Source organism: Streptomyces sp. A01 (assembly GCF_059026195.1).
Genome location: NZ_JBWLKN010000009.1, coordinates 229,030 through 286,700, shown reverse-complemented (window position 1 = coordinate 286,700; position 57,671 = coordinate 229,030). Strand labels below are relative to the sequence as shown.

At 72.0% G+C, this 57,671-nt stretch carries 42 protein-coding genes and 3 pseudogenes (2 of these 45 only partly in view); 18 read left to right on the top strand and 27 right to left on the bottom strand.

Features of this window, described 5'->3' with window-relative positions:
- Positions 1–396: the 3' portion of a lysozyme gene (locus tag AC5P1B_RS15310; RefSeq protein ID WP_493887633.1), read on the top strand. It extends 429 nt beyond the left edge of the window; the window shows 396 of its 825 coding nt (coding positions 430–825); the start codon falls outside the window, past its left edge; its stop codon occupies positions 394–396.
- Positions 397–487: 91 nt separating this feature from the next.
- On the opposite strand, the gene lon is transcribed toward AC5P1B_RS15310, so the two are convergent.
- From lon to AC5P1B_RS15280, 6 genes are all read right to left on the bottom strand, one after another.
- A complete protein-coding gene (gene lon / locus AC5P1B_RS15305) occupies positions 488–2,971 on the bottom strand; it encodes an endopeptidase La (RefSeq protein WP_493887632.1) in 2,484 nt (827 codons plus the stop codon).
- Positions 2,972–3,109: 138 nt separating this feature from the next.
- Positions 3,110–4,018, bottom strand: a complete 909-nt coding sequence (locus tag AC5P1B_RS15300) for a hypothetical protein (protein ID WP_493887631.1) — start codon at positions 4,016–4,018, stop codon at positions 3,110–3,112.
- A 15-nt stretch (positions 4,019–4,033) separates the two neighbouring features.
- Positions 4,034–5,131, bottom strand: coding sequence for a hypothetical protein (locus tag AC5P1B_RS15295; protein WP_493887630.1), 1,098 nt, complete (start codon positions 5,129–5,131; stop codon positions 4,034–4,036).
- A gap of 20 nt (positions 5,132–5,151) precedes the next feature.
- Positions 5,152–5,370: a hypothetical protein gene (locus AC5P1B_RS15290; protein WP_493887629.1), complete on the bottom strand. Its 219-nt coding sequence runs from the start codon at positions 5,368–5,370 to the stop codon at positions 5,152–5,154.
- Positions 5,371–5,508: 138 nt separating this feature from the next.
- Positions 5,509–5,901: a VOC family protein gene (locus tag AC5P1B_RS15285; protein ID WP_493887670.1), complete on the bottom strand. Its 393-nt coding sequence runs from the start codon at positions 5,899–5,901 to the stop codon at positions 5,509–5,511.
- Between the two features lie 218 nt (positions 5,902–6,119).
- On the bottom strand, positions 6,120–7,094 hold the full coding sequence (locus AC5P1B_RS15280; protein WP_493887628.1) for a rhomboid-like protein: 975 nt from the start codon (positions 7,092–7,094) through the stop codon (positions 6,120–6,122).
- Positions 7,095–7,364: 270 nt separating this feature from the next.
- On the opposite strand from AC5P1B_RS15280, the gene AC5P1B_RS15275 reads away from it, so the two are divergent.
- From AC5P1B_RS15275 to AC5P1B_RS15260, 4 genes are all read left to right on the top strand, one after another.
- Entirely contained in the window at positions 7,365–8,309 is a 945-nt protein-coding gene (locus tag AC5P1B_RS15275; RefSeq protein ID WP_493887626.1) for a spermidine synthase, read from the top strand.
- A 118-nt stretch (positions 8,310–8,427) separates the two neighbouring features.
- Complete coding sequence (locus AC5P1B_RS15270) at positions 8,428–9,177, top strand: response regulator transcription factor (RefSeq protein ID WP_493887625.1); 750 nt, start codon at positions 8,428–8,430, stop codon at positions 9,175–9,177.
- A gap of 163 nt (positions 9,178–9,340) precedes the next feature.
- Entirely contained in the window at positions 9,341–10,411 is a 1,071-nt protein-coding gene (locus tag AC5P1B_RS15265) for a HAMP domain-containing sensor histidine kinase (protein ID WP_493887669.1), read from the top strand.
- A 238-nt stretch (positions 10,412–10,649) separates the two neighbouring features.
- Complete coding sequence (locus AC5P1B_RS15260; protein WP_493887624.1) at positions 10,650–14,462, top strand: multifunctional oxoglutarate decarboxylase/oxoglutarate dehydrogenase thiamine pyrophosphate-binding subunit/dihydrolipoyllysine-residue succinyltransferase subunit; 3,813 nt, start codon at positions 10,650–10,652, stop codon at positions 14,460–14,462.
- A 100-nt stretch (positions 14,463–14,562) separates the two neighbouring features.
- Here the strand turns inward: AC5P1B_RS15260 and fxsT are convergent, their stop codons facing one another.
- The 9 genes and pseudogenes from fxsT to AC5P1B_RS15215 all read right to left on the bottom strand — a co-directional run bounded on the left by fxsT (position 14,563) and on the right by AC5P1B_RS15215 (position 28,788).
- Positions 14,563–17,565: an FxSxx-COOH system tetratricopeptide repeat protein gene (fxsT, locus tag AC5P1B_RS15255; RefSeq protein ID WP_493887623.1), complete on the bottom strand. Its 3,003-nt coding sequence runs from the start codon at positions 17,563–17,565 to the stop codon at positions 14,563–14,565.
- A 111-nt stretch (positions 17,566–17,676) separates the two neighbouring features.
- A complete protein-coding gene (locus AC5P1B_RS15250) occupies positions 17,677–19,512 on the bottom strand; it encodes an aKG-HExxH-type peptide beta-hydroxylase (protein ID WP_493887622.1) in 1,836 nt (611 codons plus the stop codon).
- The gene (locus AC5P1B_RS15245; RefSeq protein ID WP_493887621.1) at positions 19,509–20,723 is read right to left on the bottom strand and encodes an FxsB family cyclophane-forming radical SAM/SPASM peptide maturase; all 1,215 of its coding nucleotides are present in this window, start codon (positions 20,721–20,723) and stop codon (positions 19,509–19,511) included. The genes AC5P1B_RS15250 and AC5P1B_RS15245 overlap by 4 nt, the downstream gene beginning before the upstream one ends.
- A gap of 355 nt (positions 20,724–21,078) precedes the next feature.
- Entirely contained in the window at positions 21,079–21,312 is a 234-nt protein-coding gene (gene fxsA, locus AC5P1B_RS15240; protein ID WP_493887619.1) for an FxSxx-COOH cyclophane-containing RiPP peptide, read from the bottom strand.
- Between the two features lie 410 nt (positions 21,313–21,722).
- Positions 21,723–22,127: a hypothetical protein gene (locus AC5P1B_RS15235; protein ID WP_493887618.1), complete on the bottom strand. Its 405-nt coding sequence runs from the start codon at positions 22,125–22,127 to the stop codon at positions 21,723–21,725.
- A gap of 1,431 nt (positions 22,128–23,558) precedes the next feature.
- Positions 23,559–25,097 (bottom strand): annotated as a pseudogene (locus AC5P1B_RS15230) (SAV_2336 N-terminal domain-related protein); the annotation flags it as partial.
- A 4-nt stretch (positions 25,098–25,101) separates the two neighbouring features.
- Positions 25,102–26,196 (bottom strand): AAA family ATPase, encoded by a 1,095-nt coding sequence (locus AC5P1B_RS15225; RefSeq protein WP_493887617.1) that lies wholly within the window; start codon positions 26,194–26,196, stop codon positions 25,102–25,104.
- Between the two features lie 115 nt (positions 26,197–26,311).
- Positions 26,312–28,423: a VMAP-C domain-containing protein gene (locus AC5P1B_RS15220; protein WP_493887616.1), complete on the bottom strand. Its 2,112-nt coding sequence runs from the start codon at positions 28,421–28,423 to the stop codon at positions 26,312–26,314.
- Positions 28,424–28,428: 5 nt separating this feature from the next.
- Complete coding sequence (locus AC5P1B_RS15215; protein ID WP_493887615.1) at positions 28,429–28,788, bottom strand: CU044_2847 family protein; 360 nt, start codon at positions 28,786–28,788, stop codon at positions 28,429–28,431.
- A gap of 173 nt (positions 28,789–28,961) precedes the next feature.
- Between AC5P1B_RS15215 and AC5P1B_RS15210 the strand changes: the two genes are divergently transcribed.
- The 3 genes and pseudogenes from AC5P1B_RS15210 to AC5P1B_RS15200 form a co-directional block, all read left to right on the top strand.
- Positions 28,962–29,147, top strand: a complete 186-nt coding sequence (locus AC5P1B_RS15210; protein ID WP_493887614.1) for a DUF6104 family protein — start codon at positions 28,962–28,964, stop codon at positions 29,145–29,147.
- Positions 29,148–29,541: 394 nt separating this feature from the next.
- A complete protein-coding gene (locus AC5P1B_RS15205; protein ID WP_493887613.1) occupies positions 29,542–30,462 on the top strand; it encodes a serine hydrolase in 921 nt (306 codons plus the stop codon).
- Positions 30,463–30,535: 73 nt separating this feature from the next.
- Positions 30,536–30,766 (top strand): annotated as a pseudogene (locus AC5P1B_RS15200) (membrane dipeptidase); the annotation flags it as partial.
- A 53-nt stretch (positions 30,767–30,819) separates the two neighbouring features.
- Here AC5P1B_RS15200 and AC5P1B_RS15195 read toward each other — a convergent pair.
- From AC5P1B_RS15195 to AC5P1B_RS15175, 5 genes are all read right to left on the bottom strand, one after another.
- The gene (locus AC5P1B_RS15195; protein WP_493887612.1) at positions 30,820–31,215 is read right to left on the bottom strand and encodes a hypothetical protein; all 396 of its coding nucleotides are present in this window, start codon (positions 31,213–31,215) and stop codon (positions 30,820–30,822) included.
- A gap of 552 nt (positions 31,216–31,767) precedes the next feature.
- The gene (locus tag AC5P1B_RS15190) at positions 31,768–33,255 is read right to left on the bottom strand and encodes a hypothetical protein (protein WP_493887611.1); all 1,488 of its coding nucleotides are present in this window, start codon (positions 33,253–33,255) and stop codon (positions 31,768–31,770) included.
- Positions 33,256–33,528: 273 nt separating this feature from the next.
- On the bottom strand, positions 33,529–33,927 hold the full coding sequence (locus AC5P1B_RS15185) for a nuclear transport factor 2 family protein (protein ID WP_493887609.1): 399 nt from the start codon (positions 33,925–33,927) through the stop codon (positions 33,529–33,531).
- Positions 33,928–34,021: 94 nt separating this feature from the next.
- Entirely contained in the window at positions 34,022–34,951 is a 930-nt protein-coding gene (locus AC5P1B_RS15180; protein ID WP_493887608.1) for an NAD-dependent epimerase/dehydratase family protein, read from the bottom strand.
- 236 nt (positions 34,952–35,187) lie between these two features.
- On the bottom strand, positions 35,188–38,280 hold the full coding sequence (locus tag AC5P1B_RS15175) for an alpha/beta fold hydrolase (protein WP_493887606.1): 3,093 nt from the start codon (positions 38,278–38,280) through the stop codon (positions 35,188–35,190).
- Between the two features lie 222 nt (positions 38,281–38,502).
- Between AC5P1B_RS15175 and AC5P1B_RS15170 the strand changes: the two genes are divergently transcribed.
- From AC5P1B_RS15170 to AC5P1B_RS15160, 3 genes are all read left to right on the top strand, one after another.
- The gene (locus tag AC5P1B_RS15170; RefSeq protein WP_493887605.1) at positions 38,503–39,603 is read left to right on the top strand and encodes a DUF4097 family beta strand repeat-containing protein; all 1,101 of its coding nucleotides are present in this window, start codon (positions 38,503–38,505) and stop codon (positions 39,601–39,603) included.
- Positions 39,603–40,763 carry a PadR family transcriptional regulator gene (locus AC5P1B_RS15165; RefSeq protein ID WP_493887604.1) on the top strand — a complete coding sequence of 387 codons (1,161 nt, stop codon included), beginning with the start codon at positions 39,603–39,605 and terminating at the stop codon, positions 40,761–40,763. The genes AC5P1B_RS15170 and AC5P1B_RS15165 overlap by 1 nt, the downstream gene beginning before the upstream one ends.
- Positions 40,764–40,949: 186 nt before the next feature.
- The gene (locus AC5P1B_RS15160) at positions 40,950–41,648 is read left to right on the top strand and encodes an antibiotic biosynthesis monooxygenase (RefSeq protein ID WP_493887603.1); all 699 of its coding nucleotides are present in this window, start codon (positions 40,950–40,952) and stop codon (positions 41,646–41,648) included.
- Between the two features lie 33 nt (positions 41,649–41,681).
- On the opposite strand, the gene AC5P1B_RS15155 is transcribed toward AC5P1B_RS15160, so the two are convergent.
- From AC5P1B_RS15155 to AC5P1B_RS15145, 3 genes are all read right to left on the bottom strand, one after another.
- Complete coding sequence (locus AC5P1B_RS15155; protein WP_493887602.1) at positions 41,682–42,116, bottom strand: hypothetical protein; 435 nt, start codon at positions 42,114–42,116, stop codon at positions 41,682–41,684.
- A 456-nt stretch (positions 42,117–42,572) separates the two neighbouring features.
- Positions 42,573–43,970, bottom strand: a complete 1,398-nt coding sequence (locus AC5P1B_RS15150) for a glycoside hydrolase family 5 protein (RefSeq protein ID WP_493887667.1) — start codon at positions 43,968–43,970, stop codon at positions 42,573–42,575.
- 690 nt (positions 43,971–44,660) lie between these two features.
- On the bottom strand, positions 44,661–45,956 hold the full coding sequence (locus AC5P1B_RS15145; protein WP_493887666.1) for an MFS transporter: 1,296 nt from the start codon (positions 45,954–45,956) through the stop codon (positions 44,661–44,663).
- A 1,095-nt stretch (positions 45,957–47,051) separates the two neighbouring features.
- Between AC5P1B_RS15145 and AC5P1B_RS15140 the strand changes: the two are divergent.
- The 4 genes and pseudogenes from AC5P1B_RS15140 to AC5P1B_RS15125 all read left to right on the top strand — a co-directional run.
- Positions 47,052–47,261: pseudogene (locus AC5P1B_RS15140) on the top strand (CGNR zinc finger domain-containing protein); the annotation flags it as partial.
- Complete coding sequence (locus AC5P1B_RS15135; protein ID WP_493887601.1) at positions 47,258–47,467, top strand: TetR family transcriptional regulator; 210 nt, start codon at positions 47,258–47,260, stop codon at positions 47,465–47,467. The pseudogene AC5P1B_RS15140 and the gene AC5P1B_RS15135, both read left to right, overlap by 4 nt.
- Positions 47,468–47,608: 141 nt before the next feature.
- A complete protein-coding gene (locus AC5P1B_RS15130) occupies positions 47,609–47,782 on the top strand; it encodes a hypothetical protein (protein WP_493887600.1) in 174 nt (57 codons plus the stop codon).
- Positions 47,783–48,390: 608 nt separating this feature from the next.
- Positions 48,391–49,425 (top strand): hypothetical protein, encoded by a 1,035-nt coding sequence (locus tag AC5P1B_RS15125; protein WP_493887599.1) that lies wholly within the window; start codon positions 48,391–48,393, stop codon positions 49,423–49,425.
- Between the two features lie 112 nt (positions 49,426–49,537).
- Here AC5P1B_RS15125 and AC5P1B_RS15120 read toward each other — a convergent pair whose 3' ends face one another.
- The 3 genes from AC5P1B_RS15120 to AC5P1B_RS15110 form a co-directional block, all read right to left on the bottom strand.
- Entirely contained in the window at positions 49,538–50,500 is a 963-nt protein-coding gene (locus tag AC5P1B_RS15120) for a zinc-binding dehydrogenase (RefSeq protein ID WP_493887597.1), read from the bottom strand.
- A gap of 76 nt (positions 50,501–50,576) precedes the next feature.
- Positions 50,577–52,163 carry an alkaline phosphatase D family protein gene (locus AC5P1B_RS15115; RefSeq protein WP_493887595.1) on the bottom strand — a complete coding sequence of 529 codons (1,587 nt, stop codon included), beginning with the start codon at positions 52,161–52,163 and terminating at the stop codon, positions 50,577–50,579.
- Between the two features lie 410 nt (positions 52,164–52,573).
- Positions 52,574–53,782, bottom strand: a complete 1,209-nt coding sequence (locus AC5P1B_RS15110) for an NAD(P)-dependent malic enzyme (RefSeq protein WP_493887594.1) — start codon at positions 53,780–53,782, stop codon at positions 52,574–52,576.
- A 529-nt stretch (positions 53,783–54,311) separates the two neighbouring features.
- Here AC5P1B_RS15110 and AC5P1B_RS15105 point away from each other — a divergent pair.
- From AC5P1B_RS15105 to AC5P1B_RS15095, 3 genes are read left to right on the top strand one after another with little or no spacing between them, the layout of a single operon-like run.
- Positions 54,312–55,268: an ABC transporter substrate-binding protein gene (locus AC5P1B_RS15105; RefSeq protein WP_493887593.1), complete on the top strand. Its 957-nt coding sequence runs from the start codon at positions 54,312–54,314 to the stop codon at positions 55,266–55,268.
- Positions 55,269–55,308: 40 nt separating this feature from the next.
- Positions 55,309–56,259, top strand: coding sequence for an amino acid ABC transporter permease (locus tag AC5P1B_RS15100; protein ID WP_493887592.1), 951 nt, complete (start codon positions 55,309–55,311; stop codon positions 56,257–56,259).
- Complete coding sequence (locus AC5P1B_RS15095) at positions 56,256–57,017, top strand: amino acid ABC transporter ATP-binding protein (RefSeq protein ID WP_493887591.1); 762 nt, start codon at positions 56,256–56,258, stop codon at positions 57,015–57,017. Before AC5P1B_RS15100 ends, AC5P1B_RS15095 begins: the two co-directional genes overlap by 4 nt.
- A 255-nt stretch (positions 57,018–57,272) precedes the next feature.
- Here AC5P1B_RS15095 and AC5P1B_RS15090 read toward each other — a convergent pair whose 3' ends face one another.
- Positions 57,273–57,671 carry the 3' portion of a class I SAM-dependent methyltransferase gene (locus AC5P1B_RS15090; RefSeq protein ID WP_493887590.1) on the bottom strand. The gene runs 384 nt beyond the window's last position, so 399 of the gene's 783 nt are visible here — the last part of the coding sequence; the start codon falls outside the window, past its right edge — the gene reads right to left on this strand; it ends in the stop codon at positions 57,273–57,275.

Here is a 57,671-nt window from a genome sequence, read left to right as displayed (position 1 = left end):
GTCGACAACGGTGGCGGCTGGAGCAAGGACGGCAAGACGCTGCCGCCCGCGCTCGACATGGAGTACAACCCGTACGGCGACACCTGCTACGGCCTCACCGCGGCCGAGCTGGTCAAGTGGATCAAGGACTTCAGCGACACGGTGCGGGCGCGCACGGGCCGGTATCCGACGATCTACACCTCCACCAACTGGTGGACCAAGTGCACCGGCGACGACGCCAGCTTCGGCGAGCACCACCCGCTGTGGATCGCGCGCTACGCGGAGAGCCCCGGCCCCCTCCCCGCGGGCTGGAAGACCCACACCATCTGGCAGTACGCCGACTCGGGCACGTTCCCTGGCGACCAGAACTGGTTCAACGGCTCTCTCGCGCAGCTGGAGGCCCTCGCGACCGGCTGAACGCGCCTCGCCTCGCCGCCGGGGCCCCGGCGAGCGGGACGGCCCCTTCCCGCCGAAGCGGGGAGGGGCCGTCCCGACCGGCCGCGGCCCGTCACGCCGCGACCGGAACCTCCGCGCCGGCGGCACCGGAGGCGGCCTCGGAGCCCGCCTCCGTGGCGGGCGTCAGCGCCAGCTCAAGCACCTGCCGTACGTCCGAGACCGGGTGCACATCGAGCCGGTCCAGCACCTCGGCGGGGACGTCGTCCAGGTCGGGCTCGTTGCGCTTGGGGATGATCACGGTCGTCACCCCGGCCCGGTGCGCGGCCAGCAGCTTCTGCTTCACGCCACCGATGGGCAGCACCCGGCCGGTCAGCGACACCTCACCGGTCATGGCCACGTCCGGACGCACCTGGCGTCCCGACAGCAGCGAGGCGAGCGCCGTGGTCATCGTGATGCCCGCGCTCGGGCCGTCCTTGGGAACCGCGCCCGCCGGTACGTGCAGGTGTACGCCGCGTTCCTTGAGGTCGGCGACCGGCAGCTCCAGCTCGGCGCCGTGCGAGCGCAGGAAGGACAGCGCGATCCGCGCGGACTCCTTCATGACATCACCCAGCTGGCCGGTCAGCGTCAGCCCGGCACCGCCCGTCTCGGGGTCGGCCAGTGACGCTTCGACGAAGAGCACGTCGCCACCGGCGCCGGTGACGGCGAGACCGGTCACCACGCCCGGCACGGCCGTGCGGCGCTCGGCCGGGTCCTGGGCGGACTCGGGGGTGTGGTGCGGCCGTCCGATCAGCGGGCGCAGCTCATCGGTGCCGACCGTGAACGGCAGCTCCCGCTCGCCGAGTTCGTGCTGGGCCGCGACCTTGCGCAGCAGCCGTGCGACGGCCCGTTCCAGGTTGCGTACGCCCGCCTCACGGGTGTACTCCCCCGCGAGCTTGCGGAGCGCCTCGTCCTGGAGCACGACCTCGCCCGGCTCCAGACCGGCGCGCTCCAGCTGCCGGGGCAGCAGGTGGTCGCGGGCGATGGTGACCTTCTCGTCCTCGGTGTAGCCGTCGAGCCGCACCAGGTCCATGCGGTCGAGCAGCGCCTCGGGGATGGCCTCAAGGACGTTGGCGGTCGCCAGGAACACCACGTCGGAAAGGTCCAGTTCGACCTCCAGGTAATGGTCCCTGAAGGTGTGGTTCTGCGCCGGGTCCAGGACTTCGAGCAGCGCGGCCGCCGGGTCGCCCCGGAAATCGGAGCCGACCTTGTCGATCTCGTCGAGGAGGACGACCGGGTTCATCGAACCGGCCTCCTTGATGGCCCGTACGATCCGGCCAGGCAGCGCGCCGACGTACGTACGCCTGTGGCCACGGATCTCCGCCTCGTCCCGCACGCCGCCGAGCGCGACCCGCACGAACTCGCGCCCCATGGCGCGCGCCACCGATTCGCCGAGTGAGGTCTTTCCGACGCCGGGCGGGCCGACGAGGGCGAGCACTGCTCCGCCCCGGCGGCCGCCGATGACGCCGAGCCCACGGTCGGCGCGGCGCTTGCGCACCGCCAGGTACTCGGTGATGCGCTCCTTCACGTCCCGCAGCCCCGCGTGGTCCGCGTCGAGGACTTCCTTCGCGCCCTTGATGTCGTACGCGTCCTCTGTCCGCTCATTCCACGGCAGTTCGAGCACGGTGTCCAGCCACGTCCTGATCCAGCCGCCCTCGGGGCTCTGGTCGGACGCGCGCTCCAGCTTGTCGACCTCCTTGAGCGCCGCCTCCCGCACCTTGTCGGGCAGGTCAGCGGCCTCCACGCGGGCCCGGTAGTCGCCGGACTCGTCCTCAGCGTCGCCGTTCAGCTCGGCGAGCTCCTTGCGTACGGCCTCCATCTGACGCCGCAGCAGGAACTCGCGCTGCTGCTTGTCGACGCCGTCCTGGACGTCCTTGGCGATGGACTCGGCCACGTCCTGCTCGGCGAGATGCTCACTGAGCCAGCCCATGGCGAGCTTCAGCCGGACCACCGGGTCGACGGTCTCCAGCAGCTCAAGGCGCTGGGCGACGCTGAAGAAGGGCAGGTAGCCGGAGTTGTCGGCGAGCTGGGAGACGTCGTCGATCTGCTGTACGCGGTCCACGACCTGCCAGGCGCCGCGCTCGCGCAGCCAGCTGGTGGCGAGGGCCTTGTACTCCTTCATCAGCTCGGCGACCGTGCCGGGCGAGATCTCCCCCTCGCCGTCGGCGGTGGCCTCCTCGACGAGGGTGCCTTCGATCCAGAGCGCCGCGCCCGGGCCCGTGGTGCCCGCCCCGACGCGGATGCGGCGCACGCCCCTGATCAGCGCTCCCGGGTCGCCGTCGGAGAGGCGGCCGACCTGTTCGACGGTGCCGAGCGTGCCCACCCCGGCGTACGTCCCCTCGATCCGCGGGACGAGCAGCACCTGCGGCTTGCCTCCGCCGCCCCCGCCACCGCGGCCTTCGGCGCGGTCGCTCTCCTCGTGGGCGACGGCTTGTGCCGCCTCCACGGCGGCTCGTACATCCGCGTCGGACAGGTCGAGCGGAACCACCATGCCGGGCAGCACTACCTCGTTGTCGAGCGGCAGCACGGGCAGAGTGAGCGGTGTGGACAGCGAAGCCATGATCTCCCCTTAGGCAGGCAAGTTGAGCTATGTAGGCTCAATGCTTCTGATGCCTTTGGTGTTCCCCAGGGGCTGTTCGCTGTGAGCGATCACGTTCGCCGAGCCAGCAGAAGCCGGTTGCCGCGCACTGGGCCAACGTCATCCGGCGGGCCGCTCTTCCCTCACCCGTTCGGCGGTGGCCCGCCAGGGCGCCCGGGGGATGCCCACCAGCGGATACAGCCAGCGCACCGGCGACCTGCCGTGCAGCAGCAGCGGACCGGCCAGTACGGCGAAGACGGCCAGGCCGACGGGCCATCCGAACTGGTGGACCAGGACGCTGGCGATCACCGCGCCCGCGAGGGGCAGCCCGTAGATCCCGGCCGCCGCGATGGCGACAGCTATGACGCGCGGCACCTCGCGGTCCACGTCGGCGCCCGGCAGGGTCCAGCCTTCGGCGAGCCAGCCGATCTCGACAAGGAGCAGGGTGCCGAGCACCGTCGTACCGAAGACCAGCAGCGCGAGGAAGGTGCCGGAGGTCAGGAACTCCAGCACGTTGTTGATGACGCGGTCGTCAGGCCACCGGGCCAGGTCGGCGCGGTTCGTGCTCAGGAACCGCCGGTAGCCCGTGCCGTCCCAGCCGTGGACGAGCACGCCGAAGAGCAGGAAGTGACCGCTGACGGCCAGCAGGAACGCCCAGTACCCGGCGCCCAGCAGGCACAGCGCCTGGGCCAGCAGGAACCCGAGCACCGCCCCGGCCACGGCACCGCCCGCGTACCCGGCGACGAAACCCGCCCAGGCGTCATCGTGTCGGGGGGCGGCGTGCATGGTCGCCCACGACGGGTTCTGCCAGAGCAGGAACAGGCCGCTCGGGACCATCAGTCCAGCGGTGAACAGCACGGTCAGGCACAGATAGGGGCTGGCCGTCCTGGTCAACGCCCGCCAGGCCAGAGGGCCGGGCGGGGCGCCGCTGGTGAAGGCGCGCCAGTGCTGGAGCTGGCGCGCCGCCGACAACGCGAAGGTGGCGCCGGTCGCGAAGGCCCACAAGAGCCCCGCCTGCAAGGGGATCACCGCGAACCCCTCCGGTCAGGCTTCCCGGTCCTGGAAGGCGGGCAGCGCCATCAGGCGTTCCTTCCCCGCGTCGTCCATCAGCCCGACGAGCGGAATCACCGCTTCCCACAGGTCCTGCTTCTGCACCTCAAGGGTCAGCGCTTCCAGGTCCTCGGCGGGAAGCCGGGCCGCCGCGTCGGCGACGATCTTGCGGGAGTCCTCCGCCAGGGCCGTGGCCAGCGGGAGGAAGGCGGACCACAGCCCGGTGGCGACCACCGCGCGCACGATCCCGTCGAGCACCCGCGCGTCCCGCAGCGCGGGCAGTGTGGCCACGGCCCTGCGCTCCTCCTCCGCCAGCAGCGCCACGAGGGGGAGCAGCGCCTGCCACAGATCCTGCTCGTGCGTCGCACGGACCAGACCCTCCAGCCATTCCCTGTCCTGCCGCGCCGTGAGGACGGCGATCTCGGCCTGCCGCTCCACGCCGACCATCCCGGCCACCGCGAGCGCCTCCAGCCACAGGCCGCCGGAGGCGCTGCGGATCACGGCGGCGAGGCGCTCGGCGCCCAGCAGGTCGAGTATCGGGTCGAGCCGGTCCGGCTGGTCGATGTAGTAGCCGGTGCGGAGCACCACCGTGTCGTCGATCAGGCCGATGATGCGGCTGAGCGCGGAGTCCCGCAGGTGTCCTACGAACCGGCCCATGGTGATGACGTCGTCGTTCTCGGCCAGGGCGACGGCTATTCGGACCACGAGGTCCTCATCCAGCTTGTCCACGATGCCCTGTATGCGCCGCGGGTCGAGATGCGCGCAGGAGAGGGCGGTGAAGGAGACGGGCAGCTTCTCGATGATGGCCGCGGCGCGATGGCCCTCCAGTCGACCGGCCACGGCGGCGGCGAGCCGGGGCCCGAGGGCCTTCTGTGAGATGGCGGCGGCGACGGCGGCGGGGACGAGTTTGGTCGCGCCCGCGATCCGTCCCAGCATCTCGGGGGCGCCGTCGAACACGGCGGCGACCGTCTGCTCCCGGAAACGGCGCAGTTCGTCGGCGGGCAGGGAGTTGAGGAAGGCCAACGAGCCGTCGTCGACTCCCAGCAGGCGGGAGACCTTCTCCGCCTCGGCACGGTTACGCAGGGCGTCCATGAGGTGTCGTCACCGTCCCGTCACTTGAAGAGGATCTTGCGGACCGGGCCGCGCGCCAGCGCGGGGACCAGGAGCAACGCCTTTTCCGCCGCCTCCTCCAGCCCGTCGTTCTGCGCCGCGCGCTCGGCGCGCAGCGCGCCCGCGAGAAGCTGGAGCTGTGCCGGGGTGAGCGCCGCGAAGCCCGGGGGCGGCGGCGCGCCGAGTTCGGTGCCGAGTTCAGCCAACGCGTGATCACTCATAAGCCCTCCAGGGGCGAGTGCGAGGGTCGCTGTCGGCCCATGACACTGCTGGCGTTTTGACTAATAGTCAATAAGTCGCGCAACGCCGCACGCCCGGGAAGGGCAGGGGATCACCCGGAACGCGGGAAGGGCCGCCCGCTACCGCTGCGCCATGTACATCAGCTCCCAGACGTGACCGTCGGGGTCCTGGAAGCTTCCGCCGTACATCGGGCCCTCGTCCATGACCGGCTTCCACGGTTTTCCGCCCGCCGCTATCGCCTTCGCGACCGTCTGGTCCACCTGCTCCCTGGAGTCGGCGGACAGGCAGGTGAGGACTTCCTTGGTCTTCGTGGCGTCACTGATGTCGCCGTTGATGAAGTCCCTGAAGCGGCCCTCCTCAAGGAGCATCACGAAGATGTTCTCCTCGACGACCATGCACGAGGTCTTCTCGTCCGAGAAGTCCGGGTTGAACGTGAAGCCGAGCTCACCGAAGAACGTCACCGACCGCTTCACGTCGCTGACCGGCAGGTTCACGAAGATCGTCCGCATGATGCCATCCCCTTCTGTCCGACGTCGGCCCGCCCGGACCGGCTTGGCCGGGATGCGTACTCATGTTCCCTCGCATCGCCTCGCCGGGCGAGAAGAGGGGGAGCGCCGCGACGGCGCACGCTGCCACCGCCAGCCGCCTCCGGGGGTACGAGCCGACCGGCTGGGGCCGTGAGATGAGGCCGTGAGATGGGACCGCCCCTGTCAGGCGCCTGCCCCGGCGCCTACCAGGCGGCTCGCGACCGCTGGATTCGCGCGCCCCGGCGGCGCAGGTACGGCCACCAGGCCAGGCCGCTCAGCAGCGCGATGACGTGCCCCCAGTTGGTCAGCGGGTCGGCCAGCTCGATCAGGTCGAGCGTCAGGACGGCGCAGACCCCGGCCAGCAGCGTCCACCTCGCCCAGCGCGTCAGCAGCCCGGTGAGCGCGGCGAGGCTCGCCAGCAGCCCGTAGCTGATCCCGTAGTCGAGCCGGTCGAGTGAGCTGGCGGGCAGATGACCGGAGGCGACGGACGCGGCGACGGGCAGCTCGGTGAGCAGTGTGGCCAGGACATGGCCGGACAGGAAGACACCCGCCGTGCGCCAGCCGCCGACGCGCCGCTCCAGCACGCTGAGCACCAGCAGGAAGAACAGGATCGACGGCGACATCAAGCCGCCCGCGACCCAGATCCCGCTGGCGACGAGCACCACCAGCGGCCGGTCGGCGAGATTGGAGGCGTCGGAGCTCGATCCCTCCAGCGCCCCGTGCACGGTCCCCGGATCGCCCAGACCGGCGAAGAGGCCGGTGGCCAGGAGGACGGCCGCGTAGCAGAACGTGAACGGGGTACGTGCGGGCGTCGGCGCCACCGCGACCAGCCGGGCGAGCCGGCCCCGGCTTCGGCCCCGCCCCGTGCGTCGCGACGCGGGCCCGAGCTGCGGAGCGTTCACATCCGGCGCGGCCGCCCCCACGGCGGGAGAGGCAGCGGCGGCCGGGGAACCGGCGGTGACGGCGGCCGGAGCCGCGTCCGCCGCGGCGGCGGGCGCGTCCGTACGGGTGACGGCGCCAGCCGTGCTCCCCAGGGCGGCGGCCCTCGTCACGGCGGCCTTCCGCGCGCCCTCGGCCACCAGGTCGCCAGCCCCGGCCTCGCCGGTCACCATGCCAGCGCCGGCACCGACCGCCCGCGCGTCCTCAGCCGTACCAACGGCTGCTCCCGACCTGCTCACCGCGCCGGGACCCCTTTCGCCAAGGCCGCACGAGCCACGCGCGGCGCACTGGCACCACCTTCTGTCATCCGGGGGCGGCACGCCGATGGCCACGGATGTGACGATCATCACACTGGACAACCGACTGCACCTGAACGGCGTCCACACCTTCCCCTCACGCTCGGCCGCGCGCCGCCCGAGCGGTCCGCGGATACTCGCTGGACCGGCCATCGGGGCTCCGCCAAGATGGCCCGGTCCGTCCCGCCTCGCTACTTTCCGGAGGTCCGCACGATGCCCGCGCCGTACGAGTCGACCGCGTACGACCCCGCCCCCGACAGCCGGGGGCCGACGGGCGACCAGCCGCCGGGCGTGGGCGGGCCGGTGGACAGCGGCGGGCCGGAGGCCGATGACCGGCCGGTGACCGTGGACCGCCGGGAAGGCCCGTATGGGGAGGTCGCCCTGCGGCGGCGCGGGCGGGCGCCCGGGGAGGTCTGGGAGATCATCGCCAACGGCTGCTTCCTGATGGACACCTCCGACGGGCGCTCCGAGCGGCTGCTGATCCGCGCCGCGCTCGCCGCCCTGCCCGGCGGCCCAGCCGGGCAGGGCGCGAGGCCCGCCGTGCTGATCGGCGGTCTCGGTGTCGGGTTCTCGCTGGCCGAGGCGGCGGCGGAGCCGCGCTGGGGCCGCATCGTGGTGGCCGAGCGCGAGGACGCGGTGATCGACTGGCATCTGCGCGGCCCGCTCAGCAGCGTCTCCGCCGACGCGCTGGCCGACCCGCGCACGGAGATCCTGCACACCGACCTGGTCGGCTACCTGCGCGGCGCCCCTGAAGCCGCCGCCGCGCCGGACGAGCCGCGCCCGCCCGCCGCCGCACCAGAGCGCCCCCGCCCGGCGTCCGGGCTCCCCCAGGACCCGCCCGGGCACCCCGGACGGCCCGCGCGCGCCCAGCTGTCCCGGCGTTCCCCGCAGCGCTACGACGCCCTGTGCCTCGACATCGACAACGGGCCGGACTGGACGGTGACCGAGGACAACGGCGGCCTGTACTCCCCCGCCGGGCTCGCGGCCTGCCGGGAGTGGCTGAATCCCGGCGGTGTGCTCGCCGTATGGTCCGCGCGGCCTTCGCCCGCTTTCGAGGAAGCGTTGCGTAATGCCGGTTTCACGGCTGTACGGACGGAAGAGATCGCAGTTGCCCGAGGCGTCCCTGACGTGGTCCACCTCGCGATTCGCGGTGCGTAGCCGAGCTACGCACAGTGCGTTTACGCTGCATGCCAGCGAAGGCGGCCAGGGCAGCCAGGGCGAGCACAGCCTGACCGGCCCCGACGCGACAGGCAAGGGACAATGCAGGGGCGGGCGTATGGAGCAGACACACAACGGCCTTGGCGGCGCCGCGGCGACCGCCAACGGGGCCAATGGGGCGCAGCGCCGGGTGCTCGTCGTCGAGGACGATCCCACGATCGTCGACGCCATAGCGGCCCGGCTGCGCGCGGAGGGCTTTCAGGTACGTACGGCTGGCGACGGGCCCTCGGCTGTGGACACCGCGGAGGCGTGGCAGCCCGACCTGCTGGTGCTCGATGTGATGCTGCCGGGGTTCGACGGGCTTGAGGTGTGCCGCCGGGTGCAGGCGCAGCGGCCGGTGCCCGTGCTGATGCTGACCGCGCGCGACGACGAGACCGACATGCTGGTGGGCCTCGGGGTCGGCGCCGACGACTACATGACGAAGCCCTTCTCGATGCGCGAGCTGGCGGCGCGGGTGCACGTGCTGCTGCGCCGAGTGGAGCGGGCGGCGCTCGCGGCGCACACGCCGCGCACCGGCATTCTGCGGCTCGGGGAGCTGGAGATCGACCACGCGCAGCGCCGGGTGCGGGTGCGGGGTGCCGACGTGCATCTCACGCCGACCGAGTTCGACCTGCTGGTGTGTCTCGCGAACACACCGCGCGCGGTGCTCTCCCGTGAGCAGCTGCTCGCCGAGGTGTGGGACTGGGCCGACGCCTCCGGCACCCGGACGGTCGACAGTCACATCAAGGCGCTGCGCCGCAAGATCGGCGCGGAGCGCATCCGTACGGTGCACGGCGTCGGATACGCCCTGGAGACTCCGGCGGCATGAGCGGCGCACGCGCGGCCACCGGCGCGCAGGCGTCAGCGGCGGGGGCGCCGCCGCGCCGCGCGGGCGGGGCGGCGGCCGCATCCCGCGCGACCGTGCGTGGTGCGGTTTGAGCGCGCGACGCGAGCGCCCCGTGAAGGAGTGGCTCACGGACGCCCTCGCCCAGCTGTGGGACGCCCTGCGGCCGCTCGACCCCTACCGGTCGGTGAAGGCCGCGCTGGGCGCGCTGGTCATCATCTCCGTGATCATCACCACGCTGCTGGTCTTCGTCGCGGTCCGGTCGGAGACCGAGCTGCGGATCATCACCATCTTCTCGATCATCGCCTCACTGCTGGTCACCCAGTTCGTGGCGCACACCCTGACGGCGCCGCTGGACGAGATGACGGAGGTCACGCAGGCCATGGCGCACGGGGACTACACCCGGCGGGTGGGCGCGGCCGGACGGCGGGACGAGTTCGGCGATCTGGCGGCGTCCTTCAACCGGATGGCCGCCGATCTGGAGGCCGTGGACACCCATCGCAAGGAGCTGGTCGCCAACGTCTCGCATGAGCTGCGCACGCCGATCACGGCGCTGCGCGCCGTGCTGGAGAACGTGGTGGACGGGGTCTCCGAGGCCGACCCGGAGACGATGCGCACGGCGCTGAAGCAGACGCAGCGGCTCGGCCGTCTCGTGGAGCAGCTGCTTGACCTGTCGCGCCTGGACAACGGGGTGGTGCCGCTGCACGCCCGGCGCTTCGAGGTGTGGCCGTATCTGGCGGGCATCCTCAAGGAGGCCAACATGGCGAGCGGGGCGAGCGCCACCACATCGGGCGCGCACGCGCGTAAGGACGTCCATCTGCATCTGGATGTGTCGCCGTCGGATCTGTCGGCGTACGCGGACGCCGAGCGGCTGCACCAGGTGATGGCCAACCTGATCGACAACGCGGTCAAGCACAGCCCGCAGCACGGCCGGGTGACGGTGCGCGCGCGGCGTGCCGAGGGGCCGCAGAGCCTGTCGCTTGAGGTGCTGGACGAGGGCCCGGGAATTCCCGAGGCCGAGTGGCACCGGGTGTTCGAGCGGTTCAACCGGGGCGGCCCCGAACCGCAGGGGCCGGGCAGCGACGGCGGTACGGGGCTGGGGCTCGCCATCGCCCGGTGGGCGGTGGATCTGCACGGGGGACGGATCAGAGTGGCTGAATCCCCTCGCGGCTGCCGCATCCAGGTCACCCTTCCGGGCAACGCCCGGGAGTCACGTTGACGTAGGGTCGGTGGCGGAAGCACGCATTCAGAGGGCGCGGGCCGACTGAGTTGATCCCTGATGTCCGTGTTACGGGATAAACCCCGTGTGTTTCCCGCCAAGTCATGCCCCGAAACCCGTCGATCAATGTGACTTGCGCGACCCCTGGCCCGTGCGGCCTGCACCAAACGTCCCAACAGGCGTAGCCTTTATTTCCGCTGTCCACCACCTTAGGAAGCGGAAGAGGGCGGTTGCCGCCGTGTCGCCACAGTCCCCCAACACTTCGAGCATCTCGACCGACCAAGACGGGCCAGGGAAGACCCCACCCGCCGAGTTCGGACCCAACGAGTGGCTCGTCGATGAGATCTACCAGCAGTACCTCCAGGACCCGAACTCGGTAGACCGAGCCTGGTGGGACTTCTTCGCCGACTACAAGCCAGGCAAGGACGGGGCGTCGGCCCCTGCCGCAGCTGGCGGAGTAGCCGCTCCGCCGGGCGCCGAGGGCGGAGCCGCACCAACCGCTTCCGCTCCCGCCGCCGCCGCTGGGCCACCACGCACCACGAGCGCCCCGCAGCAGCCGGCCCCAGCCGCCGCTGCCCCCGCGAGCGCCCCGGCGCCGACGGCGGCCAAGCCCGCCACGGCCAAGCCCGTCGCCGCGAAGCCGACCGCCGCCACCGCGGCGCCGGCCGAGCCCGCCGCCGGTCCCGAGTACGTGACGCTGCGCGGCCCGTCGGCCGCCGTCGCGAAGAACATGAACGCCTCGCTGGAGCTGCCGACGGCCACGTCCGTCCGCGCCATTCCGGTGAAGCTGCTGTTCGACAACCGCATCGTCATCAACAACCACCTCAAGCGCGCCCGTGGCGGCAAGGTGTCCTTCACGCACCTCATCGGCTACGCCATGGTGCAGGCGCTGAAGGCCATGCCGTCGATGAACTACTCCTTCACGGAGAAGGACGGCAAGCCGACCCTCGTCAAGCCCGAGCACATCAACCTCGGCCTCGCCATCGACCTGGTGAAGGCCAACGGTGACCGGCAGCTGGTCGTCGCGGCGATCAAGAAGGCCGAGACGCTCAACTTCTTCGAGTTCTGGCAGGCGTACGAGGACATCGTCCGCCGCGCCCGGGACAACAAGCTGACGATGGACGACTTCACCGGGGTCACCGCCTCGCTGACGAACCCCGGCGGCATCGGCACAGTGCACTCCGTGCCGCGCCTGATGCCCGGACAGGGGCTCATCCTCGGCGTCGGCGCGATGGACTACCCGGCGGAGTTCCAGGGCACGTCGCAGGACACCCTGAACAAGCTCGGTGTCGCCAAGGTCATGACGCTGACCAGCACGTACGACCACCGCGTGATCCAGGGTGCCGCCTCGGGCGAGTTCCTGCGCATCATGAACCAGCTGCTGCTCGGCGAGAACGGCTTCTACGACGAGATCTTCCAGGCACTGCGCCTGCCGTACGAGCCGATCCGCTGGCTCCGCGACATCGACGTCAGCCATGACGACGACGTCACCAAGGCCGCCCGCGTCTTCGAGCTGATCCACTCCTACCGGGTCCGCGGCCATGTCATGGCCGACACCGACCCGCTGGAGTACCGCCAGCGCAAGCACCCCGACCTCGACATCACCGAGCACGGGCTGACGCTGTGGGACCTTGAGCGCGAGTTCGCCGTCGGCGGTTTCGCGGGCAAGACGATGATGAAGCTGCGCGACATCCTCGGCGTGCTGCGCGACTCGTACTGCCGGACGACCGGCATCGAGTTCATGCACATCCAGGACCCGAAGCAGCGCAAGTGGATTCAGGACCGCGTCGAGCGCCCGCACTCCAGCCCGGAGCGCGAGGAGCAGCTGCGCATCCTGCGCCGGCTGAACGCGGCGGAGGCGTTCGAGACCTTCCTCCAGACGAAGTACGTCGGCCAGAAGCGCTTCTCGCTGGAGGGCGGCGAGTCCGTCATCCCGCTGCTCGACGCCGTCATCGACGCGGCCGCCGAGTCGCGGCTCGACGAGGTCGTCATCGGCATGGCGCACCGCGGCCGGCTCAACGTGCTGGCCAACATCGTCGGCAAGTCGTACGCGCAGATCTTCCGCGAGTTCGAGGGCAACCTCGACCCGAAGTCGATGCACGGCTCCGGTGACGTGAAGTACCACCTGGGCGCCGAGGGCACCTTCACCGGTCTCGACGGCGAGCAGATCCAGGTCTCGCTCACCGCGAACCCCTCCCACCTGGAGGCCGTCGACCCGGTCGTCGAGGGTGTGGCGCGCGCCAAGCAGGACATCATCGGCAAGGGCGGCACGGACTTCACGGTCCTGCCCGTCCAGCTGCACGGTGACGCCGCCTTCGCCGGACAGGGCGTGGTCGCCGAGACGCTGAACATGTCGCAGCTGCGCGGCTACCGCTGCGGCGGCACCGTGCACATCGTCATCAACAACCAGGTCGGCTTCACCGCCGCCCCGGCCGCGTCCCGCTCCTCGATGTACGCCACCGACGTGGCGCGCATGATCGAGGCGCCGGTCTTCCACGTCAACGGTGACGACCCCGAGGCCGTGGTGCGCGTCGCGCGCCTGGCGTTCGAGTTCCGGCAGACGTTCAACAAGGACGTCGTCATCGACCTCATCTGCTACCGCCGTCGCGGTCACAACGAGGCCGACAACCCGCACTTCACGCAGCCGCTGATGTACAACCTGATCGACAAGAAGCGCTCGGTGCGCAAGCTGTACACCGAGTCCCTGATCGGTCGCGGCGACATCACCCTGGAAGAGGCCGAGCAGGCCCTTCAGGACTTCCAGGGGCAGCTGGAGAAGGTCTTCACCGAGGTGCGCGACGCCACGTCGGCCCCGGCTCCGGCCGCTGTGCCCGAGCCGCAGGCCGAGTTCCCCGTGCACGTCGAGACCGCGATCTCCCAGGAGATCGTCAAGCAGATCGCCGAGTCGCAGGTCAACATCCCCGACCGGATCACCGTCCACCCGCGGCTTCTGCCGCAGCTCCAGCGCCGGATGGCGATGGTCGAGGACGGCACGATCGACTGGGCGATGGGCGAGACGCTGGCCATCGGCTCGCTGCTGATGGAGGGCACTCCGGTGCGCCTCGCCGGTCAGGACTCGCGGCGCGGCACCTTCGGCCAGCGGCACGCGGTGCTCGTGGACCGGGAGACCGGCGAGGACTACACCCCGCTGCTCTACCTGTCCGAGGACCAGGCCCGGTACAACGTCTACGACTCGCTGCTCAGCGAGTACGCGGCGATGGGCTTCGAGTACGGGTACTCGCTGGCCCGGCCTGAGTCGCTGGTGATGTGGGAGGCGCAGTTCGGCGACTTCGTCAACGGCGCGCAGACCGTGGTGGACGAGTTCATCTCCTCCGCCGAGCAGAAGTGGGGCCAGACCTCCGGCGTCACGCTGCTGCTGCCGCACGGCTACGAGGGCCAGGGCCCGGACCACTCCTCGGCCCGCCCCGAGCGGTTCCTCCAGCTGTGCGCGCAGAACAACATGACGGTCGCCATGCCGACGCTGCCGTCGAACTACTTCCACCTGCTGCGCTGGCAGGTCCACAACCCGCACCACAAGCCGCTGATCGTCTTCACCCCGAAGCTGCTGCTGCGGCTGAAGGCGGCGGCCTCCAAGACCGAGGAGTTCACCACCGGCGGCTTCCGCCCGGTGATCGGCGACCCCGTCGCCGAGGCCAACGCGGCGGGCGTCCGCAAGGTCGTCTTCTGCTCCGGCAAGGTCTACTACGACCTGGTCGCGGAGCGGGACAAGCGCGGTGCCAACGACACCGCACTGGTCCGCCTTGAGCGGCTCTACCCGCTGCCGGGCAAGGAGCTCCAGGCGGAGATGGCCAAGTACCCGGGCGTGGAGCAGTACGTCTGGGCCCAGGAGGAGCCCGCGAACCAGGGTGCGTGGCCGTTCATCGCGCTGAACCTGATCGACCACCTGGAACTGGGCGTCGGCGCCGACCTGCCTCCCGCCGAGCGGCTGCGCCGGGTCTCCCGGTCGCACTCCTCGTCCCCCGCGGTCGGCTCGAACAAGCGCCACCAGGCCGAGCAGCAGGCCCTGGTCAACGAGGTCTTCGAACTCTGACCTCTCCGGTGACCGGGCGCTGAAGCCCGCTCGTACCGGCCGAAGGCCCGGCTCCCGCTCATCGCGGGGGCCGGGCCTTCGGGTTACGCCCTCCGGCGGGTCAGTGGGCGTGGTTCTCGAAGTCCCAGAACGGCCTGGCCCTGGAGCGCGCCGAGATGGTGTGGACGTGCTGCGGGCCGAGCGTGGACGACAGGGCGCTCAGCGCCGCCTCCTCCACCTTCTCCGCCTGCTGCCGGTCCCGCAGCGCCCGCAGGTCGGCGGCGAGCGCCACCTGGCACGACAGCGCCAGCGGATGGTTGGCGCCCAGTGCCTCGGCCGCCTTGCGGCCGGTCTCCCGGCTCAGCTCGGCGGCGCTCTCCGGGTCACCCGCGAGGTTGCGGGTGGCGGTGGCGTTGAGCGCGACGCCCAGGGTCCACGGGTGCATGCCGCCGACCACATCGGTCATGGCGACCAGCGCCTCCTCGATCAGCATCTCCGACAGCTGCCGCTCCCCGGCCGCGCGCAGCACCAGGGCGTGGTTGACGGAGCTGCCGACGGCATACGGGTGCCGCTTGCCGAGCATCTGGCGGTAGCGGTCGAGGACCCGCTCGCCCAGCGCCCGCGCCAGGTCCAGATCGCCGTGCTCGCGCTGCATGCAGCCGTAGCTGGACGCGGCCATCAGGGTCAGCGGGTCGTCCTCGCCGAGCACCCGTTCGCAGCGCTCCATCATGCAGGCGAGGAGTGCCATGCCCCGGGCGCGATCGCCCGCCCGGTACTGGCACATCGCCAGGTTGTGTTCGGCGCGCAGGGTCTGCGGGTTGTCGGGGCCCATCACGTCGGTGTGCACGAGGGCGCTCTGCTCCTGCACGGAGATCGCTTCCTCGTAGCGGCCGAGCAGGCGCAGGTCCCACGCGTAGTTGATCTCGGAGAACAGGGTCCAGTTGTGCCGGGGCCGCAGATACTCGCGGCGGGCCTCCAGCGCCCTGCGGTCCATGTCGAGCGCCTCGCTGTACCGCCCGAGGACGCGGTAGGAGACGGCGAGGTTGTTGAGCGCGCCGAGCGTACGGGAGTCCTGCTCGCCGACCAGCTCGGTGTAGCCCTTCAGCACCGTCTGCTGGAGCTCCAGCGCCTCGTCGTAGCGGGCGAGGGCGCGCAGGTCGGCGGCGAGGCCGGTGGCGGCGCGCAGCAGGTCGAGGTCCTGCTGGCCGCGCTCCTCCCGCAGGTGGTTCACGGCCTCCCGGTCCAGCTTCTCGGCCTCGCTGTACCTGCCGACGGAGCGCAGCAGGTTGACGTGGTGGTAGTCGAGGTCCCAGATCCGCTGGTGGGTGGGGCCGAGGAGTTCGCGCCACTGGGGCGCGGCCTGTTCGGCGATCTGGAGTCCGGAGCGGTACTCGCCGCTGAGGAAGAGGTAGCGCAGGCAGTTCAGGACCAGCCGCTGCACGGCGCCGTGGGCGCTGGAGAGCGCCCCCGACGCCTCCAGGTGCGGCACCAGTTCCGCGTAACGGGGCCACAGCCGTGTGTCGGTGGGCCGGCCGGGGTCGGAGTTGGCCAGCGCCCTGCGGGCCACCCTGGAGTACCGCTCGCGGTCCTCCTCCGGCATGCCCGCCCGCACGGTCTGGTGGACCATGCGGTGCAGGTGCAGGATCTCGGTGCCCGCGGTGGGCTCGTCGGTGCCCTCCTCCGGGTTGTCGGTGCGGACCACCGAGTACTGCACGAGCTTGCTGATCGAGGACGTCCAGCGCAGCGGGTCGTCCATCAGCCCGCGCAGCTGCTCGGGCAGGTCGCGCGCGGGCAGGTCGCGCAGCAGCCCCAGCGGGACGGGGCCCGGGGCGAAGAACGAGCACAGCCGCAGCAGGTCCACCGCCTCGGGCACGGACTCGCGAAGCCGGTTGAGCAGTATCGAGAAGGCCGTGTAGTACGTCATCGGGAAGTCGGCGGCGACCTTCAGACCGACCTCGATGTCGGCGCCGCTGCGCAGCAGTTCGATGTACTCCTCGACCGGCATGGTGGAGTCGTTCAGCGAGCCCGCGGTCTGGTCGAGGGCGAGCGGCAGGTCGCCCAGCGCGTCGGCGAGCAGGTCCGCCTCGTGCGGCGAGATGCGGCGGGCCCGGCGCCGTACGAACGCGACACTCTCGTCCCTGCTGTAGACGGGGACCTCCACGAGGGAGGTGTTGTGCTCGTCCCAGTCCCGGTTCTGCGAGGTGATCAGGACATGCCCGGTGCCGCTCGGCAGCAGGTCGGCGACGGACTCCGGCTCGTCGGCGCCGTCGAGGACGAGCAGCCAGCGGGAGTACGGGGCGCCCCTGCGGAGCGCGTCGTGAACGGCCCGCAGCCGCTCGCCGTACTCAGGGCCCGCCGTCAGGCCCAGCGCGGGGGCGAGTTCGGCGAGCCGCTGGCGCAGGGTGCCGCGCTGGTCGGCCGGGACCCACCAGACCATGTCGTACTCGGAGCCGAACCGGTACACGTACTCGGCCGCGGTCTGCGTCTTCCCGACCCCCGACATGCCGAGCAGGGTGACGACGGCGGCGCCCGACTCCGCCTGGTTGAGCTGGTGGTAGACGTCGCTGAGGGCGCCCTCCCGGCCCGTGAAGCGGATGTTGCGGCGGGGGACACCGCCCCAGACGCGGGGCTGGTCACGGGGGAAGCGGGGGCCTCCCGTCGCGTCCGCCGTGGTCGCGGGGGTGACGGTGAACGGGGTGCCGAGGCGGGCGAGCAGCCTGCGCTCGGCCTCGCGGGGCCCGGCCGCGCCCAGTTCCGCGACGTTGAGCGCGGCGGTCGCCGTGGGCATGGCCGAGCCGGTGACGGTCACGGCGGCGAACCGGTCGGCGTTCGGGGCGACCACGGCGCGCAGGGCCTTGTTCCAGTCGTCGTGGGTGCGGGGACCGAGCTGGAAGAACCAGTCGCTGAGGACGAGCAGGACGCGGCCCTCGGCCAGCATCAGGTCGCGCAGCGCGTCCTCAAGGGGCGCCTCGACCGGCGGGTCCCAGCGCTGGAAGGACACCCGGTGGCCGTGGCGTTCGAGGCGATCGCCGATCCATGCCGCCCAGGCGCGGTTGAATCCGGCGAAGCTGATGGTGACGGGCTGCCGTTCGGCGGCAGCGGGTGACTTGCGCACTACGGCCATCCGACCGTCTCCCTCGTGTTGCTACGTACGATGCGAAAGCGCGCGGGCCGTCCGACAGCCCGTCAGCTGCTGTGATGGGGAACATACACCGGCATATCACCGGCGGGCAGTTCATCCTGTGTGCTGCCTCCGCCAGGTGAGACGAGCGGTCTCCACATAAGCGGCGGCGCGGGCCAGATGCCCGGCCGGAGGGGGCCTCCCTTTCAGTCGGGTGTGCAGGTCCGCCATCTCGTTGACCAGCACTCGGCCGGCCTCGGTGAGCTGGCGTGAGCCGCACAGCGTGGGGATGATCGCGCCCACCTGCTCACGGCACCGGGAGTGCTCCGCCCATGCCTGGTCCCGCAGCACGGAGTCCACCGGGGCGAGCGCCACCCGCTGCCAGAAGTCGGCGAGCGCCAAGTGGGCGTAGGCGCCCTGCAACAGGCCGTCGAACGGGCGTGCGTCGGGCCGCCACGGCGCCCAGTACCGCCGCCCCGCCCCGGCGGTGTGCAGCGGGACCAGGTCCGAGAGGGCGGAGAGCTTCGCGTGGTGGAGCTCGTGGACGAGCGTGGCAGCGAGGGAGGCGGGGCTCGGCGGCGCGCTCGCCAGGACGGCGCCGAACGCCTCCCTGCGGGTGCCGCTGGAGTGCGCCGTGGCGCCGTCCCGGGGCAGCGCGCCCGGCGGGCGGGTCATCGGCACCACGCAGTCGAGCAGGGCCGTCTCAGCGAGGCGCGCCTGACCGCCGAGCGCCAGCACCGGCAGCGCGTCGCGCCACATGGACTGCCACTGCGCTCGCTCCTCGGCCCGCAGCGCGCCGAAGGCGAACAGCCCCTGCCGCCGCAGGTCGTTGTCGACGGCCCGGTACGGATCGACGTCGTCGAGCAGTACGGGCCGGGGTCCCCCGGCCAGCGTGTGCACCGGCAGCCACCGGGGGTCGGCCGAACCCCAGCCGCCCTGCCCGTCGGGCCGCAATTCGACCGGCTCGACGCCCACCCCGGTCAGCCGCAACACGCCGCTGTCGCCGTGGACTTCGACCATGACGGGTACGAGTACGGAGCCGGGGCCAGGGTCTTCCGCGAGGCCGGGGCGCGTGACCGGCTCGGCGAGGTCTGCGAGGTCTGCGGGGACGCTGGAGTCCGCGGGGCCCGTGGGGCCGACGCGCAGTGCGCCGAGAGTGGGGAGCGCCACCAGCCCTCCGTTGCTCACCAGCCGCGTGCTGAAGGCGAGGCCGCAGCGGGCGGCGGCGACGACGGCGAAGCCGCCGAGGTGGCCGAGGTCCCGTACGAGCCGCGCACCGGGGGCGGCGGGCCCGGTGCCTTGGTCGCGCCAGCCGGGCGCCGGCCCGGTCGGAGCTGGTGAGCCGTGGGAGCCGGGCGTGTCGTGGGATGCCGCCGGGCCCGTCATACGAGAAGAGGCGACGCGCGTAGCGGAATCGGACGCGGCGGCCCACGCCGCGCCGGACACGGGCCCGCCCGGTGGCCCGTCAGCGACCGCCCTGGTGTGCTCCGTCCCCGCCGCGGGGCCGCGCGCGCGGGGCCGCGCACCACCGGACGGCGGACGGGGCCCGGCACCTGTCCTAAGGCCGTTCTCCGGCGCCGGACCGTCCTCGCTGCCCGACGCGGCGTCAGGGGCCGCGTCGGGCCGCTGGCTTGGGGGCGGTTCCGGTGGCATCAGCGCGCGGACGCAGCCCTCCGCCCAGGGCCCGGCCAGCGGGTAGTACAGCGCGCGCCGCGCCTGGTCGGGGGCCACGCGGTCGGCGGCCTCCAGCAGGGCCCAGTGCTCCAACGCCAGCGCGGCGGTGGACGGGGCGAGGACGGAGGGCGGCGCGGCGCGTACCGCGTCGAGCAGGACGCGCAGCAGCAGCAGGCGCCTTGTGCGCTGTCCCGCCGTCAGGAGCGAAAGGGTCTCGGGTCCGCCCTCGGCCCTGCCGAGTTCGCGGATCACGCGGGCGGGGACCGCTTCGGTCACGCTTCCGCCGCCTCGGCCAGCCGTTCGGCGATGTGCTCGATGAGGAGGCGCAGGTCGGCGCAGTACACCGACGGGTGGCGGAAACCGTCCGCCGCGCGGTACCGGTGGGCGTAGTGCCCGCCGCCGCAGACCCGGACCACGGGGCACTCCAGGCAGCTCGGGGCGAGCGCGCCCGCACCGGCTTGGCGGGCGGCTATCCCCGGGTGGGCCAGGGCGTCGTCGAAGGAGTGGCGGAAGACGTCGAGGCCGGTGGCCGCCGCGCCCTCGTAGGCGGACTTCAGCGCGTCGCTCTGCTCGATCGTGCCGTCCGTCTCCACGACCGCGGCGGCGAACGGCTGGAGGCCCAGCGACTCGGTCGCCGCGGGCGCGCCGAGCAGCAGCGCCAGGCACTCCTCGAACAGCCGCACCCGGCCGCGTCTCCGGTCGGCGTGCCACCACAGGTCGAACACGGTGCTCAGCCACGCTCCGTACGGAGCGGGCCCGGTCCGCGCCACCGGGGCCGCGCCCGGCCCCAGGCCGGGCAGGCGTGGTGGCGGGTCGCTCCAGTTGCCGTGCGGGAGCAGGAAGTCCAGCATCGGCGGGTCGTACTCCAGCAGCGACGTGTACACCTCGGTCGGATCGGAGTCCACGTCCACCACGCACAGCACGCCCCCGTAGCTGTCGCTGTGCCGCTCGGCGAGCAGGCGCAGGCCCCGGGTGGCGGCCGCCCAGGACGGGCGCCCGGCGTGGTCGACGCGGGCGTGGTTGTGCCGCGCGAGGCCGCCGTCCAGGCTCACGCCGACCCGGATGCGCCGCGCCGCCAGGGCGCTCAGCGCCGCCTCGGTCAGCAGGGTGCCGTTGGTCTGGATGACGGCGTGCACCGTGCAGTCCCCGGGCACATCGGCGCGCACGCGCGCGACCACCGCGGCCAGTTCGGTCGCGTCGGTCAGCAGGGGCTCGCCGCCGTGCAGGACGAGGGAGATCTCTTTCAGGCCATGCGTGGCCGCGTGCTCGGCGATGCGGTGGGCGGTGTGTTCGAGTACCCGGTCGTCGGCGGCGGGCGCGCGGCGCCGCCAGCCGCTGTCCGGGCCCGCGTAGAGGTAGCAGTAGCGGCAGTTGAGGTTGCACCGGCCGTTGACCTTGAGGATGAACTGCCGGAAGGGCACGGGGCGTGCGGGGATGGCGGCGGTCGGCTCCGGCCGTCGTACCTCCCCCGGCTGCCTCTGCGCCACGCGCTCGTCCCCCTTGCCGCTCAGTGCCAGGCCCCCGAACCCCTGGTACGTGGCGCAGCTTCCCACTCGGCACCCGGTCCCAACCAGGCAGTCGGCAAGCTGTCCAGTATGAAACCGAATTGGACCGAAAGCATGCGGGTGCCGCCGCGGGTGGCGCGCGCTGACACCGAGTGCCGCAGCGCGGCGCGGTCGGCCGTCCGGTACGGGACGCGCCCCGGGGTACACCACTGGCCGCCCCGGTCCCGTACGACTCCCGGGCGGGTCGATTCGGGCCTCGGCGGGTGCGACGCGGGCCATCGAGAAGCTGCGAGGGGCGGCAGCCCGGCCTTTCTCTCGGCGCACTCCAAAAGCGCTGTCAGCAGGCGCTGTTGAAGGCCCAGAGCATTTCCCTCGGCTCGGCGACCCGCGCCCGCAGCTCGACGAGCACCTCATCGAGCACCGGGTGCTCCAGGGTGCGCAGCGAGGCGAGGTCGAGATCGAGCACGTCCGGCAACTCGCCGTCCTCGCCCGTCAGTCGGCTCGACGTCACCAGCGCGTCCGGCCACCCGGCGCCCTCGGTGTTCCCCTGCGCCATCTCGTTACGGCTCATGTCCTCCCCATCCTCATCCTCCCCGTGTCACGGCTCACCGGAGATTCCCCGGACTCAGGCCACGGAAACGCATAAATGTTCGCCATCCGTGCGCTTGGGCCACGCGCCCACTCCCACGGGTCTCCTTTCCCGGCGCGCCCCTCCCGGCCGTCGGCCGGAGGCGGAACCGGCCACCGGGTCCCGTGCCCGTGCGGCGGCGGCTGGGCCGTGTCCGGCGGATCGTGCCGCGGAGGGGACTCCCTGTCCGGGCGTCGCGGGCCGCGGGTGCGTCGTGGCTGGTCGCGCGGTTTCCCGCGCCCCTGACGGGACACGCCCCCGGGCTGTACCAGGGCTGCTTCCCCTGGGCCTGGCGGCCAGGGGAAGGTCCCACGCGCGGGCCCTGGTGCCGGGCACGCATCCGCCGGACACCGCTAGCGGCCACGGCCCAGGGCGGCCAGCCGGTCCGCGGTGCTCTGCCCGAGCGGGTCGCCCGCGTCGGGCAGCGCGCGCCACTGCTCCATGGCCGCCTGGTAGGCGGCACGCGCGGCGCGCGGGCGCTGTGCCGCCTCATAGACGACGCCGCGCCAGTGGTGCGCGGTGCCGGCGAGGCGCACCGCCTCCGGCTGGCCCTCTGTCCGCTCCAGCGCCGCGTGCGCCGCGTCGGCGGCCCTTCGGTAGGCGTCGGCGGCCTGGTCGAGCCGTTCCGCGCGGCGGCTGTGCCGGTACGTACGCCGGTGGGCGTCCGCGAGGGCCAGCCAGCATTGCGCACGCAGCAGCGGATCACGCGCGCTGTGCGCGGAGAGCCCGAAAAGGTACTCGGCCTCCCGCAGGTCCACCAGGTCCTCCGCCTCGCGGTAGCGGAGGGCGAGCGCGCGGCCCAGCATCAGCAGCCGTTCCGGCAGCCGGGGATTGCCCGCCGCGGTCTCCATCCGGCAGTCCCTGAGCACCCGTACGGCCTGCGAGACGTACGCGGCGCCGTCGGGCCCCTCGGCGCGCTCCAGCAGCACCGCGCCCCACTCCGCGATCAGGTCGCTGTATCCGGCGCGGTCGCGCTGGAGCAGGCTGCTCGCCTCGGCGAACCGCTCCGCGGCCACGTCGAGTTCGGTGACGGGCCCTTCGGCCTTGTAGCGCCGTACGCTCAGCCGCGCGTCGCGGATCAGGCACTCCGCTCGCAGCCTGGGGCCGTGCGAGAGCTCCAGCGCCTCGGCGATGATCTCCTTGGCGCGCTCCAGCCGGTCCCCGGTCACCAGCAGCGCGTCCACCACGTCGAGTGCGGCCCGCGCGCGGACCTCGGGGGTGGCCGACTCCGCGGCGAGCAGGGTGGCGCCGCGCTCCAGTGAGGTCGCGGCCTGCCGCGCGTAGGTGCCCGCCCGCTCCTGGTCGGGCGCCGACCTGGCCAGCCTCAGCAGCGCTCTGCCGCGCGCCAGCGACAGGCCGCTCGGCTGCGGCTCGTTGACCGGCCAGGCGTCGGCGAACGCCTCCAGCATGCCGACGCTCTCCTCCAGCAGGCCGCTGTCGCCGCCCAGTTGCCACTGCTCCTCAAGCACCTTGACCCGGTCGAGGGTGACGGCCAGCGCCTCGCCGGGGGCGAGCCCCACCGTGGCGCACACCGCGGTGAACTCGCGGTCGGCCCGGCGCAGCAGGTCCAGCGCGGCGCGCTGGTCCCCCGCCGCCCGCCGGTCACCCGCGGCCGCGTGCAGGACGCGCGCGAGCACCGTCCGCGCCCGCACCGAGCCGGGGTAGGAGGCGGCGGTCTGGGCGGCGTCCTGGGCCTCCCGCAGCAGCTCGGCCCCGCCGCGCAGCCGCCACAGGCGCAGCAGGTTCTGGGCGAGGTCGCCCCACAGCTCGGGGTCGATGCCCTGCGCCAGGGACCGCTGCTGTGCCGCCGCGTGGCGCAGCAGTTGCACGGCGTCCAGCAGGTTCTGCACCATGCCGTCGGCTTCGAAGCGCTCGATGAGCAGCGCCGCCCTGCGCACGGCGAGCGAGCGTGGGGCGTCCTCTCTGGCCAGGGAGACGCCCTGCGCCGGGGTGTCCGGCATGAAGCGCTCCAGGACGCGCGCGGCGACCTCGGCGAACGGCTGCGGCGGTCTCGCCTCCGCCTCGTGGTCGGGGTCGTCGCCCTGGAGCTCGTCGTAGGCGGCGCCGTCCGGCGCGCCGTCGGCGACGGCGAGCTGCGCGATGGCCAGGGCGGGGAAGTTGGGTCCGCCCTTGCCGAAGCGCTGCTCGACGTACTCCGAACAGTGCTTGAGGACCAGCAGCGCCTCGTCCCGGCCGATCGAACCCAGCAGGACCTCATGGACCCCGTCGGCGAACTCGTACCAGCGGCCGTCTCCCGAGGTGCCCCGGTCGCGGCGGCGCAGCAGGCCGCCGAGCAGCACCTCGGAGAGCTCGGCCGGACCCGAGTCGGGCAGCATGGTGCGCTGCACCAGCTGCATCACGGGCAGGAACAGCGGGGCGGCCGCCAGATACACGGCGAGCTGGCCGGCGCCCGGTGAGGCGGTGGAGCGGAAGCGGCTGACGAGCTGGGCCGGGGAGAGCGGGCCACGGGGCCTGGCCGGAGGCGCCGGCCGCTGGTCGGGGCGCACCCAGCCGACGGCGGCCTCCACGGGGCCTGACCCGCTGCCGGTCAGCAGCCGGGCCCAGGCGCCGAGCGCGGCGGGCGCGGGCGGCAGCACCGGCACGGGCACGGCTCCGGCGCGGCGCGGCTCGTCGCGGCCGAGGCCGCCCGGCAGACCGGGCATGCCCGGGTCGGCGATGAAGTGCAGCGGCGCGGACGACGACGCTCCCTCGCCGTGCACCAGCGCGCCGAAGGACGCGGGCAGCCGCGTGCGGGCCCACAGCCGCTGGGGCAGCGGCTGGAGGACGGCGACCGGGGCGTGCCGCAGCAGCCGGTACACCAGGCGGTGCGCCTCACCGCTGCGCCACAGCGGACCGGCGCAGTCGCTGACGACGACGGTCACCCGGCGTCCGGTGGGGTCGATGAGCTGGTCGGCCGAGCGCAGCGGCGCGGCGTCGGGCTCGAAGCGGCGGCTGATGGCGGGCGCGCCGTCGGGCGCCTCGTGCAGATAGTGGACGGTGACGTCCCGGAAGGCGCCTAACTGACCGAAGACCTGCTGGAGTTCGCTGAGCATCCGCTGCCACACGTACATGGACGACGAGGTGTCCATGAGCAGCTGGAGGGAGGCGTCACCCCGCAGCACCGGGCGGAACACGGGGATGACCACGCCACCGGCCCGGGCGCTGCAGTCGGCCGTGCGCCGTTCGTCGAGCACCCGGCGCAGCGGCGGCGCGGCGGCCCGGTAGCGCTGGAGGGGGCGCAGGGCGCGCTGGAGGTCGAGCAGCCCGGGCAGCGCGGCGGCCTCAGGCACTCCGATGGGGATGCCCGCACCGGAGCCGCGCGGCCAGCCGCCGTCCGTGCCCGGCTCTTCGCCGCCGGGGCGGGCGGGGCCGGGGGGCGGCGCCCCGGGGTAGAGCGCGACGCGGGCCGCGCGGGGTCCGCTGTCACGCGCGCCCTGGCCGTCGTCCTCCGGCGGGGACTGGCCGGCGGCGGGCTCGTCGCGTCCGCCTGGTCTGGCGCCGGGTGTGCGAGCGGTGGCGAGGGCCGCGTCGTGACGCGGTGGGGAGGCTCTGGAGTCGGCCGGCTCCGCCGCCGGTTCTGCGCCGGGGGCGGGCCGCGAGTAGCGGGCGAGCCACAGCGCGTCGGCGAGTTCGCCCAGTGCCGGGTTCAGCCCGGCGCCACGCAGCACTTCGATGAGGTCCGCGAGCGGGCTGGGGTCGCGGCCGGGCCGCGCGACGGAGTCCTGCATGGCGTCACCTGGGCCGGTCGAGGCGTTGGATGAGCATGTCGGCGAGCCTGTTGCGGGTCGGCGGGGCGGCGTGGTGGGTCAGGTAGATCGCGTTCAGCAGCTGGTCGGTCGCGAGCAGTTCGCTGCGGGAGCGCTCCAGGAAGCGCAGCACGAGGTCGTCGCCGACCCGGGCCAGCTCCTCGCCGAGGTGGGCGCGCACGACGGTCGCCAGGCGCTCATGGTCGGGCTGGCCGAGCTCCAGGTGGATGCAGCGGCGCAGCAGGGGAGCGGGGAAGTCCCGTTCGCCGTTGCTGGTGAGGACGACGAACGGGAAGGACCGGCAGCGAATCCTGCCGTCCCTGACCGTGACCTTCGCCCCGTCGTCGGTGAGCACGTCCACCTCTGGCTCACGCTCGGCGAGGCGCTGTAGCTCTGGTATCTCGAACTCGCCCTCCTCCAGGACGTTGAGGAGGTCGTTCGGCAGGTCGATGTCGCTCTTGTCGAGCTCGTCGACGAGCAGCACCCGGGGCTTGGCCGTCGGCAGCAGCGCCGTGCCCAGCGGGCCCAGCCGGATGTAGCTGCCGATGCCGCCCGGGACACCCACGGTGCCCGCTCCGGCAGCGCGGCTGCTCGCCGCGATCTGGGTGTCCTGGAGCCGCGCGATGGCGTCGTAGCGGTAGAGGCCGTCGTCCAGGGTGGTGCGGCTGACGATGGGCCAGCGCAGCACCCGGCCGAGGCCCAGTTCGTAGGCGACGGCGTGCGCGAGGGTGGACTTGCCCGCGCCGGGGCTGCCGGTCACCAGCAGGGGGCGGCGCAGGTACAGGGCGGCGTTGATGATTTCCAGCTCTTCACCACTCGGCCGGTGCAGTGCGGCCATATGGCGGTACGCGCCCAGCCTGCGGGTGGAGGAGCTGTCGGTGTCGGGTCCTGGCTCGACCAGCGGAGCGCCGTCGAAGTCCCGCCACGGCGGCGCCTTGGGCAGCGCGGAGATCCCGGGGTGCGGCTCGCCCGTCCCTCGGTAGATCAGCCATTCGCTCGCGGTGCTGCCGCCGCCACCGGTCCCGGCGCCGGGGCCTGGGAGTGCGGGGCTGAGGTCTGGGTTGCTGTCGGGCACAGTCACAGCTTGCTCCTCGTCGCTCGGGTGTCGATGGCGGGAGCGCCGACCTTGACTCGACCGTATCGCTCGAACGTATCGAGGGTGGGCGAAGCGCATAAGGGTGTGGTCAGCCGGACTCTCATGGCGCCTCCAGCGGCTGGTCGGTGCCCGGCAGCGGGCGCGTGGGGTCGTCGTACAGCAGGGCGATGCCCTTGGCCCAGTACGCCTCGGGCACGCCCGCGCCCAGGTCGGCACGGAGCCGCCAGACGGCGGCGGGCAGCCGGTCGGCCTGCCCGGCATTCGACACGGTGCTGGTCGCGCCCCGGTGGAAGTCCGCGCAAATCCCGTCCCTGCCCACCGGCTCCCGGCGCCACAGCACCACATCGTGCCCGCCGTCCATGATGTGGCGCAAAACGCCAGGATCGGCGTCCGGGTCGGCGGCGCGGCACAGCACGGGGAGCAGGTAGCTGTCCCATGCCAGGAGGTCGGCGGTGCTGGGCACGGGCTCGGGCCGCCCGGCGTCGCAGTCGAGCACGCCCGGCCGCATCGGTCCCACGTGCGCCCGCTTCCACCGGGTCTGACGCGGTGTCGCGGCCTCCCCCGGCTCGTCGGCCGTCCCGGTCTCCGCCGCCTCCGTCAGCTCCCGGTCGGCGCAGCGCACCACGACGGGCCGCACACCGCCCAGCGGCCCGGCATGCGGCGGCACCCGCCAGGCGTCGACGGGAAAGTTCAACAAGGCGTAGGGCAGCGCCACTTGCAGGGTGACCAGGTGATCGGGCTCATCGCCGCGGCGGAAGGACTCGGCCAGCGCGGCGCGCAGCCGCTCCGGCGGCTCGTCCAGCCCCCGTACGCCGAAGTCCTCGTCCACCGACACCAGTTCGCCGGACGGCTGCGCCACGCAGACCCGCCAGTCGTAGCTGCCGCGCTCCCAGCCGCGCGGGATGATCTCCAGCAGGGCGTACGAGCGGGTCGCCGCCGCCCCGGCGCCCGCCGCCTCCACCTCGGCCCGCCGCAGCCCGTGGCCGTCCACGCGCGCCAGCGCGCCGTCGCCGACGGCCGTCACGCTCTCGCGGCGCAGCCGCAGCCTGGCTGCCCACTCGCCGCCCAGCGCGTTGCGGAAGGCGCGCGGCAGCTCCGCGTCGGCCGCGGCCCGCGCCGCCCAGTCCCACAGGGCGCGCTCCGTGCCGGGCGCCGCGGGGTAGGGCCGGTCGGCGGTCGCCGCGTGGACGGCGTAGCGCAGGACGGCCTCCAGTTCGCTGCGGCCCTGGCGCAGGTCGTACAGCAGACCCAGGCCGTCACGCCAGCCGCGCGGGGCGGGCAGCTGCCCCTCGTAGGACTGCCCGCGCAGCGAGGTCACCAGCTCGTCCAGGCTTCTGGTGCTGACCGGCGGCGGCAGCTCGGCCAGCAGCCCGGTCAGGTCGGCGCGCTGTCCCGGGGTCAGCGCGCGGCTCGCCGTCACCCGCAGCTCGCTCTGCGCGTCGGTCCAGGTGCTGCGGCCCGCGTGGTCGTTGCGGTGCCGGTCCGCGTGATACCGGTCGTGGGCGTGCATCACGCGCTGGTACAGGTCGTCCCGCTCCGACCGCACGGGCTCGCCCGTGGCGGGCACCCGGCGCAGCTGGACGACGGAGATGGCCAGGCCACCGTCGCGGCCGTTGCCGCGCCTGGCCTTCAGCACACCGATGACCTCGCCGCGGTCGAGGTCGACGACGGGGCCGCCGGAGGCGCCCTCCGGCATCTCGTCCTCGTTGCCCAGCTTGAGCCTGCCGTCGGTGCCCAGCTCGCCCCTGATCGTGCAGCGGCCGCTGATGTCCTCGATCTCGCCGTCCTCCTCGGTGCAGCCGAAGAAGGCGACTTCCTTACGGGTGAAGACCTTGGCCGTGCGCTCGGTGAGCCACACGCAGCCGTGCGGGGCGGGCTCAAGCAGCCGGATCAGCGCGAGATCGGGGGCAGGCCACAACCCGCCCGCCGGGTTCGTCTCCGGCTGCGCCCACTCCACCAGGCCGGGAACCGTCCGGCCACCGAAACTCAGGCCCACCTCACGCCCGCCTCCCGTCCCCCGCAGGGCCACATGGGCGCAGGTCAGCACCCAGTTCGGGGCGACGAAGAAGCCGCTGCCCCAGGGCCGTGGCGCGGGCCCGTCCGGGGCATACCCGGCACCCGGCTCATGGATGCGTACGGTGGCGGCACCGACGAGGGGAGCCAGAGTCTCGAAGGGGTCCACGTCGGCGTCGTGTGCGCCCCCGATGCCCACCCTCCTCACCCACCGGTCCCGAGGTCGGCCGGCGGGCCGCCCGCCCAGCTGAGGGTCACCGTGATCGCGCCCTTGGCCTGGCCGTCGGCGAGCAGCCCGACGACCTTGCCCGTACGCCCGGTGAGCTCGATGCCGAAGGAGACGCTGACCTCGTCGGGACGCACCGCGCGCAGCGAATCGGCCAGCGAGCGCGCGACCCCGGTGATCAGCCCGTGCAGGCTTTCCATCTGCGCCGCCGCACGGTCGGCGAGCCCGGTGTCCGAGTAACTCCCCCGTGCGCCCCCACTGAGCTCCTCGGCCCCCGAGATCCGCGCCCATACCGGCGTCCCGTCCGGCAGCTCCACCCGGGTAATGCTCTCGCCCATCACGCCCCCGCTCCCCAGCTGTTGGAAAAGGCTATCCGCCGGGCGGGGCGGACGCGAGGGTCCTGGCCGATCGCGGCGGGGCCAGGGGCCGCGCGGGCAGCGCATATCCTGGCGGCGGGCCTCATCCCATCGTCAGCCCATCGTCATCCACATCGTCTTTTGCGGAGCACGCCTTGTACTTCACCGACCGCGGCATCGAGGAACTGGAGAAGCGGCGCGGCGAGGAGGACGTCACCTTCGAGTGGCTCGCCGAACGGCTGCGTGAGTTCGTCGACCTCAACCCCGACTTCGAGATCCCGGTCGAGCGCCTGGCGACGTGGCTGGCACGACTGGACGACGAGGACGACGACGCCGAGTAAGCACGGTTGAGTCACCAGAGTTGAGTCATCACCGCCGGGTCATCACCGCCGGGTCATCACCGCCGGGTCATCACCGCCGGGTCATCACCGCCGAGCAACCACATAACGGGCATATCACCCGAATCGGGTGCGACGCCGCACCAGTGTGCCCGGCCCCCCGCTGAGGCCCTTCGCGGGCGCGCACGCGTGGGCCGGGCGGGGAAGGCCAAGGGCCGGGGCCCGGACGACCTGGGGGTCGCCTGGGGGCGCCTGGGGGATTGGTGCCCCTGATTCAGGGCAGCGTTACGAAATCCGCATGTGCAGTGCACAACCTTTTGCCACCCGAAACGTGTCTTGGGTGTCGAGTGCACCGGGGGGTGCACTCGTGTGGCCATAAACGGGTTGGGGAAACACCATGACGCACCACCGAATATCCCGGCGTGCCCGCGGCGCGCTGGCGCTGGCACTGACCGCCGGAGTGATCGCACCGCTCGCGGGGGCCGGGACCGCCACGGCGGCGACACCGAAGCCCGTCTGCGTCTCGGCCAAGGCAGGGCTCGCGGCCAAGCTCACCAAGGACATCAGCACCGCGCTGAAGGGCCGGTCCGCCACGACCGCGCTCGCCGTACGCGACGACAGCACGGGCACCGTCTGCACGCTGCGCGCCGACCAGAAGTACGACTCGGCGAGCGTGGTCAAGGTCACCGTCCTCGCCACGCTCCTGTGGGACGCGAAGAAGCACGACCGGAAGCTGACCCAGCGCGAGGCCGATCTCGCCACCGCCATGATCACCAAGTCGGACAACGCCGCCACCAGCAAGCTCTGGAAGCAGCTCGGCGTGACGAAGGTCAAGGGCTTCCTCAAGGCCGCGAAGATGACCAAGACCGTTCCCGGCAGCGGCGGCTACTGGGGCCTCACCCAGATCACCGCGCGTGACGAGCAGCAGCTCATGTCGCTGGTCATCAACAAAAACAACGTGCTGAGCGACAACGCCCGCGCGTACGTTCTCAAGCTGATGAACAAGGTCATCTCCTCACAGCGCTGGGGCACCCCCGCGGGCGCCCCGAGCACCATGAAGATCCATGTGAAGAACGGCTGGCTGTCCCGGTCCACGCACGGCTGGCGCGTCCACAGCGTCGGCGCGTTCACCGGTGGCGGCCACAAGTACACGATCACGGTGCTCACGCACGACAACCGCACCATGAACGACGGCGTCGCCACCATCCAGGCCGTCGCCCGCACGATCCACAAGGACCTCAAGCCGACGGCGAAGAGCGTCTCGCGTTACACCCCCACCAGCGACCCGCAGGAAACGATCCCGGCCACGCCGCGGTAGAAGGGGCCCGCGGTGCCGGTCCCCCGGCACCGCGCCCCGGCCGCCCCGTCGGACGCGGCGGAAAGGCCGACCCTTGCCCCTCACCCCGCACCACAGCGCCGTCGTCGCCGACGCCCACAACGACCTGCTGATCGCCGTCACCGCCCGGCCGCCCCACCGCTGGTCCGACTTCTTCCGCGAGCGGTGGCTGCCCCAACTGCGCGAGGGCGGGGTGGACCTTCAGGTGCTGCCGGTCTTCATCGAGGAGCGCTTCCGCCCCGAGGGCGCCCTGCGCGAGACGCTGCGCGTGATCGAGTGCGCGCACACTGGCCGAGGCTTCAGAGACTGGGCGCCCCGCTCACGGGGGCGCCGCTGGGCTCAGGTGTCCGCCAGCACCGCGAACTGCTGAGAGTGGAACTCGCCAGACGAGCGCCCTTTCGGAGACTTGGCCTCCATGAGGCCGTCGCATCCGGGCATGATCGGCAGCTGTGCCGGCCAGTCAGGCGTCCCATGGCCTGCCGCATGCATAGCCGTACGCACCACAGTCTCGGAGCGCAGCACAAGATCGCGCGCAGGTACGCCCGTGAAGCTGATCTCGATATCAACGGTCATGGCATTCGCATCGATAGCGACCCCGGAGTCTCGCAGATCATCGTTGCACTCTTCGAGTACGAGAAGGGCGTCCATGACGCGGCCAGCGCCCTCAGCGAGGTCTTCGGCGGTTTCCGGGCCCACGACGCGAAACGTCCAACGTACATGCGCTTCGCTAGTCATGGGGTCCCCTTCCAACATGGCTGACGCTTCCCCCAGCTCACCACGTTCTTTCCGTAGTCTGCCCCGCTGGGTGTCAAGTGATACCACCGCATGTGGGCTCCGCACGGGCACAGAAGCATGTAGTACGTCGGCGGGTCCTTAATTATCCACCCGTTGCGGTGGAACAGCTCAAGGACCTTCTGATGTTCCTTTGTGTGCTTCTTCCAGTACCCCGCGCGCTCCCCCGCCTGACTTGCTCGGGCGGGATGAGCCTAGGGGTAATGAGCATGATTGGGCGGTTTTCCCAGAACCTGCACCTCTGCGCTGACGTCATCTGCGTAGCTGCCCGAGTCAACAAGCGCTCGCCGGTCTCGGCCGCGCGGTGGGGCTCTCTCGGTGACGGTGACCTGGTCAAGTTTCTGGCAATCTCCCAAACCATCGAGGCACGAGCCGCCATGGGTTCCGATCTTTCGTCCACTACAGGTGAGCGCCCCGTGGAAACCCCTGTACCCCTTCGGATACGGAGCTGCCCGCTGAACCGGAGCGGGTGTCGCCCGAAAGCCGTTCACCTGTCTACAAGGACACGCGCCGCCGTCGGCCGCGCAGGGCGTCGTAGGCCAGCCCGGCCGCCCCGTCGGCGACGAGGGCCGCCCCCATGAGCGCCCATCCGGGGCGGCCCCGCCGCAGGCTCCAGGCCGCGAGCGGCAGCCCGGCGGCGAGTTGCGCCGCGCCGAGCGCCTTGGCCCTCGGCCCGCGCAGCCACGGGCCGAGCGGACCGCTCTCGGCACTGTCCAGCTCGGCCGCCACGGCATCCCGCCAGCCGCGCCAGACGATGACCTCGGCGCGCGGGACGGCGCGCAGCGCGGAGCGCAGCTGCTGCGCGGACTCTCCGGGAGCCAGCCCGGCAGGCAGCCGGAGGCCCGTACGCGTGAGCACGGCGATCAGCCCGACCAACCGCGCACACGCCTCCGCACCGGGCGCCCGGTCGGCAGCGGAGGCCGAGGCGGATGACGCGGAGCCGGATCTGTGCGGGTCGGCACAATGCGGGTCTGCACCATGCGGGCTGGTATCGCGCGGGCCGGTGTCGCGCGGGCCGCCCTGGTCCGCGCTGTGGTCGTGCGGATCGGGCTCGCGCGCGCTGGAGTCACCCGGGCCCGAGTCTCCCGGACCGGAGCCGCCCGGCCTGGAGTGGTGCGCGTTCCCGTCGGGTTCCGAGGCGGCTTCGGGCCCCGGGGCCGCTTGGTCCCCGTCTCCCGGGGCGGCGTCGGAGGGTGCGGCCGTTTCCGGGCGGCCCGCTCGGCCCGCCGGACCCGTGTCGCCCGGCTGCGGGCCGGACCCCAGGGTGGGGCGGGTGAGCTGGTCGAGCGAGGCGGCGTCGAGCACCGGGTCGAGGCCGAGGCGTGCCCCGAGGGCCCGTACCACGCGCGGATCGCCCGCCGGAGTGCCGTCCGCGAGCCAGGCATGGTCCACGGGGCGGCGGAAGCCGGAGGCGAGGACGAAACCGGCTCCGTCCCTACCCCACCACAGGGCGACCACCGGCCAGGATTCACCGGCCGCGACGGTACGGGCCAGGTCGGCGAGGTCCGTCACGGTCGAGACGCCGCCCTTGGCGCGCGCCCCGGCTCCCTCGCCCCGCGCGGCTTCCCGACCGGGCCCGGGGCGCCCGTCGGGCCCCGCCCCGTCGCGCGCACCGGCTCCCGGTCCGCTCGCCCCCTCCCCCGACGCCCCGGCTTGGCCGTTGCCGGGTGCGGCAGTTGGGGCCGGCTGTGGGTCCGGGTGTGGATGTGGATGTGGGTGTGGTTCAGCGGTTGGCGACCCGTGCGGCGGCCCGTGCGGCGCCGCACGCGTCCCGGTGGCCGGGGCGCCGCCGGTCGCCGGGGCCGGAGGCGCGTCGGGGACGAGCACACTCCACCCCCGCCCCGCCGGAGCCAGCAGGAGCGGGGCGGGCAGCAGGCTGGCCGACAGCCGTACGTCCTCCGGCTCGGCCCGGCAGAGCAGCAGCGCACCGGACACCCGCTGCCGGTCAGGCGTAACGGACGGGGTCACTTCGAAATCACCCATCCCTCCACGCTAGGCCACTATGCCCCCAATATGGCGCCTCGCCCCCTAATGCCCCAGCCGGCCTGGCGCTTGATGCGGGCTCGGCACAGGGCGCCCTGACCGCATGCCCGGTCTGCGCGGCCGAACACCTGCACGCCCCACCACGGGTCCCCAGCAGCGGCGACTTCAGCCAGCGGCGCCAGGCAGCGGCCCCAGGCAGTGGCTTCAGACGGCAGCGGCCTTGGTCAGCAGCCGGGCTGACCTCCGCTCAGGCGCGGCCGCCGGGGGACCGGCTCAGCTCTCGATCAGCTCGTGGAAGGCGACCGTGTCGAAGATGTCCTCCATCCGTGCCGCCTTCCCGTCCCGCATCGTCCAGGAGTGCACGAAGCTCAGGGTCGCGGTCCGGCCCTGGCGCGAGGTCACCTCGCGCGTACCGAAGACGACGACCCGGTCACCGGACTCGATGAATTCCCGGGGGTTCAGCCGCATGCCGCCGAGCACGCTCGGCACATGAGCCAGGAATTCCTTGATCCCCTCGTGCCCGTGCTTCGTGCCGCCGAGGCCGTACGCGGCCATGCCGTCCGGATGCACCCATTCCACATCGGGCCTCATGGCCGAGAGCACCCCCTCGATGTCGCGGTCGGCGAATCCGGCGTAAGCGGTGCGGATGGCCTCAAGGTTCTTGGACGCCACGGCTGATCTCCTCTGTTTCTGGGCGCGGGCTGACGAGGTGGTGCGGGCGCGGGTGCGCTGCGGGTGCGGGTGCGCTGCGGGTGCGCGTAGTGCGTCACGCGCCGGGCACGAGGCGCTCGGGGTGCAGGGCCGCCAGCGTGCGCCGGACGCCCTCCTGCCAGCCGATCTCACAGCTACCGATGAGCTTGTGGCGCAGTGTGGAGTCGAACTGATAGGTCTCCCGGGTGACTTCGCTCGGCACGAGGCGCGGCGCGACGCCCGTCAGCTCCTCCAGGTACCGCACGCAGTCGGTGATGCCGACCGGTTCGTCACCGCCCCAGTTCACGACGGTCGCCGGGGTGTCCGCCGCCTCCCACAGCAGCGGCACCTGGCGTACGAGGTCATCGGTGTACAGCGGCGAGCACCAGTTCTGCCCCTCCATGGGGACCGGGATCGGCTCACCGGCGAGCATCCGCTTGAAGTAGAGCATCGGCACACCGCCGTACCCGTGGGGCCCGTACGCGATGTTCAGCCGCGCGATGGTCGTGGGCAGGCCGAGCACCTGGGCGAAGGCACGGGCGGCTCCCTCCGCCGCGATCTTGGCCACCGGGTAGGCGGGCAGCCAGTCGGCCACGCCGTCGACCGGGTCGCTCTCGCGGTACGCGTGGTCCAGCGTCTGCCGCGCGTACACGGCACCGGTGGACACATACAGGAACGCCTCGGCATCCCGGCAGTGGGACATCAGCCGCCCCGTAGCGACGGAGTTGACCTCCATGGCGGCGTCGAAGTCGCCGTCCTCGCCGCGTTGGACTGCGGAGTGGATGACGTGCGTGAAGTCCGTCGGCAGCCCGTCAAGCGAACCCGGCGTCATGTCGGTCATGTCCCAGCGCCGGGTGGTGATGGAGTGGCCGGCGAGTTCGCTTTCAACTCCTGGTGTGCCGAACCGGCCCAGACACCACACATCGTTGTCCACGGCCAGCGCCTCGGCCACCGGCCGGGCGACCTGCCCGGTCCCTCCCGTGACCAAGATCTTCTTGCCTTTCACCGTATCTCCCCTTTTTCATTGGTTTTTCCCTTCCCCCGTACGGCCGCCCGGCATGGGTCCGCCGGGCCATGAACGCCTCGGGCGCCGACGCCCCAAGCGGCCGGGCGACCGGCCGCGTGGCCCGCGCCCGTGTCTGTGCGTGCGTCTGTTGTCTGAGCGCGCGTCTGTTGCGTGAGCGTGCGTCTAGGTCTGCCTCCGGGACTGGGATGGAGACGGGGGCGCGGACGGGTTCGCCGTCAGGTGCCTTCGCCCAGCGCGCGGTCGAGTTCCCGGCGCAGCACCGATTGGAACGCGGCGACATGACGCGGACCAAGCATGGTGTAGTGCTCGCCGGGAACATCGACGTAACGATTTTGCTCCCGGGTGTGCTCGTCCCAGCGGCGCAGCTCGTAGTCCAGCCAATCCTGTTTCGTGCCGCGCAGCGGTATGGCGTAGAAGACGGTCATCGACCGGACCGTGCCGCAGGGCTGGTAGTCCTGGCCCAGGGTGGTGAGGCCGCTGGCGATACGGGCCCACGCGTCGAACTTCCCGATGTCGAGGTCGAGTTCGCGCAGCCGGGACGGCGGGGCGAGTTCCAGCAGATGGGCCAGCTGGCGCCGTTCCGGGAGCTCGCGCAGCCGGGTGGGCAGCTCCAGGGACTGCTGCTTGTCGATCAGTTCCAGGAAGAACGCGAGATTGACCGCGGTCTCGACGAAGTCCAGTTCGTCCATCCGGTATTTGATGTGCGGCGGGAGATTGAAGCTGCCGACGAAGTCGACGCGTTCGCCCGCCGCCTCCAGCGCCTTCGCGATCTCGAAGGCGACGGCTCCGCCGTAGGAGTAACCGGCGATGGCGTACGGGCCGTGCGGCTGCCGGGCGCGGATGGCCGCCACGTAGCAGCCGACCATCTCGTCGAAGCTGCCGAACGGCCGCTCGCCCTCGTCGAAGCCCCGGGCGCGGAGTGCGTAGAACGGCCGGTCATCGGCGAAGTAGCGCGCCAGGTTGACGAAGACCAGTACCTCGCCGACGCCGGGGTGGACGCAGAACAGGGGGGTCTTACGGCCGCTGGTCTGCAGCGGCACGACCGGGTCGTACGTGCCCCGCTCCCCCGCCGTGAGCCGGGCGGCGAGCTGGCGGATGGTGGGCGAGGTCAGCACGGCGATGACCGGCAGTTCGTCGACGCGCAGACGTGCGGCGACCTGGCGGCGCAGCCGGAGGATGTCCAGCGAGGTGCCGCCGAGGTCGAAGAAGCTGGCGGTGACGCTGATGTCGGCTGGCTCTGAGGCGAACAGCTCGGCGTAGATCTCGGTGAGCACGCGCTCCGTCTCGCCCTGGGGCGCGGTGTGGTGCCCGAGTTGGCGTCGGGTGAGGGCGGCGGCGACGCCGATGACGTCGTCGTACGCACCGGCCTCCAGCCTGGCCCGCATCCGCTGCCGCAGCGTCTTGCCGAGACTGGTCTTGGGGAACGCCTCCCTGGGGAGCGGCAGGACGAGCGCGGGCCTGAAGCCCCAGTGGGCCACGACGGTGGCCCGTACCGCGGTCAGCAGCCGGTGCAGCGCCGCGTCGTCACCGGCGGGCAGCTCGGCGTGGACGGCCACCACCAGTTGTTCGGTGTCGCTGCCGGGCTGCCGTGTCGGGAAGGCGGCCACGTGTCCGGCCGCGACGCCGTCGAGCTGTTCGAGCGCCGTCTCGATGTCATGGCTGAAGTAGTTGACGCCGTTGACGATGACGCTGTCCTTGCTGCGTCCGACGAGGCTGAGTCGCCCCGTTCCCGGCATGTCGCCGTGCAGCACGCTCGTGGCCCTGGCGCCCTGGTCCGCCGCGCCGGACCCGTCCGCCGCCCCGGTCACGTGCACATCCCCGGCGCCTTTCGCCGCACCGGCACCGTCCACCGCACCGGAGGTCCGCACCGTGTTCGGCGGGCCGAAGTCGATGCGGCCCAGGTCGCCGCTGCGGAACCAGCCGTCGGGCGTGAAGGCGCTCGCGGTGGCGGCCGGGTCGCGGTGGTAGCCGCTGGTGATCATCGGGCCGCGCAGCTGGAGTTCGCCCGCCTCGCCCGCGGGCAGCGGGCGGCCGTCGGCGTCGGCGATCCGGATGCTCAGACCCTGGATGGGCTGGCCGAGCGAGGCGAACTCCTGACCCGCGTCGGCCTCCGGGAACGCCCGCGAGTACACGCTGCCCGCGCAGGTCTCGGTCATCCCGAAAGCGGGCCACAGGGCGTCATCACGGAGCCCGTACGGCGCGAAGGCCGCGAGGAACGCCTCCCCGGTGGACCGGACGTTGGCCTCGCCGCCGCTCACGATGTGGCGTAGTGAACGAAGGTCGAGGCGTTCCGCTCCCGCCTCCGATTCCTTGTCCAGTCGCACACGGGCGGAGTTCAGCAAGCCGAGGAGGAAATTCGGTGTGAAGGTCATCGTCACACGGAAGCGGGAGATGATCCGCAGGAATTCCAGCGGCTCTGCGAGGATCGTCGCGCTGTCCGTGTGGAGTTGGTCGGCGCCCACGCTGAGCGGCAGCAGATGCGCCTCAAGGAGGGCGGCGACGTGGTCGAACGATATCCAGTTGAAGGTGCGGTCGGCCGCCGTGAGCCGCTGCCGCCGCGCCTTGCCCGCCATCGAGGCGAGCAGGTTTCCATGGGTGAGCCGCACCGCCTTGGGGCGCCCGGTGGAACCGGATGTGAGGACGAGGACCGCCAGTTCATCGGACGCGGCGCGATGGACGGCTTCATGGACGGCTCCATGGACGGCACGGTGATCGGCCTGGTGGTCGGTCTGATCGTCGGCCCGATGCGGATGAGGCGACTGGGGCTCCTGCCGCCCGGGTGACCCGGGATGATCGGCTCCATCGCGCCGACCGGGCGCGGCCGCCAAGCCCGGCGCACCCTCGTCCAGCTCCCCGAGCCGCGCCACGTCCATCCGCTCCACCTGCGGCAACGTGGCTGCCATGGCATCGGTGGTGAGCAGCAGCGGCCCGTCGAGCAGGTCGCCGACGTGGGTGAGCTGTGCCGCCCAGCGGGCCGGGTCTCCGTGGACGGGCACCAGGGGGCATGGCACGAAACCGCCGAGTACGCACGCCCAGAATGCCGGAAGGAAGTCCTGCGTCCGCTCAAGCAGCAGCGCCACCGTGTCCCCGGGTTTGAGCCCGCGCTGCCGCAACCCTGCGAGCAACCGCCGTGCGTGGTCCAGGAGTTCCGGATACGACTGGAACCGCGTCGGGCCCGCTGAGCCCGTGCCGACGTAGCGCACGCCGGAATCCCGGTTCCGGCGCGCCGCCCCCAGCAGCAGTCGTGCGACAGAGCCTGAACCCGCCTCGCCGACCGGTTCCCCATATGTGAAGGATCGCGCCTCCATCAACCCCACTGATCCCTTCCCCCTGCCCCCACGACGACAAGAAGTTAGCAGTCGCAACTTCCGCGACCCATCGTGCTGGACCCGGACGTGAAGCGAGACTCCAGCCGGACCCCAGTGGCTTTTGCTCTACCGCATGGCGCTTGACTTCCGCAATCCGCGATATATCGTGTTCAGGGAGAGACGCGATATGTTGCGTCTACGCTTCAGCTGGGGAGGTCAGGCATGTCAGCCCGGTCCGAGTGGTCGCTGTCCGAACCACAGACGCTCACGTTCGATGAACCCGTGTCCGCGGTGCAGATCCGCGTCGTCAGCGGCACCGTCAATGTCGTCGGCACGGACGGAGGCCACGCGCCGGAAGCGACCGCCGCGGACACCGCGGACACCGGAGCGACCGCCCCCACAGCCGCGAGCACCGCGCCCACCGAGACGGCAGCCGAAGCGCCCACCGAGGCGGCAGCCACAACGGCAGCCGAAGCGACCGAGGGTGCTCCGGTCCGCCTCCAGCTGTCCGAAATCGAGGGACCGCCGCTGATCGTCAGCGTCAAGGACGGAACGCTGACCATCGGCTACGAGGATCTGCCCTGGAAGGGCTTCCTCAAGCTGCTCGACCGCAAGGGCTGGCACCGTACGGCGCACATCACCCTCACCGTGCCCACCGGCACCCGCGCCGAGGTGGGCCTCGTCAACGCGACAGCCGTCATCTCGGGCCTCAGCGGGCGTACCGAGGTCCGGGGCGTCTCGGGCGACAGCACGCTGGTCGGCCTGACCGGCGATGTGCGCGCCGACACCGTCTCGGGGCGCGTGGAGGCCCAGTCACTCAGCGGCGATCTGCGGTTCAACTCCGTCTCCGGCGAACTCACCGTCATCGACGGAGCGGGTCCCGTCGTGAAGGCCGACTCCGTCAGCGGCGACATGGTGGTCGACGTCGCCCAGACGGCCGGCCTCGCCGAGGTGTGCCTGGCCACCGTCTCCGGCGAGATCGCCGTCCGGCTGCCGCACCGGGCGGACATCGCGGTCGAGGCCAACACGGCGGGCGGCAGCGTGTCGAACGCCTTCGACGACCTGCGGGTCGACGGCGGCCCCTGGGGCGGGCAGTGGGCCGCCTGGACGGCCGCCGGCTGCGCGGGCGGGAGGATCAGCGGCAGGCTTGGCACCGGTGGCGGGCGGCTGAAGGCCACCAGCGCCTCGGGCGCCATCGCCCTGCTCCGCCGCCCGCAAGCCCACGACGACCGGCACCACCCCGCCGGTCAGGGCCCCGCCCCGGCCGCACCGGGAAAGCCCGCCACGGACGAGCCGACCGCGACAGACAAGAAGGTCCTCTGATGTCCCCCGTCTTCGCGCACGGACGCCTGCGCCTGTATCTGCTCAAGCTCCTCGACGAGGCCCCACGGCACGGCTACGAGGTCATCCGGTTGCTGGAGGAGCGCTTCCACGGCCTGTACGCGCCGTCGGCGGGCACCGTCTACCCCCGACTGGCCAAGCTGGAGGCCGAGGGCCTCGTGACGCACTCCACCGAGGGCGGCCGCAAGGTCTACGCGCTCACCGACGCCGGTCGCGCCGAACTCGCCGACCGGGGCGGCGAGCTGGCCGACCTGGAACTGGAGATCCGCGACTCCGTCGCCGAACTCGCCGCCGAGATCCGCGAGGACGTCCGCGGCTCGGCCAGCGATCTGCGCCGGGAGATGAGGGAAGCCGCAGCCCAGGCCCGCGGCGCGGGCGGCGCCGCCGGTCCCGACGCCGACAGCCGGGGCGCCCGCCCCGGGCGCGAGGGCGGCTCGGCGCGGCCCGGCCACGACGGCAGGCCCCCGTGGGAGAGCGGCACCTGGGGCGACTCCGAGGTGTGGCGGCAGGCGAAGGAGGAGCTGCGGCGCGCCAAGGAGGAGTGGAAGGAGCAGGCACGCCGGGCGAAGGAGGAGAGCCGCCGCGCCAAGCAGGACGCCCAGCGGGCCCGTAGGCAAGCCAAGGACGCCGAGGACTTCGCGCGCGACGAGATCGCGCGGCTGGCGCAGCGCGTACAGGAGCAGACCCAGGAGCACCTGCGGGCCGGTGACTGGCAGAGCGCGCTGCGCGACGGGCTTTCGGAGCTGACACGCGGCATGGGCCGGGTCGCCCAGCACGGCCAGGCGGCGACAGCGGACAAGGGCGCCCAGGCGACGCCACAGCCGGACACGGAGGTCAGGGTGGAACGCACCGACCTGACCAAGAACGGCGCGCCCGCCGCTCCAGGCGCCGAGGGCACAGCCACGGCGGGACCGGACGACACGGCCGCCGCCGGGCTCCCCGAGTGGGCACACGCCGACGACGCGCACTCCGCCGACCCGGCGCGCGACCTGGAGCGGCTGCTCGACCGCTTCCGGGACGGCGTCCGCGACGCGGCCCGCGACCACGGCGTCTCCGCCGCCCAGCTGGCCAGGGTCCGCCACCACCTCGCGACAGCGGCGTCCCGCGTCGACGGCGAGCTGCACCGGCGGCGGGCGGACTGACAGCCGTCACGGGCAGCCGCCACAGGCAGCCGAGACAACAGCGGGAGAGAAACAGGAGAGAAACAGGAGAGGACCGGGGGCAACATCCGGCGGAGGTTGACTTCAACCATTGTTGATGTCGGAGAGTCATGAGTGCGGCCGGTCACCACTGACCGGGCCGCACTCATCTCTGTGAAGGAGCCCCCGATGTCAGCGCAGTCCGGCCCCGTTCCGCAGCTCGTCCTTCCCCGCGTCACCCGCCCCGACGCGGGCACCATCCTGGTCAGCCGGTGGAATGTGGCCGACCCGGAGCAGCAGCGTCCGGCGGCCGACGCCGTCATCGACTCCTGGACCGACCTGGAGCGCCCCGACGCCATGCTGAGCCTGACGACGCTGCTGAGCGACGACGGCACACACGTCCTCAACTACGCCCAGTGGACGAACGACGACGACCACCTGGCGTTCGTGCGGACCAAGCGCCCCGCCATGGTCCAGAGCATCGACGAGGCCCTGCCCGGCATCGAGCGCCCCGGCCTCGTCCGCTACGCACTGCACGACAGCTACCTCACCCCGGAGCCCGGCGACGGCACCGAGCCCGGCTTCGTCGCCGTCGTGAACTTCGAGACCGAGGCTCCCGAGGCGCAGCGGCACCTCGCCGGAACGGTCATCGGGCTCCTGCGGCGCATGGTGATCCCCGGCATGCTGTCGGCGCATTTCCACGCGAGCAAGGACGGCACCCGGGTCTTGAACTACGCCGAGTGGACGTCCCGTGAGGCGTGGCTGACCTTCGTCAACACCGACTCACCGGAGCTGTCCACAGCCGTCCGCGCCGTGCCCGGGGTCCGCCCCTTGGGCGCCGTACCGTACGAGCCGTACCGGAGCGTGGTGAACGTCCCGGCGGCGTGAGGCGACCGCGGTCCCCGCAGCGGATGGCGACCGCTATGACTCCGCAGCGGGGCGCGCGCTACCGGGCGGCTCCTGCCCGGCCCGCTCCGCCGCCGAGCGCTGGTCCTTGCGGTAGACCAGCCAGAAGATGCCGGCGACGCTCAGGAAGACCGTGCACAGCCCGATCGGAATCCACACCTGAAGGCTCAGTCTGGTCTCGGAGGTGTAGGCCCAGCCCCTCCCGGCGAAGACGTTGTCTCCCTTGGACACCTCGGGCCCCTGGATGTCGCCCATGCTGGTGCGCCCGTCCGCGAACTGCCACTCGCCCTCGCAGTGTGCGGGCTCCGTCCCCGGACCACCGCCCTCGGCGCAGCGCGAGACGGTACGCACCGTGGCGGTCTCGCCCGTCGCCAGCTGATGCGCCTGCCGCCCGATGAACACTCCCACCACACACACCACCAGGAGTAGCAGCCCAGCGGCCGAGAGCATCTGGTAGACCCCGCTGCCGCCCCACCGCTTCGTTCCTGTTCGCCTCGCAACTGATCGCTTCACACCCGCCGTCTTCCCACCGGGCGGCTTCACACGCGAGGGCCTGCCACCGGAGAGGCGGCTAGCTGATGTGTCGGCACTTTTTGACTGGACTCCTGTCGACTTGTCGCTTGTTCGCTTCGTCTGATCCGTCTGTTCCGTCTGACTCATCTGATTCGACGACGTACGCCTCAATCGTCTCCTCGGCTCACTCAGCACCCCGTGCACCCCTGTACGTACCGTACTCGCGCCCGGCGACACTGGGCGAGGGCGCGCGAACACACTGGTGGGCGTGACCCGCCGACCACAAGGACAGCGGCGCACGGGGCACGGGGCACGGGGCACGGGGCACGGGGCACGGGGCCAACGTGCACGCGTGCGCGCGGGTAGTGGAGGCGAAGGGGCGCGAACGGGTGGTCAGTCGCCGCGCATGAGCGGAGCCGGGACCGGAGCCGCCGGGGCTGGGGCTGGGGCTGAGACCGGAGCCGGGGCTGAGACCGCCGCTGGGGCTGGGGCGGTGACCGTCACCGTGACCGGGGTCTTCACCGAACCAGTGGAGAAGATCCCGACCGTGCCGCGCCGCCCAGCGCCCACCACCCGTGGCCAGGCGTGCGCGGCCCCGTCCACCGCGATCCGCCAGCCCCGCTCCGTGGGCGGCAGGGACAGCTCACTCACCCCGGAGCGGCCGCGCGGGTCGTAGACCAGCCGGTAGACGCGACGCTCCGGGTCGTACGTGGCGGAGCGCACGGCGCCGGAGACAGCCGGAGCGTACGGGCGTGCGGTGCGTTCCTTGTTGACGCGGAAGCGCCCCTTCTCGTCCACGGCGCAGTAGCCGCCCCCGTAGCACCACACATAGCCGGTCCAGCCCGAGCTGTAGCGGTCCAGTGAGGCGAGGGCGTCGTCGTAGAACCGGCCCATCCGGGGCAGCGCGTTGTTCAGCGGCCCCCACTCCCCCACCAGCACCGGGATGCCGTGCTTCCTCGGGTACGCCGTGACGGCCGCCTCGTACGCCTCGATCCAGCCCGCCGCCGGGTCGTAGTCCTGGCCCGCCTCCATGGCGGTGTTGTAGAAGTGCGGCGCGTAGGCGGTCTTCGGGTCGTGGATCTTGCCGAGCCCGGTGGGTACGCCCTCGCCGACGATGGGGGTCGGTTCGACGAACACCCAGCTCGACCGGTCGACCTGGCGCACCGCGTCGGCGAGCCGGTTGTACATCGGGGTGAGCTGCCGCGCCTCGATGCGCCGTGCGGCCGTGGCCAGGTCCTCGCCGGGCAGCAGTTTGCCCATCGGCTCGTTGATGAGGTCGTAGCCGAGGAGCGCGGGGTGACCGGCGAAGCGCTCGGCGACCACGCGCCACATCCGGGCCTGGGCGCGGCGCAGATCCGTGTCCTCGTAGAGATGGTCGAAGGCGGCCTGCACGGCGGGCTCGAAGTACTCGGCGAACCAGTCGTCGGGATGCGGCGTGTACGGCAGGCCATCGGTGCGGGTCGCCCACTCGGGGATGCCCCGGTGGCTACCGAAGGCCGGTCCGTAGATGTCCTGGTGCGCGTCGAGTACGACCGTGATCCGGTATCGGTGGGCCCAGTCCAGAATCCGCTCGATCTTGCGCAGATAGCGGTGGCTGTACTGGCCGCGCCGGGGCTCCAGGTCGTCCCAGAAGAACAGCAGCCGGGCGGCGTTGAAGCCCTGGGCCGACATGTCGCGGAAGTGGCGCTCGGTGATGGCACTCAGCGCGTCGGCGCCCCGATGCGTCTTGTCCTCGACGTTCCAGCCGCGCAGCGTGACGGTGCGGCCCTGGGAATCGGTCAACGGCGGAATGCCATCCGGGGTGGCGCCCGGATGACTGCCCGGGGTGCCGCCCGGGTTACCGGCTGGGCCGCCGCTGGTGACGTCAGCGGACGTACGGGAGGCGGCTCGCGGGCCCGCGTCCGGCAGCGCCGGGGGCAGCACGGACGCCACGAGCAGCGCGCCGAAGACGACGGCGGCCCTGCGCGCCGGGCCGCGCCCGCGACTCCGCCCGCGTCCGGGCCGCGGACGGCGCCCCGGTCCACGCTCCGGTCCGCGTGGCGATCCGTACGGGGCACGGAGCGAGGGGGCCCTCCCCTGCGCGGGCGCGGGTGTCGTTCCGGATGGTGTCGCGCGCGTCGGGCTGTCCATCGGCCTCTCCCAGCGTCAGTCGGCGGAGCGCCGCGCGGCAGCGTCGGCGCTCCGGCCATGGCCACGTCAGCGGAGCGCCGGACAGCCAATCAGCGGCTGACCATGACCGTCAATGGGACGGACAGCGCCATACGCGCCGACACGGAGCCCGCCACGCGTGCCACCGGAGCAGGACCGGGCCCGCGCGAACGCGCCACAAGTCCCCTGTGGCGGCGCCGTTCCCACGGCAGGTGGCGACGCGCCCGAGAAGTCGGTGACGCGAAGTCACTCCCCTTCCGCCAGCGGCGCTTTTCCGCCAGGCGACGTTGGCGCGTCACCGCACCGGCGGGCGGCGTGGGCGGGGAGCCCGGCTCACTCGGCCTTCCGCAGTTCGCTCGTGGTCACCACGCGGAGGAACACGGGGATGGTCGCCGCGTTGAGGGCCGCGAAGGCGAGGAAGGCAGCCCGCATCCCGAACAACTCGGCCAGCACCCCCATCAGGCCCGCGCCCAGCGGAATCGCCCCCCAGCTGAAGAGGCGGGCCACGCCGCTGTACCGGCCCATCATCGCGTCCGGCACCAGATTCTGGCCGATGAGGCGGGAGTTGACCGACCAGAGCGTGCCGCCCATGCCGCCGAGGAACGCGGCGGCGGCGACGGCCCACAGCTGGGTGGTCAGCGCGGGGACGGCCATCATGACGAGGGTGCCGAGCAGGTCGGCGAACATCGCCCGGCGGCGCCCGAGCAGCCGGTTCACCCAGCCGACGGTGACGGCGCCGGTCAGCCCGCCTATGCCCAGAGCGCTCAGTACGATGCCGTACTCCTGCGCCGAAAGGCCCATCATCCGGGTGGCGACCAGCGGCAGCAGCGCCAGCCAGGCGCCCCAGCTCGCGCACAGCACCGTCAGGATCAGCGCCATCGTCCGCAGCAGCCGGTGCTGCCACAGGAAGCGCAGGCCCTCGGCGATCTGCTGGTTGACGGCGTCCTCCGCCTGGCCTGCGAGGTCCGAGCCCGGCCCGTCGGCGGCCGCGGCACCGGAGCCGGGCGGCGTGTCCGCCGTGGCACGGCCCTGACGCACGGCCCTGAAGCGGCCGGTGAGCAGCACCAGCACCAGGCTGGCCGCGAGGTAGGTGACCCAGCTGACCCCGAGCGCCACTCCCGTACCGGCGGCGACGAGAAGCCCTCCGACGAACGGGCCGCAGAACTCGTTGGCGGCGGTCTCGGTGCCGGTGATCCACGCGTTGGCGCGCTCACGCCGCGCTCGCGGTATGACAGCCGGAACCAGTGCGGCGGCCGAGGTCAGCGCGATGACCTCGGCGACGCCGAGCACCGCACCAGCCACCGCGAGCGCCCACAGCGTGACCCCGTCCGCCGCCACGGCGGCCATCAGCCCGCCGACCGCCAGCAGGCGCATGCCGTCCGCCAGCCACAGCAGGAGACGCCGGTCGGCCCGGTCGACGAGCACGCCGACGTGCAGCGCCACCAGCAGCCACGGCAGCGTCAGCGCGAGGGAGACCAGCGAGATCCGCGCCGGGGATTCCGTGATCCGGGCCGCCATGAGCGGCAGCGCGATCTTGGTGACGCCGTCAGCGAGGTTGGTGATCGCGGTGAAGACCAGCAGCACCGCGGTGTTACGGGTGCCTCCGTCACGCACACCGACGCCAAGCACCTCGGCGTCCGGGGCGTCCGGGGCCTCGACGACCCGAGCCGCCGCCTCCCCGGTGGTGACTGGCACGCCCGGCGGGCACGGCGCGCTTGGTGGGCACGGCGCGCTCGTGCTCCTGGTCTTGGTGACACCGGCATCAACGCTCATCAGACAGGCCCCTCCGCAGATTCCTGATCGATGCGCCAGCTCCCGGCTGACGACCGCCCCGGCACACCGCCGCATCGGACGGATAACCGCCTATCGGCTTCATCGGTTAACTCGGGAGCGTGCCACGAGCCGACGAGGGCGTCAACCGGTAAAACCCTTTACCGGTTAGAAGGGGTACGCTGGCAGCCCGGGCACACCGGGGAGCGCGCCGGGAAGCCGGCAAGCGAGCCGGTCAGCAGCGGAAGAGCCGCGATCGATCTACAGACCAGTGGCACCACAGACCAGTGGACCCGCAGATCAGTGGCCCGCAGATCGGTGGCCCGCAGATCAGTGGGAGCCCGAGAGAGCCGGAGGCGGCATTCCATGAGTGAGGCACCAGCCACGGCCCAACTGGTCGAGGCGTTCGCGAACACGGTCGATGTCGAACTCGGCACCGACGACCTGAGCACGCCGGACCAGCTCGGCGACTGGCTGATCGCGCGGGGGCTGCTCGCCCCGGACCAGCGGGTCGGCACCGACGACTACGGCCTGGCCCTACGACTGCGTGACGGCCTGCGCGAGGAGCTCGGCGTCCCCGTGGGCGACGTGCCGGACCCCCGGCTCATCGCGGCGGCCGAAGAAGCGCTCAGGGCCCTGCCATTGCTGTCCACCATGCACGGGGCGGGCCACGCCGCCCACCCGACGACCGAAACACACAGCCCGCACAGCACGAGCACGACCGCCGCGACCAACCCGACCAGCGCCACCAGCACGACTGACGCAACCAGCCCAACCAGCACGGCCAGCACGGCCAGTCCGACCGCCGCGACCAGCGCGACCGCCACGACCAGCGCGAGCGACGATGAGCTGACCGGTGGCGCGGCAGGCACCGAGACGGCCGGGGGCGCCATCCGGCACCCGGGGGCGCGCGTGCTGCTTCCTTCGCCCGAACTGCCGCCGGTCAAACGCGCCTTGGCCGCCCTTGCCGCCGCCTGGAGCGAACTGCGCATCACAGGCGAAGCGGCCCGCCTGAAGCGGTGCGCGGAGCACTCCTGCGCATGGGTGTTCTGGGACGTGTCCAAGAACCGCAGCCGCCGCTGGTGCTCCATGCGCGTGTGCGGAAACCGCAACAAGGCGCGGCGCTTCGCGGCCAAGAACACCACGGCCTCCGCGGAGGCGTGACCCCGCCCCCGCCGCCCCGCCCCGGCCGGGTGAACCACGAACAGCGCCGCAGGACGATCGCCACGGCGGTCTGGCGGATCGCCGCCCGCCATGGCCTGGAGGCGGCGAGCACGCGGCAGGTCGCCGCCGAGGCCGGGGTCGCGCTGCGGACGGTGCGGTACTACTTCGGCACGAAGCACAACCTGCTGGTGCTGGCCCTGCGCTAGCCGCACGAGGACAGCGAACGGCACGCCCGCGCGCGCCTGGAGGCGGCCCCGCAGCCGCTCACCCCGCGCGCGCTGCTGCTCGGCTCGCTGCTGGAGTTCCCGCCGCTCGACGAGCAGCGCCACACGTCGCTGCTCATCCACGTGGCGTACTTCGTCCGCAGTATCGGCGACCCGGAGCTGGCCGCCGTGTTCCTCGCCGACGCGCACCCGCTGGACGACCTGGTCGCCACGCTCATCCAGCAGGGGCAGCAGGACGGCGACTTGGACCCCGGCGTGACCCGGCGCACGAGGCTGACTTGCTGGTTTCCGGCGTGATCGGCCTCGGCTTGGACATTCCGCACCGGCGCCGCGCGGTCGAAGACGTACAGCGGACGATCGGCTACCACCTGGACCGGCTCTTCGGAACCGGTGGGCAAGATCGCGAGTGGACCGGTTGATTCCGGCCGGAGCCGCCCCGCACACCCCTCGCTGCGATCATCCCACCCCCGCCGTATGGAGGAGACGCATCTCCAACCTGGGCGGGTCGTGCGCGCCGGGATGGTGAGCTGTACTGGGAGGTCCGGCGACCGTGCCCTTCCGTGCGGTCCGCACGAAGCGGAAGAGGGAACAGCATGTCCTTGCCCGCCGCCATCACGGTGGAATACGACTCCGCTCCGGAGGCCGACGAACTGCTGTCACGTGAACTGGCGGATCTCCTCGGACTCGACATGACGCAGGAGTGGCCCTCAGCGGAGTCCCCATCGCCGGACTCGCCGGACTCACCGGACTCACCGGACTCGCCACATTCACTCGGCTCACCGGGTCCCGACTCACCGGTCCCGTCAGACCCTGTGGTTTCTCCGAGCTCGTCGAACTCGCCAGACTCTTCGGGTGGTTCGGGATCGCGGGAGCCGGAACCAGAGCCCGAGTCGGCAGCCGAGGCGGTGGCCCCTGAGTCGCCGTCGGAGGCTGCCCGGGCGGAGACGGAGCGGGCGGACACCTTCGCCTTCCGTGGCGCCGTGGTCGCCCGGCACGGCGGCGAGCTGACCGGCTGGGCCCGGCTCCTCCAGCCGCCGGGCGAGGCAGCGGCCGTGTGCTTCGACCACATCCTCGTCACCCGAGTGCGCAGGCGGCTGGCACTGGGGCACGCTCAGCCGGACGAAGGACCGCAGGGGGCGGCGGAGGAGACCGAGCTGCTGACCCTGCTGCTGCGCGCGGCGGCCGCCCGGGCGAAGGAGCTCGGCTTCGCGACCATCAACTGGAGCGGCCCCGACACCGACCCCATAGGCATCGCCGCCTCCCGGCTCGGCGCCCGCGTCGACGCCGAGCTGGGCCGCCACTGGACCGTGCCCGACCTGAAGGCGTGGAGCCCACCGCCCGGTCTGCCGCCGGTGACTCTGCGCGCCACGCCACGCCCGTTCCCCACCGGGAACGACGCCGTGGTGGAGACGTACGTACGGCTGTACAACGAGGTCTACGAGGACGACGCGCCCGAGCCCTCCGTCTCCGGCTCCGTCTTCTGCGCGTACGACGAGGAACACGACGACAGCCGCCCGGACGGCGGCAGCGACCCGGACAGCAGCAGCCCGCGCGGCGGCAGCGGCGCGGACACGACGCGCGGCGACGACGGTTCGGCCGAGCCCCCGTGGGACGCCGCGGGTATCGACGCGTACCTGACCAGCGTCGCGCCGCAGGGCCACGTGACCGACCTGCTCACGGCCGAAGGGACGCTCACCGCCCAGCTCGCGGTGGGAGTCACCGACGGGCGCGCCCTCCTGGAACACGCCGTGCACCGCGACGCGTCCGCGACCGATCTTGCCGGTGCGGTCGCGGGGCTGATCCGCCGCGTCGTCGCCGATGATCCGGCGGTGAGGGACCTGGACATCCGCGAGCTGAACGACCCGTTGCTCCGCCGCGCCGCTGAGCTGCTCGGCGCACGGGTCACCAGCAGGTGGCAGGCGTACGCCCTCACCTTGTGACCGCGGTGACCGCGCGCGGAGGTCCGCGTACGCCTTCAGTCCCCACGCGCGGGCCCGTCAACCCCGCCCGTCATGCCTGCCCGGCACTCCCGCCCGGCGTCCCCCGAAGGTCTCAGACCGTCAGTACGATCTTGCCGAACTGCTCGCCGCCCGCCAGCTTCTCGAAGCCATCGCGCGCCCGGTCCAGGGGCAGCACCGTGTCGATCACGGGCCGCACCCCCGTGGTCGCGCAGAAGCTCAGCAGGTCCTCCAGCTCGTCCTTCGAGCCCATGGTCGAGCCGACGACCCGCAGTTCCAGGAAGAAGATCCGGTTCAGCTCGGCGGCTTGCGGGTCGGGGCCCGAGGTGGCGCCGGAGATGACGAGCGTGCCGCCCGGCTTGAGGGACTTCACCGAATGCGACCAGGTCGCGGCACCCACCGTCTCGATGACGGCGTCCACCCGCTGCGGCAGCCGCGCACCGGGCTCGAAAGCGTCCAGCGCGCCCAGTTCGATCGCCCGCGCGCGCTTCGTCTCGTCCCTGCTCGTCGCGTACACGCGCAGGCCCGCCGCGCGTGCCAGCACGATCGCCGCGGTCGCGACGCCGCCGCCCGCGCCCTGGACGAGAACGGAATCGCCGGGCCGCACACCGGCGTTGGTGAACAGCATCCGGTACGCCGTCAGCCAGGCCGTCGGCAGGCAGGCCGCCTCCTCGAAGGACAGCTCCGGCGGCTTGGGCAGCACGTTCCAGGTGGGCACGATGACCCGCTCGGCGAACGTGCCCTGGTAGCGCTCGGTGAGGATCGAGCGCGGCTCGTCGGGCCCGACGCCGTGGCCGCTCTGGCCGATGACCGAGTGGACGACGACCTCGTTGCCGTCCTCGTCGAGCCCGGCCGCGTCGCAGCCCAGGATCATCGGCAGGCTCTTCTCGCCAAGGCCGACGCCGCGCAGCGACCACAGGTCGTGGTGGTTGAGGGAGGCGGCCCTGACGCTGACCGTCGTCCAACCCGGAGGCGCCTCCGGCTCGGGGCGCTCACCCAGCTCCAGGCCGTTCAGCGGCTGGTCACGGTCGATACGTGCGGCGTAGGCAGCGAACATGATCCCGACGATAGAGCGCGAGGGGGACGTGGCGGAACCACACCGCGGTGTGACACGCGCCGCGTCCCCCGGCGGCTCACTCCCTGCGGTACTGCGCGGGCGAGCCCTTCGTGGCCTCGTCCTCGTACGTGCCCGCGGTGCCCCGGTCCACATGGAAGCTGGTCAGGGTGGAGACCGGGGAGTGCGGGTCGCGGCGGTCGCCGACGACCCGCATGTGGGTGGTCCAGCGGCGCGGCGTGACCTCGTACACGTCGTAGCCGTACCGGTCGCCCTCGAAGTACCGCAGATGCGGGTTGGCCCGGCCCATCAGCGGGCCGTTCTTGTCGTTCCAGTCCGCCGAGTACGCGCCGGAGGTGACGGAATGGGCCGTGAACTCGGTGCCGACGACCGGTCCGTCGGGGTCGTCGAAGTCGGGCCTGAGGTCGTCGACGAAGGCCGAGTGCCAGTCTCCGGTGATGACGACCAGGTCCTCAAGACCGCTGCGGTGGACCTGGGACAGGACGCTCTTGCGCTCGGCCACGAAGCCGTCCCACTGGTCGGTGAACATGAAGCCGCCGCCGGGCCTGCCGCGCAGTTGGCTGAGCTTGATGGAGTTGACCCAGCAGTGCCAGGCGTCCGGGGCCCGGTCGATGCCGCGCCCGAGCCACGCGCGCTGGTCGGCGCCCAGGATGGTGCCGTTCGGGAGGTTCTGCTCGGAGCGGTACTGGCGGAGGTCGAGGACGGTCAGCTCCAGCAGGTCGCCCCACATCCGGACCCGGTGGATACGCGGCTCGGCGGGCGGACCCGCGTCCCCCGAGCCCTTGGCGGCCGGGTCGCGGTGCGGCATGTGCTCGAACCACGCCTGGTAGGCGGCGGCCCGCCGCTTGCCGAAGGCGCCGCCGCGCGTGCCGCTGTAGTCGTTGACGACCTCATGGTCGTCCCAGGTCAGGTACCACGGGTGGGCGGCGTGCGCGGCGCGCAGCGACGGATCGCCCTTGTAGAGCGCGTGGCGGCGCCGGTACTCGGGGAGCGTGAAGACCTCGGGTCCCTCGTGGTCGCGCAGTGCCTGGCCGCCGACTTGGCCGTGCTCGTAGATGTAGTCGCCCATGTGGACGACGAAGTCGACGTCCTCACCGGCGATGCCGCGAAAGGCCGGGTAGTAACCGTCGTGGAACGCCTGGCAGTTCGCCGACGCGAAGCGCACGCGCCCGACCCTGCCCGCCGGCGCCGTCCGCGTCCGGCCCACCCGGCTGCCGCGGCCGAGGGCGCGGAAGCCGTACCAGTACGTCCGCCCCGGCTCCAGGCCGTCCACCGTCACCCGCACGCTGTGTCCCAGCGCCGCCGTGGCCGGTGCGGTGCCGCGTGCGACGACCCGGCGCAGTGCCCGGTCGCGCGCCACCACCCAGCGCACCTCGACGGTCGCGGGCAGTCCCTGGTCGTCGATGTCGTGGGCGAGCGGCTCGGGAGCGAGGCGGGTCCACAGCACGACACTGTCGGGCAGCGGGTCACCGGAGGCCACGCCGAGGGTGAAGGGCGCGGCGTCCCAGGTCACGCCGAGCTGCTCGGCGGCCTCCCGGGCCTGAGCGGGGGTCAGGCCGGCGCTCAGAGGCCACAGGGCGCCAAGCGCCCCCGCCCCCGCGGCGGCCTTCAGCAGATTGCGCCGGTCCAGGCTCGTACGGCTCATACGGGTGTCCTCACTCGGATTCGGTCGGGCCGGGTGGTGCGCATGGCATCAGAGTGGCCTGAACTGGGGGCGTCCGCGAGATGACGGTGAGCGGGAATCGAACGGCCCGTTGGCCGGGCCGCGCAGCCCGGGGCGGGCTTCTACGGGCCCGTAGCACCGGCTTCACAGCGGAAGGGCTCCACCAAGCGGGTGAGCGTCGTCGGCGACGGCTCCCGGGTGGCCGGGATCGCGCGAGCCCGGTCATCAGCGCGGATGAGAGCCGGGCCGGCTTCCGTGAGCCTCTGGTGTGAGCCGTCTCCGACAGGCCCGGCCGAACGGCGGGCCCGCCCCCTCGTGGGAGGGCGGGCCCGGACCGTCGTGGCGGTGCGGCGTGTCCGGGTGCGGGGTCGCGCCCGGACACGCGTCAAGCGTCAGCGGCGCGCGACTCCTTCGGCCCGCGCCGCGGCGGCGACAGCGGCGGTGACCGCCGGGGCGACCCGCTCGTCGAACGGCGAAGGGATCACGCAGTCGGCGCTCAACTCGTCGGCGACCACGGCGGCCAGCGCCTCGGCTGCCGCGAGCTTCATTCCCTCGGTGATCCGGGAGGCCCGGACCTGGAGCGCACCCGCGAAGATGCCGGGGAACGCGAGGACGTTGTTGATCTGGTTGGGGAAGTCACTGCGGCCGGTGGCCACGACCGCCGCGTACTTGTGCGCGACGTCCGGGTGGATCTCCGGGTCAGGGTTGGCCATCGCGAAGATCATCGCGTCCTTGGCCATGGTCGCCACCGCGGACTCGGCGACCGTACCGCCGGAGACGCCGATGAAGACGTCGGCGCCGTCCAGCGCCGTCTCCAACGAGCCGGAGAGATTCGCCTTGTTGGTGAAGCCCGCCAGGTCGCGCTTGACGTCGGTCAGGTCGCCGCGGTGCCGCGACACGATGCCCTTGCGGTCGCAGACGGCCACATCGCCGATGCCCGCCTCGACAAGGATCTTGGCGATGGCGACACCCGCCGCGCCCGCGCCGGAGATGACGGCCCGCAGCTGGCCGAGGGTGCGGCCGGTGAGCTTGGAGGCGTTGCGGAGCGCCGCGAGGGTGACGACAGCGGTGCCGTGCTGGTCGTCGTGGAAGACCGGGATGTCCAGCCGCTCCTGGAGCCTGCGCTCGATCTCGAAGCAGCGCGGCGCGGAGATGTCCTCCAGGTTGACACCGCCGAAGGAGGGTGCGATTCGGGCGACGGTGTCGATGATCTCGTCAATGTCCCGGCAGTCCAGCGCGATCGGCACGGCGTCGACACCGCCGAACTGCTTGAAGAGGATCGCCTTGCCCTCCATCACGGGGAGGGAGGCTTCTGGGCCGATGTCACCGAGCCCGAGAACCGCGCTGCCGTCCGTCACGACGGCCACGACCTGGGACTTCCAGGTGTAGTCGTGCACGAGATCGGGCTGCTCGGCGATCGCGCTGCAGACCTTGGCGACGCCTGGCGTATAGGCGAGGGACAGGTCGTCCCGGTCGCGCACGGGAACAGTCGCCTGGACGGCCATCTTGCCGCCCCGGTGCAGCGCGAAGGCCGGGTCGAAGAGTTCTTCGTCCGTAGTGCCATCGCTGTCGCTGCGAGGATTCACGATCTCCGCTGCCACTTTTTGACCCCTTTGTCGTATTTCTGTTTGAGGGTAGCCGCCCCTGGTTGAGGGGCGGGCGGGCACCGCGTCCGGTCTACGCCTCGCGGATGACCGCTGGCGGAGGAGAACGGACGCCGGGCACGCCGCACACGTGCCCTGAGCCCCGGGTGAGGGGTGTAACCGTCTTTTTTACCGGAGAAGCGGTGCTCGGGACGAGTGAGTTCCGTCGCGCTACGTCACGGCAACCTCGCGTAACGCCAAAATTGGGCCATTGGCTACCGATTATCCACGTACCACGACATCGCGCATGAGATGGAAGCTTTTATTCCGCCGCCCACGACATCTCATAGGCCCGCCGCAGGCCCACTTTTCGCGGCGGCGCCTGGCAGGTCACACCACCCGCATCACCCGTTATCCGATTTTGACCTGGCTGGCCCCCCGCACCCGCTGGTCCGGATGGCAAGATGCCCCAATCACACAAGGTCGCGACGCCCAAAAGTGTGTGCCCGACCCATCGGTGCTTCCCTCACCCGCAGGAGGAACCAGTATGACCGCCAGCAGTACCCGCCGACCGGATAAGGCCGTCCGCCGGACCCCCCGGTTGGCCTCCATCGGCGCTATCGCGGTCACCAGCGCGCTGCTGCTGACCGGCTGCGGCGATCAGCGGGACAAGGTGAACGGCTCCGCCTCGGGAAACAAGCTCTTCCAGAAGCTGCCAAAAAGTGTCCAGAATGCGGGCGTGATCAAGGTCGGCTCCGATATCGCCTACCCGCCGGTCGAATTCAAGAAGAGCGGGGAGACCGTCGGCATCGACCCCGACCTCGCCGACGCGCTCGGCAAGGCGCTCGGCATCCGGTTCGAGTTCGCCAACGGCACCTTCGACACCCTGCTCACCGGTCTGCGCTCCAAGCGGTACGACATGGCGATGTCGGCCATGACCGACACCAAGGAGCGGCAAGAGGGCATCGACCCCGAAAAGGGCAAGAAGGTCAGCGAGGGCGTCGACTTCGTCGACTACTTCCAGGCCGGCGTTTCGATCTACACGCGTAAAGGCAAGACCCAGGGGATCACCAGCTGGGACGACCTGTGTGGCAAGAAGATCGTTCTGCAGCGCGGCACCGTCTCGCATGACCTGGCGAAAGACCAGGTCAAGGAGTGCCAGAAGAACGGCAAGGGCAAGATCGGCATCGAGGCGTACGACAACGACGTCCAGGCGCAGACCCGGCTGCGGGCCGGTGGCGCCGACGCGGCGGCGAGCGACTTCCCGGTGGCCGCGTACGCCGTGAAGACCTCGGGCGGCGGCAAGGACTTCGAGATCGTCGGCGAGCAGGTCGAGGCAGCGCCGTACGGCATCGCGATCAGCAAGAAGAACACCGAACTGCGCGACGCTCTGAAGGCCGCCTTCGACGAGATCATCAAAAATGGCGAGTACGACAAGATTCTGGCCAAGTGGGGCGTCAAGGACGGCGCTGTCACCGAGGCCAAGATCAACGGCGGCTCCTGACCGTACGATTCGTGACGGTTCATGCTGAAAGGCAGCACCTGTGACTGTTGAGATTGACAAGGTGAAGGGGCCAGCTGACTCCCCGCCGCCCAGCTCGGAGGCCATCAAGGCCATCCCGGTCAGGCACTACGGGCGGTGGGTCACCGGAGTGGTGGCACTCGCACTGCTGGTCCTGCTCCTCAACGCCTTCGCCCAAGGCGATGTGAACTGGGGAGCCATCCCCGACTACTTCTTCGACGAGGACATCACCAAGGGCGTCCGCAACACCATCTGGCTCACGATCGTCTCCATGGCGCTCGGTGTGGCCCTGGGCGTCCTGCTCGCGGTGATGCGCCTGTCGAAGAACCCGGTCACGGCCTCCATCGCGTGGGGCTACATCTGGTTCTTCCGCGGTACGCCGGTCTATGTGCAGCTCCTGCTCTGGTTCAACCTGGGCCTGGTCTTCGAGTACATCAACCTCGGCCCGATCTACCAGGACGAGTGGTCGGACTTCATGACCCCGTTCCTGGCGGCGCTGCTCGGCCTCGGCCTCAACGAGGCCGCGTACATGGCGGAGATCTGCCGCGCCGGCATCCAGTCCGTGGACGAGGGCCAGACCGAGGCGTCGCACGCGCTGGGCATGAGCCACGCCAAGACGCTGCGCCGGGTCGTGCTCCCGCAGGCGATGCGCGTGATCGTGCCGCCGACCGGCAACGAGTTCATCAACCTGCTCAAGACCACCTCACTGGTGATCGCCGTGCAGTACTTCGACCTCCTCCAGGCGGCCACCAACGTCGGCCAGACCTCGGGCGGCACGGTCGAGATGCTGTTCCTCGCGGCCATCTGGTACCTGGTGGTGACCAGCGTGCTGAGCATCGGCCAGTACTACCTGGAGCGGCGGTACGCGCGTGGCTCACTGCGCCAGCTGCCGCCCACCCCCTGGCAGAAGCTCAGGGCCAACATGCTCTCGCTGAGCAACCGCGGCGGCACGATGGGAGGTGGCGGCGTATGACCGCCATGGTCAAGGCCGAGGGCGTCCAGAAGTCCTTCGGTCCGGTACAGGTCCTCAAGGGCATCGACCTGGAGGTCGCCCCCCAGGAGGTCTTCTGCCTGATCGGCCCGTCCGGCTCCGGCAAGTCCACCTTCCTGCGCTGCATCAACCACCTGGAGAAGGTCAACGCCGGGCGGCTGTACGTGGACGGCGAGCTCGTCGGTTACCGGCAGCAGGGCAACAAGCTCTACGAGCTGCGCGACCGCGAGGTCGCCGCCCAGCGCCGCGACATCGGCATGGTCTTCCAGCGCTTCAACCTGTTCCCGCACATGACGGCCCTGGAGAACGTCATGGAGGCGCCGGTCCAGGTCAAGCGGGAGACGAAGGCGGTCGCCCGCGAACGCGCGGTGCGGCTGCTCGACCGGGTGGGGCTCGGCGACAAGGCGGGCAACTACCCCTCCCAGCTCTCCGGCGGCCAGCAGCAGCGGGTGGCCATCGCCCGTGCCCTGGCGATGGAGCCGAAGCTGATGCTCTTCGACGAGCCGACCTCGGCGCTCGACCCGGAGCTGGTGGGTGACGTCCTCGACGTCATGCGCAGCCTCGCCGAAGAGGGCATGACGATGATCGTCGTGACTCACGAGATGGGCTTCGCCCGGGAGGTCGGCGACGCGCTGGTCTTCATGGACGACGGCATGGTGGTCGAGACCGGCCACCCGCGCGAGGTCCTGGGCAACCCGCAGCACGAGCGCACCAAGTCGTTCCTGTCCAAGGTGCTGTAGCCGACGGCAGGCAGACCGGCGACGGTGAGCACAGCGAGAAGGCGGTACGGACCGATGTGGCCGTACCGCCTTCGAGCGCTGTGAGCCGACCGGCCGCGCCGCCGGCCGACGAGGAGGGACACCAACCTTGCGCGTCAGCCACTTAGGCTGCTTCCGCCACTCCCCCTACTCCCGCCGCTTCTCTTGCTCGTGCGACCGCCGTTGTCTCCACGACCCTCGCGACTGCCGCGCATCCCGCGGCCCCCGCGACTCCCGCTACTTCAGGCCAAGTACCAGCGCGTCCGTCGCCGAGCACCACACGGGGCGCGCCTCACCGAATCCGGCGTCCCGCAGCGCCGCCGCGTGCCAGTCGGGCGACTGCTCATGGCCGTCCTCGTGGTCACCCGCGGCGGGGTTGCCGAAGATCTCGAAGCGCTCGGCCGCCGGGCCCGCGAGCACCGGGTCCTGGGCGACGGTCTCCCACCAGTCCGCCCAGTCCCGCACGCCCGCCGCCCGCTCCCTGGCCTGCCGCGCCTTGCGGAAAGCGCGCTCGGCGGCATTGAGCCGGGGAGTGGACTCGACCGGCATATGGTCGGCGTTCATGAACACCCCGCCGTGCCGTACGACGCCGGCGACCTGGCCGTACAGCACGCGCAGCGCGTCGCTCGTCAGCCA

What these genes read in the sequence shown, in the direction of transcription:
- lon (WP_493887632.1), bottom strand. Translation starts at nt 2,971, where the DNA reads ATGGCTTCGCTGTCCACACCGCTCACTCTGCCCGTGCTGCCGCTCGAC.
- AC5P1B_RS15295 (WP_493887630.1), bottom strand. Translation starts at nt 5,131, where the DNA reads ATGGACGCCCTGCGTAACCGTGCCGAGGCGGAGAAGGTCTCCCGCCTG.
- AC5P1B_RS15290 (WP_493887629.1), bottom strand. Translation starts at nt 5,370, where the DNA reads ATGAGTGATCACGCGTTGGCTGAACTCGGCACCGAACTCGGCGCGCCG.
- AC5P1B_RS15275 (WP_493887626.1), top strand. Translation starts at nt 7,365, where the DNA reads ATGCCCGCGCCGTACGAGTCGACCGCGTACGACCCCGCCCCCGACAGC.
- AC5P1B_RS15270 (WP_493887625.1), top strand. Translation starts at nt 8,428, where the DNA reads ATGGAGCAGACACACAACGGCCTTGGCGGCGCCGCGGCGACCGCCAAC.
- fxsT (WP_493887623.1), bottom strand. Translation starts at nt 17,565, where the DNA reads ATGGCCGTAGTGCGCAAGTCACCCGCTGCCGCCGAACGGCAGCCCGTC.
- fxsA (WP_493887619.1), bottom strand. Translation starts at nt 21,312, where the DNA reads ATGAGCCGTAACGAGATGGCGCAGGGGAACACCGAGGGCGCCGGGTGG.
- AC5P1B_RS15215 (WP_493887615.1), bottom strand. Translation starts at nt 28,788, where the DNA reads ATGGGCGAGAGCATTACCCGGGTGGAGCTGCCGGACGGGACGCCGGTA.
- AC5P1B_RS15205 (WP_493887613.1), top strand. Translation starts at nt 29,542, where the DNA reads ATGACGCACCACCGAATATCCCGGCGTGCCCGCGGCGCGCTGGCGCTG.
- AC5P1B_RS15195 (WP_493887612.1), bottom strand. Translation starts at nt 31,215, where the DNA reads ATGACTAGCGAAGCGCATGTACGTTGGACGTTTCGCGTCGTGGGCCCG.
- AC5P1B_RS15190 (WP_493887611.1), bottom strand. Translation starts at nt 33,255, where the DNA reads ATGGGTGATTTCGAAGTGACCCCGTCCGTTACGCCTGACCGGCAGCGG.
- AC5P1B_RS15175 (WP_493887606.1), bottom strand. Translation starts at nt 38,280, where the DNA reads ATGGAGGCGCGATCCTTCACATATGGGGAACCGGTCGGCGAGGCGGGT.
- AC5P1B_RS15170 (WP_493887605.1), top strand. Translation starts at nt 38,503, where the DNA reads ATGTCAGCCCGGTCCGAGTGGTCGCTGTCCGAACCACAGACGCTCACG.
- AC5P1B_RS15165 (WP_493887604.1), top strand. Translation starts at nt 39,603, where the DNA reads ATGTCCCCCGTCTTCGCGCACGGACGCCTGCGCCTGTATCTGCTCAAG.
- AC5P1B_RS15160 (WP_493887603.1), top strand. Translation starts at nt 40,950, where the DNA reads ATGTCAGCGCAGTCCGGCCCCGTTCCGCAGCTCGTCCTTCCCCGCGTC.
- AC5P1B_RS15155 (WP_493887602.1), bottom strand. Translation starts at nt 42,116, where the DNA reads ATGCTCTCGGCCGCTGGGCTGCTACTCCTGGTGGTGTGTGTGGTGGGA.
- AC5P1B_RS15120 (WP_493887597.1), bottom strand. Translation starts at nt 50,500, where the DNA reads ATGTTCGCTGCCTACGCCGCACGTATCGACCGTGACCAGCCGCTGAAC.
- AC5P1B_RS15115 (WP_493887595.1), bottom strand. Translation starts at nt 52,163, where the DNA reads ATGAGCCGTACGAGCCTGGACCGGCGCAATCTGCTGAAGGCCGCCGCG.
- AC5P1B_RS15105 (WP_493887593.1), top strand. Translation starts at nt 54,312, where the DNA reads ATGACCGCCAGCAGTACCCGCCGACCGGATAAGGCCGTCCGCCGGACC.
- AC5P1B_RS15095 (WP_493887591.1), top strand. Translation starts at nt 56,256, where the DNA reads ATGACCGCCATGGTCAAGGCCGAGGGCGTCCAGAAGTCCTTCGGTCCG.